Source organism: Mesorhizobium sp. CA7, from assembly GCF_020165015.1.
Taxonomy (GTDB): domain Bacteria; phylum Pseudomonadota; class Alphaproteobacteria; order Rhizobiales; family Rhizobiaceae; genus Mesorhizobium.
In genome coordinates this window covers 619,303-674,548 of sequence record NZ_JAIUHH010000001.1, presented here as the reverse complement: position 1 = coordinate 674,548, position 55,246 = coordinate 619,303, and the positions used below count along the sequence as shown (strand labels likewise).

54 protein-coding genes and 2 tRNA genes (2 of these 56 running past the window's edge) are annotated in these 55,246 nt (G+C 63.8%); 21 read left to right on the top strand and 35 right to left on the bottom strand.

The features are described from left to right. From LB552_RS03275 to LB552_RS03255, 5 genes are all read right to left on the bottom strand, one after another. A protein-coding gene (locus LB552_RS03275; protein ID WP_140840055.1) for a methylenetetrahydrofolate reductase crosses the window boundary here: on the bottom strand, nucleotides 1-713 show its 5' portion. The gene continues 379 nt to the left of window position 1, outside the view; 713 of the gene's 1,092 nt are visible here — the first part of the coding sequence; it begins with the start codon at nucleotides 711-713; its stop codon lies beyond the left edge, outside the window. Next, on the bottom strand, nucleotides 710-1,300 hold the full coding sequence (locus LB552_RS03270; protein ID WP_224522699.1) for a methylenetetrahydrofolate reductase C-terminal domain-containing protein: 591 nt from the start codon (nucleotides 1,298-1,300) through the stop codon (nucleotides 710-712). Before LB552_RS03270 ends, LB552_RS03275 begins: the two co-directional genes overlap by 4 nt. After that, the gene (locus tag LB552_RS03265; RefSeq protein WP_041003951.1) at nucleotides 1,293-1,595 is read right to left on the bottom strand and encodes a virulence factor; all 303 of its coding nucleotides are present in this window, start codon (nucleotides 1,593-1,595) and stop codon (nucleotides 1,293-1,295) included. The genes LB552_RS03270 and LB552_RS03265 overlap by 8 nt, the downstream gene beginning before the upstream one ends. Before the next feature lie 134 nt (nucleotides 1,596-1,729). Continuing rightward, on the bottom strand, nucleotides 1,730-2,512 hold the full coding sequence (locus LB552_RS03260) for a formyl transferase (RefSeq protein ID WP_224545513.1): 783 nt from the start codon (nucleotides 2,510-2,512) through the stop codon (nucleotides 1,730-1,732). Between the two features lie 94 nt (nucleotides 2,513-2,606). Next, nucleotides 2,607-3,182: a DUF4893 domain-containing protein gene (locus tag LB552_RS03255; RefSeq protein WP_224545514.1), complete on the bottom strand. Its 576-nt coding sequence runs from the start codon at nucleotides 3,180-3,182 to the stop codon at nucleotides 2,607-2,609. A 238-nt stretch (nucleotides 3,183-3,420) separates the two neighbouring features. On the opposite strand from LB552_RS03255, the gene LB552_RS03250 reads away from it, so the two are divergent. Next, nucleotides 3,421-4,332, top strand: coding sequence for an NAD-dependent epimerase/dehydratase family protein (locus tag LB552_RS03250; RefSeq protein WP_224601856.1), 912 nt, complete (start codon nucleotides 3,421-3,423; stop codon nucleotides 4,330-4,332). Between the two features lie 3 nt (nucleotides 4,333-4,335). Here LB552_RS03250 and LB552_RS03245 read toward each other — a convergent pair whose 3' ends face one another. Further along, nucleotides 4,336-4,977 carry a DUF1638 domain-containing protein gene (locus LB552_RS03245; RefSeq protein ID WP_140840063.1) on the bottom strand — a complete coding sequence of 214 codons (642 nt, stop codon included), beginning with the start codon at nucleotides 4,975-4,977 and terminating at the stop codon, nucleotides 4,336-4,338. Nucleotides 4,978-5,030: 53 nt separating this feature from the next. On the opposite strand from LB552_RS03245, the gene LB552_RS03240 reads away from it, so the two are divergent. Beyond that, on the top strand, nucleotides 5,031-5,165 hold the full coding sequence (locus LB552_RS03240; protein WP_041003961.1) for an entericidin A/B family lipoprotein: 135 nt from the start codon (nucleotides 5,031-5,033) through the stop codon (nucleotides 5,163-5,165). Nucleotides 5,166-5,250: 85 nt separating this feature from the next. Here LB552_RS03240 and LB552_RS03235 read toward each other — a convergent pair whose 3' ends face one another. Beyond that, nucleotides 5,251-5,949, bottom strand: a complete 699-nt coding sequence (locus LB552_RS03235) for a corrinoid protein (RefSeq protein WP_140551359.1) — start codon at nucleotides 5,947-5,949, stop codon at nucleotides 5,251-5,253. 270 nt (nucleotides 5,950-6,219) lie between these two features. Here LB552_RS03235 and LB552_RS03230 point away from each other — a divergent pair, with 270 nt between their 5' ends. The 6 genes from LB552_RS03230 to LB552_RS03205 all read left to right on the top strand — a co-directional run bounded on the left by LB552_RS03230 (nucleotide 6,220) and on the right by LB552_RS03205 (nucleotide 12,738). Next, a complete protein-coding gene (locus tag LB552_RS03230) occupies nucleotides 6,220-7,794 on the top strand; it encodes a trimethylamine methyltransferase family protein (RefSeq protein ID WP_095764936.1) in 1,575 nt (524 codons plus the stop codon). 89 nt (nucleotides 7,795-7,883) lie between these two features. Further along, nucleotides 7,884-8,573 carry a 4Fe-4S dicluster domain-containing protein gene (locus LB552_RS03225; RefSeq protein WP_224601854.1) on the top strand — a complete coding sequence of 230 codons (690 nt, stop codon included), beginning with the start codon at nucleotides 7,884-7,886 and terminating at the stop codon, nucleotides 8,571-8,573. Nucleotides 8,574-8,677: 104 nt separating this feature from the next. Then, a complete protein-coding gene (locus LB552_RS03220) occupies nucleotides 8,678-9,409 on the top strand; it encodes a dienelactone hydrolase family protein (RefSeq protein ID WP_224601852.1) in 732 nt (243 codons plus the stop codon). Between the two features lie 146 nt (nucleotides 9,410-9,555). Next, on the top strand, nucleotides 9,556-10,116 hold the full coding sequence (locus tag LB552_RS03215; RefSeq protein ID WP_224601851.1) for an RNA polymerase sigma factor: 561 nt from the start codon (nucleotides 9,556-9,558) through the stop codon (nucleotides 10,114-10,116). Nucleotides 10,117-10,118: 2 nt separating this feature from the next. Beyond that, on the top strand, nucleotides 10,119-12,314 hold the full coding sequence (locus LB552_RS03210; protein ID WP_224601849.1) for a vWA domain-containing protein: 2,196 nt from the start codon (nucleotides 10,119-10,121) through the stop codon (nucleotides 12,312-12,314). A 139-nt stretch (nucleotides 12,315-12,453) separates the two neighbouring features. Further along, nucleotides 12,454-12,738 (top strand): hypothetical protein, encoded by a 285-nt coding sequence (locus LB552_RS03205; protein WP_224601847.1) that lies wholly within the window; start codon nucleotides 12,454-12,456, stop codon nucleotides 12,736-12,738. Nucleotides 12,739-12,746: 8 nt separating this feature from the next. Here the strand turns inward: LB552_RS03205 and bmt are convergent, their stop codons facing one another. Together bmt and LB552_RS03195 are read right to left on the bottom strand one after the other, a co-directional pair. Further along, entirely contained in the window at nucleotides 12,747-13,769 is a 1,023-nt protein-coding gene (gene bmt / locus LB552_RS03200; protein WP_224601844.1) for a betaine--homocysteine S-methyltransferase, read from the bottom strand. A gap of 155 nt (nucleotides 13,770-13,924) precedes the next feature. Next, complete coding sequence (locus tag LB552_RS03195) at nucleotides 13,925-14,782, bottom strand: helix-turn-helix domain-containing protein (protein ID WP_224601842.1); 858 nt, start codon at nucleotides 14,780-14,782, stop codon at nucleotides 13,925-13,927. Between the two features lie 228 nt (nucleotides 14,783-15,010). Here LB552_RS03195 and LB552_RS03190 point away from each other — a divergent pair, with 228 nt between their 5' ends. Beyond that, nucleotides 15,011-16,033, top strand: coding sequence for a fatty acid desaturase (locus tag LB552_RS03190; RefSeq protein WP_224601840.1), 1,023 nt, complete (start codon nucleotides 15,011-15,013; stop codon nucleotides 16,031-16,033). A gap of 76 nt (nucleotides 16,034-16,109) precedes the next feature. Beyond that, entirely contained in the window at nucleotides 16,110-16,946 is an 837-nt protein-coding gene (locus tag LB552_RS03185; RefSeq protein ID WP_224601838.1) for a phosphate/phosphite/phosphonate ABC transporter substrate-binding protein, read from the top strand. Here the strand turns inward: LB552_RS03185 and LB552_RS03180 are convergent. The 5 genes from LB552_RS03180 to LB552_RS03160 form a co-directional block, all read right to left on the bottom strand. After that, nucleotides 16,914-18,254, bottom strand: a complete 1,341-nt coding sequence (locus tag LB552_RS03180) for a M24 family metallopeptidase (protein WP_224601837.1) — start codon at nucleotides 18,252-18,254, stop codon at nucleotides 16,914-16,916. The genes LB552_RS03185 and LB552_RS03180 overlap by 33 nt on opposite strands. Nucleotides 18,255-18,270: 16 nt before the next feature. Continuing rightward, nucleotides 18,271-19,674 carry an ArnT family glycosyltransferase gene (locus tag LB552_RS03175; protein WP_224601834.1) on the bottom strand — a complete coding sequence of 468 codons (1,404 nt, stop codon included), beginning with the start codon at nucleotides 19,672-19,674 and terminating at the stop codon, nucleotides 18,271-18,273. Nucleotides 19,675-19,867: 193 nt separating this feature from the next. Beyond that, nucleotides 19,868-22,450, bottom strand: a complete 2,583-nt coding sequence (locus LB552_RS03170; RefSeq protein ID WP_224601833.1) for an FAD-dependent oxidoreductase — start codon at nucleotides 22,448-22,450, stop codon at nucleotides 19,868-19,870. Beyond that, entirely contained in the window at nucleotides 22,447-22,932 is a 486-nt protein-coding gene (locus LB552_RS03165; protein WP_411965417.1) for an endonuclease domain-containing protein, read from the bottom strand. Before LB552_RS03165 ends, LB552_RS03170 begins: the two co-directional genes overlap by 4 nt. 363 nt (nucleotides 22,933-23,295) lie before the next feature. Further along, on the bottom strand, nucleotides 23,296-24,873 hold the full coding sequence (locus tag LB552_RS03160) for a trimethylamine methyltransferase family protein (protein WP_224601831.1): 1,578 nt from the start codon (nucleotides 24,871-24,873) through the stop codon (nucleotides 23,296-23,298). 311 nt (nucleotides 24,874-25,184) lie between these two features. Between LB552_RS03160 and LB552_RS03155 the strand changes: the two genes are divergently transcribed. The 4 genes from LB552_RS03155 (at nucleotide 25,185) to LB552_RS03140 (ending at nucleotide 30,652) form a co-directional block, all read left to right on the top strand. Beyond that, nucleotides 25,185-26,345 (top strand): MFS transporter, encoded by a 1,161-nt coding sequence (locus LB552_RS03155; protein WP_224545529.1) that lies wholly within the window; start codon nucleotides 25,185-25,187, stop codon nucleotides 26,343-26,345. Nucleotides 26,346-26,417: 72 nt separating this feature from the next. Next, on the top strand, nucleotides 26,418-28,481 hold the full coding sequence (locus LB552_RS03150; RefSeq protein ID WP_224601829.1) for a prolyl oligopeptidase family serine peptidase: 2,064 nt from the start codon (nucleotides 26,418-26,420) through the stop codon (nucleotides 28,479-28,481). Nucleotides 28,482-29,098: 617 nt separating this feature from the next. Beyond that, a complete protein-coding gene (locus tag LB552_RS03145) occupies nucleotides 29,099-29,221 on the top strand; it encodes a hypothetical protein (protein WP_040969798.1) in 123 nt (40 codons plus the stop codon). 51 nt (nucleotides 29,222-29,272) lie between these two features. Beyond that, a complete protein-coding gene (locus LB552_RS03140; RefSeq protein ID WP_224601828.1) occupies nucleotides 29,273-30,652 on the top strand; it encodes an aspartate aminotransferase family protein in 1,380 nt (459 codons plus the stop codon). Between the two features lie 321 nt (nucleotides 30,653-30,973). On the opposite strand, the gene mmsB is transcribed toward LB552_RS03140, so the two are convergent. The 3 genes from mmsB to LB552_RS03125 form a co-directional block, all read right to left on the bottom strand. Beyond that, nucleotides 30,974-31,858: a 3-hydroxyisobutyrate dehydrogenase gene (gene mmsB / locus LB552_RS03135; RefSeq protein ID WP_224601827.1), complete on the bottom strand. Its 885-nt coding sequence runs from the start codon at nucleotides 31,856-31,858 to the stop codon at nucleotides 30,974-30,976. A gap of 102 nt (nucleotides 31,859-31,960) precedes the next feature. Further along, entirely contained in the window at nucleotides 31,961-32,329 is a 369-nt protein-coding gene (locus LB552_RS03130) for a four helix bundle protein (RefSeq protein ID WP_224601826.1), read from the bottom strand. Between the two features lie 34 nt (nucleotides 32,330-32,363). After that, nucleotides 32,364-33,533, bottom strand: coding sequence for an isobutyryl-CoA dehydrogenase (locus tag LB552_RS03125; protein ID WP_224601825.1), 1,170 nt, complete (start codon nucleotides 33,531-33,533; stop codon nucleotides 32,364-32,366). Nucleotides 33,534-33,671: 138 nt separating this feature from the next. Here LB552_RS03125 and LB552_RS03120 point away from each other — a divergent pair, with 138 nt between their 5' ends. Together LB552_RS03120 and LB552_RS03115 are read left to right on the top strand one after the other, a co-directional pair. Next, entirely contained in the window at nucleotides 33,672-34,277 is a 606-nt protein-coding gene (locus tag LB552_RS03120; RefSeq protein ID WP_224601824.1) for a dimethylsulfonioproprionate lyase family protein, read from the top strand. Beyond that, nucleotides 34,277-35,752, top strand: coding sequence for a cobyric acid synthase (locus LB552_RS03115; protein ID WP_224601823.1), 1,476 nt, complete (start codon nucleotides 34,277-34,279; stop codon nucleotides 35,750-35,752). Before LB552_RS03120 ends, LB552_RS03115 begins: the two co-directional genes overlap by 1 nt. Nucleotides 35,753-36,028: 276 nt before the next feature. Here the strand turns inward: LB552_RS03115 and LB552_RS03110 are convergent, their stop codons facing one another. The 4 genes from LB552_RS03110 to LB552_RS03095 form a co-directional block, all read right to left on the bottom strand. After that, nucleotides 36,029-36,448 carry a VOC family protein gene (locus LB552_RS03110; protein ID WP_224601822.1) on the bottom strand — a complete coding sequence of 140 codons (420 nt, stop codon included), beginning with the start codon at nucleotides 36,446-36,448 and terminating at the stop codon, nucleotides 36,029-36,031. Nucleotides 36,449-36,531: 83 nt separating this feature from the next. Next, the gene (locus tag LB552_RS03105) at nucleotides 36,532-37,365 is read right to left on the bottom strand and encodes a helix-turn-helix domain-containing protein (RefSeq protein WP_224601821.1); all 834 of its coding nucleotides are present in this window, start codon (nucleotides 37,363-37,365) and stop codon (nucleotides 36,532-36,534) included. Between the two features lie 84 nt (nucleotides 37,366-37,449). Then, nucleotides 37,450-37,620, bottom strand: a complete 171-nt coding sequence (locus tag LB552_RS03100; RefSeq protein ID WP_095764956.1) for a hypothetical protein — start codon at nucleotides 37,618-37,620, stop codon at nucleotides 37,450-37,452. A 53-nt stretch (nucleotides 37,621-37,673) separates the two neighbouring features. Next, nucleotides 37,674-38,459: a TSUP family transporter gene (locus LB552_RS03095; protein WP_224601820.1), complete on the bottom strand. Its 786-nt coding sequence runs from the start codon at nucleotides 38,457-38,459 to the stop codon at nucleotides 37,674-37,676. A 107-nt stretch (nucleotides 38,460-38,566) separates the two neighbouring features. Here LB552_RS03095 and LB552_RS03090 point away from each other — a divergent pair, with 107 nt between their 5' ends. Then, nucleotides 38,567-38,998, top strand: a complete 432-nt coding sequence (locus LB552_RS03090; RefSeq protein ID WP_224601818.1) for a TerB family tellurite resistance protein — start codon at nucleotides 38,567-38,569, stop codon at nucleotides 38,996-38,998. 1 nt (nucleotide 38,999) lies between these two features. Here the strand turns inward: LB552_RS03090 and LB552_RS03085 are convergent, their stop codons facing one another. From LB552_RS03085 to LB552_RS03065, 5 genes are all read right to left on the bottom strand, one after another. Next, nucleotides 39,000-40,622, bottom strand: a complete 1,623-nt coding sequence (locus LB552_RS03085; RefSeq protein WP_224601816.1) for an ABC transporter ATP-binding protein — start codon at nucleotides 40,620-40,622, stop codon at nucleotides 39,000-39,002. After that, nucleotides 40,619-41,488 carry an ABC transporter permease gene (locus LB552_RS03080; RefSeq protein ID WP_224601814.1) on the bottom strand — a complete coding sequence of 290 codons (870 nt, stop codon included), beginning with the start codon at nucleotides 41,486-41,488 and terminating at the stop codon, nucleotides 40,619-40,621. Before LB552_RS03080 ends, LB552_RS03085 begins: the two co-directional genes overlap by 4 nt. Next, complete coding sequence (locus LB552_RS03075) at nucleotides 41,485-42,534, bottom strand: ABC transporter permease (RefSeq protein WP_224601812.1); 1,050 nt, start codon at nucleotides 42,532-42,534, stop codon at nucleotides 41,485-41,487. The genes LB552_RS03080 and LB552_RS03075 overlap by 4 nt, the downstream gene beginning before the upstream one ends. A gap of 27 nt (nucleotides 42,535-42,561) precedes the next feature. After that, nucleotides 42,562-44,043, bottom strand: a complete 1,482-nt coding sequence (locus LB552_RS03070; protein WP_224601810.1) for an ABC transporter substrate-binding protein — start codon at nucleotides 44,041-44,043, stop codon at nucleotides 42,562-42,564. Nucleotides 44,044-44,158: 115 nt separating this feature from the next. Continuing rightward, a complete protein-coding gene (locus LB552_RS03065; RefSeq protein WP_224601809.1) occupies nucleotides 44,159-45,436 on the bottom strand; it encodes an acetylornithine deacetylase/succinyl-diaminopimelate desuccinylase family protein in 1,278 nt (425 codons plus the stop codon). A gap of 261 nt (nucleotides 45,437-45,697) precedes the next feature. Between LB552_RS03065 and LB552_RS03060 the strand changes: the two genes are divergently transcribed. After that, entirely contained in the window at nucleotides 45,698-46,129 is a 432-nt protein-coding gene (locus LB552_RS03060; protein WP_140846163.1) for a L,D-transpeptidase, read from the top strand. Between the two features lies 1 nt (nucleotide 46,130). Here LB552_RS03060 and LB552_RS03055 read toward each other — a convergent pair whose 3' ends face one another. The 8 genes from LB552_RS03055 to LB552_RS03020 form a co-directional block, all read right to left on the bottom strand. Beyond that, a complete protein-coding gene (locus tag LB552_RS03055; protein ID WP_224601807.1) occupies nucleotides 46,131-47,123 on the bottom strand; it encodes a lipid A biosynthesis lauroyl acyltransferase in 993 nt (330 codons plus the stop codon). A gap of 6 nt (nucleotides 47,124-47,129) precedes the next feature. Continuing rightward, on the bottom strand, nucleotides 47,130-48,158 hold the full coding sequence (locus tag LB552_RS03050) for a zinc-binding dehydrogenase (protein ID WP_224522664.1): 1,029 nt from the start codon (nucleotides 48,156-48,158) through the stop codon (nucleotides 47,130-47,132). Between the two features lie 36 nt (nucleotides 48,159-48,194). Beyond that, nucleotides 48,195-49,466, bottom strand: a complete 1,272-nt coding sequence (locus tag LB552_RS03045; RefSeq protein WP_224601804.1) for a beta-ketoacyl-ACP synthase — start codon at nucleotides 49,464-49,466, stop codon at nucleotides 48,195-48,197. Nucleotides 49,467-49,543: 77 nt separating this feature from the next. Then, on the bottom strand, nucleotides 49,544-50,731 hold the full coding sequence (locus LB552_RS03040) for a beta-ketoacyl-ACP synthase (protein WP_224601802.1): 1,188 nt from the start codon (nucleotides 50,729-50,731) through the stop codon (nucleotides 49,544-49,546). Between the two features lie 55 nt (nucleotides 50,732-50,786). Beyond that, nucleotides 50,787-51,068 carry an acyl carrier protein gene (locus tag LB552_RS03035; protein ID WP_027167184.1) on the bottom strand — a complete coding sequence of 94 codons (282 nt, stop codon included), beginning with the start codon at nucleotides 51,066-51,068 and terminating at the stop codon, nucleotides 50,787-50,789. A gap of 230 nt (nucleotides 51,069-51,298) precedes the next feature. Next, nucleotides 51,299-52,441 (bottom strand): slipin family protein, encoded by a 1,143-nt coding sequence (locus LB552_RS03030; protein WP_224601800.1) that lies wholly within the window; start codon nucleotides 52,439-52,441, stop codon nucleotides 51,299-51,301. A 361-nt stretch (nucleotides 52,442-52,802) separates the two neighbouring features. Next, nucleotides 52,803-52,868 (bottom strand) — tRNA-Thr (locus LB552_RS03025). 1 nt (nucleotide 52,869) lies between these two features. Further along, nucleotides 52,870-52,944: transfer RNA gene (locus LB552_RS03020), tRNA-OTHER, on the bottom strand. Between the two features lie 253 nt (nucleotides 52,945-53,197). On the opposite strand from LB552_RS03020, the gene LB552_RS03015 reads away from it, so the two are divergent. Then, a complete protein-coding gene (locus LB552_RS03015; protein ID WP_224601798.1) occupies nucleotides 53,198-53,464 on the top strand; it encodes a hypothetical protein in 267 nt (88 codons plus the stop codon). Continuing rightward, on the top strand, nucleotides 53,448-53,912 hold the full coding sequence (locus LB552_RS03010) for a hypothetical protein (RefSeq protein WP_224601796.1): 465 nt from the start codon (nucleotides 53,448-53,450) through the stop codon (nucleotides 53,910-53,912). The genes LB552_RS03015 and LB552_RS03010 overlap by 17 nt, the downstream gene beginning before the upstream one ends. A gap of 1 nt (nucleotide 53,913) precedes the next feature. On the opposite strand, the gene LB552_RS03005 is transcribed toward LB552_RS03010, so the two are convergent. Then, nucleotides 53,914-54,462 (bottom strand): histidine phosphatase family protein, encoded by a 549-nt coding sequence (locus LB552_RS03005; protein WP_224601794.1) that lies wholly within the window; start codon nucleotides 54,460-54,462, stop codon nucleotides 53,914-53,916. Between the two features lie 174 nt (nucleotides 54,463-54,636). Between LB552_RS03005 and LB552_RS03000 the strand changes: the two genes are divergently transcribed. Then, nucleotides 54,637-55,246, top strand: the 5' portion of a protein-coding gene (locus LB552_RS03000) for an AEC family transporter (RefSeq protein ID WP_224601792.1). The gene runs 341 nt beyond the window's last position; only the first 610 of its 951 coding nucleotides appear in the window; its start codon is at nucleotides 54,637-54,639; its stop codon lies beyond the right edge, outside the window.

Genomic DNA, 55,246 nt, shown 5'->3' with positions numbered 1-55,246 from the left:
AGGAAGAGCTTTTCGGTGTGGCCGAGGTCGCGCGCCTTCTGCATGAAGGCTTTGAACATCGGCACGTCGAAGCAGTACTGGGTCTGGGCAAACTGCGCGCCGGCGGCGATCTTCTTGCCGAGATGGATCGGGCGGAAGTCGTAGGGCGGCGCGAAGGGATTGACCGCGCAGCCGAGGAAAACCTGCGGTGGCGTCGTCAGCTTGCGGCCGGACAGGAACTTGCCGTTGTCGCGCATGATGCGGATGGTTTCGAGCAGCGACATGGAATCGAGGTCGAATACCGGCTTGGCGCCGGGCTGATCGCCGGCCTGCACGCCGTCGCCGGTGAGGCAGAGCATATTGGCGACGCCCATCGCGGCGCCGCCCAGCACGTCGCCCTGGATGGCGATGCGGTTCTTGTCGCGGCAGGCGATCTGCATGATCGGCGCGTAGCCCATGCGGGTGAGCAGCGCGCAGATGCCGACCGAGGACATGTGGCAGTTGGCGCCCGAGGCATCGACCGCGTTGATGGCGTCGACCCAGCCGTCGAAGATCTTGGCGCGGTTGTAGACGTCTTCGGGATCGGCGCTGTCGGGCGGATTGAGCTCGGTCGTTACAGCAAACTCGCCGCGGCGCAGCACGCGCTCCAGCCGGCCGCGCGACGTGTGGCCGGGCAGGGGCTCGAGCGGCAGGTGGATGCCGGCCGGGTTCTCGTCGATCTGGCGGATGGTCATGCCGAAGCTCCGGGATTCTTGGCCGCTTCGCGCGCGGCGGCGGCCTGCGCGGTCACGCGGAGCCAGGCCGAGGTTTCGCGCAGCGACTGATCGACCGGCTTCTGCACGGTGAGGATCTTGTCGCCGTGGACCATGTTGCGCGAGCCTTCCCAGGCCTTGACCCAGACGCAGGGCATGTCCGGCTCGACTTCGCAATTGCCGTTGGCGCGCACGCCGCCGCAAGGACCGTTGCGCAGTTGCTTGGGGCAGTTCATCGGGCACGACATGCCGGTGGAGGAGAGCACGCATTGGCCGCACATGCGGCAGTCGAACATGAAGCCCTTGACCCGCTTCTCGACGAATTTCACCGGGGCTTCGACGCGGCCGTAGCCGATGCCTTTCCACAGAGGGTGCAAGAGGAGGAAGACGTCGGCGAACCTGCTGTAAAACCACTCGAGCAAGCGCGAGTGCCGGACCGACCAAAGCCGTACGGCAAAAGTGCGCTGGACACGGCGCTGCGGCGACACGTCGGCCGGTTTGTAGTCGGATTTCGGCGCTGCCTTCTTGACCAAGGTGGCCTGGGTGACCGCCGGCTGTTGCTCAGACATTTTCTTTCCCGCCAGCCTTGACCAGAGCGACCAGCCGCTCTCGGTCATATTTCGCGTCGAGTTCCTGATAGGCTTTCTCAACCTCGGCCTCGATGTCGTCGCCGACCGGAACCGGGTCGGCCTTGCGCCATTCCGCCAGATAGTCGTCGGTGCCGCCAGCGCCGGTGCGCATGGCGCACATGTCTATCGCCTCAGTGAAGCGCAGCGGCAATTCGCGCTTGGCGTTCTGCCGGCCCTTCTTGACGATGACCTGGGCTGGGATGTCGCGCCAGTAGACGACGATCAGATCGGCCATGAATTCTCAACTCCTCGAAGTCATGGAGCATTGCCGCATGCGTGGTTGAGCCGCTTGTTATGGGACGACGCGCGCGCCTTCAAAAGCGACGCTGGCGATGGCGCAAAGCGAATGCTGAAATCCGTTGCGACTGATCACCAGACGCGCTTGGTCAGGCCGGTCCAGAGATAGAACCAGATCGTCGGGTGATACCATTGCTTCGATGGCAGGCCCGTATCGATCGTTTCCAGTCTGCCGGCCAGCGCATTGCCGACCGCCTCGACGCAGATATCGCGCGAAAAGGCTGCCTGCCGCAGCGCGTAGCTGGCGATCGTATCGCCGGTCTTGGGCCTGCCGCGCGCCTGCTTCAGCACGCCGCCGGTGTCGACGCCGGCATCGACCAGGTGAACGGTGGTGCCGAAATTCCCTTGATCGCCGAAGGCCAGCGCCCAGTAGCCGCCATTCATGCCGCGATATTTCGGAGCGATGCCGGCATGGTAGTTGAGCACTGGGCAAGGCATTCTTGCCAGCGTTTCCTTCGACAACAGCCTGCAGCCGGCAAGCAGCACCACGCCCGGATTGATCCTGGCGACCGCCTCGAGGCATTCGGGCCCGTTGGCGGATGGCACATGGATGATCACCTGACCTTGCCGCGGTTCAGTGTCGAGCTTCTCCTCGGCGATCAGCCTCTCGGCATGACCGGCGAGGAACCGCTTGCCGAGCCTGGTCAGCACCATCGTGCCGAGCTGGCCTATGGCCGAGATCCAGCCCTGACGTCGCGCACGGCGGATGAGCAGGCGCTTTTTGGATTCGGCGGATTCGAGGATGACGCTGACGGGACCGACACGGTCGGCAAGCGCATTGATGATGGCCCAGATATGCGGGCCACCTTCGGTGACGACCACGATCGGTCGCGTATTCGAGTCCGACGCTGCCACGGCACCCACCCGCTTGAAATCGCGCGCATGCTATGCGGAGCAGGTTAATCCTTGGTGTGACGGCGCCGTTTCAACGAGGCAGCAGAGGACGGGCTCAGCGCTTGAATTCCATGATGTCGAGTTTCGATTCGTAATAGGGCGCCGGGAATTCGATCCGCCACTCGGTGGCGCTGTTGCGGAAGGCGTAGCCGACCTGGTCGCTTTCGAGACCGCTGCCATAGGGCTTGGCCTTGTCATCATTGACCGAGAACGAGCCGAGATAGATGGAGCGTTTCTCGCCGTCGTCGAAGAAGCGGCCGGTTGTGCGCTGCGAGCCGCTGATCTTGGCGAGGCGCCAACCGGAGCCGTCGTCGGTCACCTTGCACTTGAACCAGCCATAGATGATGAGCGGGCTCAGGCCGCCCGCCTTGATGGTGCGGCACTTCCAGTTGCCGGTGAGATCCTTGTCGGAGAAGGCGACAAGAGGTCTGGCGAGCAGTTCGTCCAACTGCTTGACCTCGGACGGATCGCCGGCTTTTGCCGCCTCGAGAGCCGCCTTGCGCGTCTCGCCATATCTATCCAGTCGCGTCTTGTCGGCGGCGGTGATCAGCTTCTGCACTTCGCCGTCGGCAAGGGACGGCAAAGTGAGGGCTACGACACCGAGGGCGGCAAGGAACAGGCGAGCCATCATGAACGTGTTTCCTCAAATCAATAGCTGGAACAAAGTTCTTTCTATCGCTGACGCACAACTTACCGGTTCGCGCTCACCTGTCATCCGTGCTTTACAGCGTGAGCCAGAGCCGGATGATTTCAGGTCGGGTCGACCTGAAATCTGAATCCGGCTCCAAATCAAAGAGATAGAGCATGATGTCGTCCGAAAACCGCTCCACACTTTTCGGCATCATGCTCTAGAAAATGGCGGTTGATCGATGCGAATCTTGCTCACGGGATCGTCCGGCTGGTTGGGCAGCGCGCTTCAGCCAAGGCTCGAAGCGCTCGACCATGAGGTGGTCGGTCTCGATCCGGTTGCCTCGGCGCGCACGCAGGTCGTCGGCTCGATCGCGGATCGCGATCTTGTCCTGAAGACCGTCCGCGAGAACAGCATCGAGGCCATTATTCACAGTGGGGCGCTGCACAAGCCGAATATCGAGCATCATGAGAACACGGCCTTTATCGCCACGAATGTGCAAGGCACGCTCAATCTGCTCGATGCTGCCGTGGCCTGCGGCGTGCAACGCTTCGTCTTCACCTCGACGACGTCGCTTATGATCTCGCAGGCAATCCGCGCAGGGTTCCAGGGCGGCGCGCGCAAGGCCGCCTGGCTGACGGAAGAGATGTCGCCTGAGCCGCGCAACATCTATGGCGTGACGAAACTCTCGGCCGAGCATCTCTGTCGCCTCTACCATATCGAGCATGGACTGCCGGTGGTGGTGCTGCGCACGGCGCGCTTCTTTCCCGAGGCGGACGACATGGCGCATGCCATCGAGCAGTCCGATGCCAACACCAAGGCCAACGAGTTGCTGTTCCGGCGACTGACGGTGGAGGATGCGGCGGAAGCCCATGTGGCGGCCCTGGAGAAGGCGCCGAGCCTTGGCTTCGACATCTTCATCATCTCGGCGCCGACGCCGTTCCGGCCGCAGGATTGCGCCGAACTGATCGCCGACGCGCCGTCCGTCGTCGCGCGCTATTTCCCGGATTATTCGAGGCTCTATGCGAGGAAGGGCTGGACGATGTTTTCCTCGATCGACCGCGTCTACGATCCGTCGCGGGCGAGAGAGCGGCTGGGCTTCGTCTGCAGGACCAGCTTCGCCGATGTGCTTGCAGCGCTGGAAGAGGCGTGACGGCTAGGCGTCTCGGGCAGCGCCCTGTGCCGTCCGCGCCAGCTCGCCGGTCAGGTCGCCATAGCCGGTCGAGCGGCGCTCATAGGCAAGGCCGAGCATGGCGGCGGCTTTCTCGGCGACCTTGTCGAGCTCCGGATCCTCGGTCTGGGCGAGATAGATCAGCTTCTCGTAATTGCCGAAATAATCCTTGATCAGCTCGGGATGCCGGTCGAGGCCGAGCGGCTTGATGAAGAAGGCCTCGAACTGGCGGCAGAGGAAATCAGTCATGTAGAACGACATCATGTCGTCGTCGGCGACCTTCGCGTAGGCGTCCATGCCTTGGTAGAAGGCAAAGCAGTGCGGCCCCGCCATGCGCTCGACGCCGTGCTTCTCGATGACGCGATCGAGCAGGCCGCCGGTGCCGCAATCGGCATAGCCGACGAAGATGTGCCGGTAGCCTTCCGCCTTGGCTTTCTCGATCGCCTTGTCCATCGCCGGCGCGATGCGGTCCGGATAGAAATGGAACTCGGCCGGCAGGCAGGTCAGATCGAGATGGTCGAGCTTTAGCTGTTGCTTGACGGCCAAAACTTCGCGCGCAATCATCCCGCAGGCGATGACGAGCAGCCTGTCTGTTTGATTCGGTTCCGTTTTTTGCGTCTTGACCAAATCGGGCCGGCTTTCGCTGCGGGGCTTAATATCTGTCGAGGGAGACACCGTCCATGAAACTGCTACGCATCGCGCCGATCGCCATCCTGGCCTGCGCGCTTGCACTCACGGCCTGCGCCAACACCATCCGGGGCGTCGGCAAGGACGTCAAATCGACGGCAAGGGCGGTCAAAGACACCGTCAACTGATCGGCAGCCTCGCCTATCATCTGGGTACAAAAAAGCCGCGCTGCAAGGCGCGGCTTTTCTTGTTGATCCATCCTGATGCCTTGGGTCAGGCGGAAGCGCGAACGTTGTGCTTGCGCTTCATGTAATCCTTGGCGGTCTCCACCGCCACAGCGGCGTCGCGGCAATAGGCGTCGGCGCCGACGGCCTTGCCGAATTCCTCGTTGAGCGGCGCGCCGCCGACCAGCACGACATAGTCGTCGCGGATGCCCTTTTCCTTCATCGTGTCGATCACGACCTTCATATAGGGCATGGTGGTGGTGAGCAGCGCCGACATGCCGATGATGTCGGGCTGGTGCTGCTCGATGGCGTCCAGGTATTTCTCGACGGCGTTGTTGATGCCGAGGTCGATGACGTCGAAGCCGGCGCCTTCCATCATCATGCCGACCAGGTTCTTGCCGATGTCGTGGATGTCGCCCTTGACGGTGCCGATCACCATCTTGCCCTGCTTCGGCGCGCCGGTGGCGGCGAGCAAGGGGCGCAGGATGGCCATGCCGGCCTTCATCGCGTTGGCGGAGAGCAGCACTTCCGGCACGAACAGGATGCCGTCGCGAAAATCCTCGCCGACGATGCGCATGCCTTCGACCAACGCCTCGGTCAGCACCTTGTAAGGCGCCCAGCCGCGCTCGAGAAGGATGTTGGTGCCTTCCTCGATCTCTTCCTTCAGGCCGTCATACAGGTCGTCGTGCATCTGCTGCACGAGCTCGTCGTCGGAAAGCTCGGAAAGGATGATCTCGTCGTCGGACATTTTCTCGGGCTCCTTGCTGCTCGGGATGACTGCGGCAGCCTAAAAATCGATGCGCCAATACCTAACCCGCGAGGGCAAGCTAGCCATAGCTGATTTGCGACTTCCCGCAAAAGGAAAGCGACTGGAAAGTTGGCGCTTTTCTTGTCGATTTTGCGACAGGCGTTGGCGCTGGCGGGCCGTTTCCAATAGGGTGCATGGTTACGATCCGGCGAGAAGCGGCGGTTACGGGCCGCGAGCCAATCCAGACCAGGTTTTATAGGAAGCACGATCATGAGCGAGAACGCGGCAGTCGACCAGGAAGCGTCAAACGCAAGGCGTGGGCGCGGCGCCAGCGGCGGCGCGGCGGCCCGGCGCGCGGCGCGCTCGGGCGGCGGTCCGGGCACACAGCTCACCTATATCAAGCGCAAGATCAACGTCTACGAGGTCCTCAACGAGGAGGGCCTGGCGCTGATCGAGAAGAACACCGACACGGTGCTGGAAGAAATCGGCATCATTTTCCGCGACGACGCCGAGGCGCTGGCGCTGTGGAAAGAGGCAGGCGCCGACGTCAAGGGCGAGCGCGTGCACTTTCCCAAGGGCCTTTGCCGCTCGCTGTTGAAGACCGCGCCTTCGATCTACACCCAGCATGCGCGCAACCCGGAGCGCTCGGTGCAGATCGGCGGCAACGCGACCGTGTTCGCGCCGGTCTACGGCCCGCCCTTCGTGCGCGACCTCGACGGCAACCGCCGCTACGCGACGATCGAGGATTTCCAGAATTTCGTGAAGCTCGCCTATATGGCGCCCTCGATCCACCATTCGGGCGGCACGGTGTGCGAGCCGGTGGACGTGCCGGTCAACAAGCGCCACCTCGACATGATCTACTCGCATATCCGGTATTCGGATAAACCGTTCATGGGCTCGGTGACGGCGCCGGAACGGGCCGAGGACACGGTGGCGATGGCCAAGCTCGTGTTCGGCGACGACTTCGTCGAGAACAACACGGTGCTGACCAGCCTGATCAACGCCAACTCGCCGATGGTGTTCGACGAGACCATGCTGGGCGCGCTGAAAGTCTATTCGCGCCACAACCAGGCCTGCATCGTCACGCCGTTCATCCTGGCCGGCGCGATGAGCCCGGTGACCGTTGCCGGCACGCTGACGCAGGTGCTGGCCGAAGTGCTCGCCGGCGCTTCGTTCACCCAGCTGATCAGGCCTGGCGCGCCGGTGCTGTTCGGCACCTTCGCCTCGTCGATCTCGATGCAGTCCGGCGCGCCGACCTTCGGCACGCCGGAGCCGTCGCTGGTTTCCTACGGCGCCGCACAGCTCGCGCGCCGGCTCGGCCTGCCGTTCCGCACCGGCGGCTCGCTCTGCGCCTCGAAGGTCCCGGACGCGCAGGCAGCCTATGAGAGCGCCAACACGCTCAACTCGACGATCCTTGCCGGCACCAATTTCGTCCTGCATTCGGCTGGCTGGCTCGAGGGCGGTCTCGCGTCCTGCTACGAAAAATTCATGATGGATATCGACCAGCTCGGCATGCAGCAGAAGTTTGCCGAAGGTGTCGACCTGTCGGAAAACGGCCAGGCGATGGACGCCATCCGCCAGGTCGGTCCGGGCAGCCACTATCTCGGCTGCGACCACACGCAGGCGAATTTCCAGACGGCCTTCTACCGTTCCAGCATCGCCGACAACAATTCCTACGAGCAGTGGCTGGCCGAAGGCGAGAAGACCGCCCCGCAGCGCGCCAACGAGCTCGCACGCCGCTGGCTGGAAAGCTACGAGGCGCCGCATCTCGATCCGGCCATCGACGAGGCGCTGAAGGACTTCATCGCCAGGAAGAAGGGCTCGATGGCCGACGCCTTCACGTGAAAGGAGCCCGAGTCAGGCCGGGCTAAAGTGGCCGACATCATCCACAAGGAAGTCTGGCGGAGCGCGTTCTCCGACCCGGACCGGAAGGGATGACTTTTTTCCGCGGCACGGTCGAGGAGATTGCGGCCGCACTCGCGGCCAACGGCCCGATTCTCCGCGGCGGTTTCAGCTTCGGTGACGATGAGGTGGCGCCAGCCGGGCCTTCCGGCGCGCCGGCCAAATCCGTGCTGCTTGTCGGACAGGCGGGCGCGGCGCCCTGGCCGCATTTCCAGCGCTGGCGGGAACGACAGGCGAGGGACATCGCCAACCCACTCGACAGTTGGTCGCGCGAGGTGATCGGCGCGGTGGCGAAAGAATTCGGCGCCCGCGCGGTGTCGCCATCCGATCGGCCCTACCTGCCGTTCCAGCAGTGGGCGATGCGGGCCGAAGGGCTGAAGCCGTCGCCGCTCGGCATCCTCATGCATCCGACCTATGGACTTTGGCATGCCTATCGCGCCGCATTGCTGTTCGAGGACGAGATTTCTCTTCCAGAAGCTCATCAGCCGATTCACCTTTGCGACGCATGCGTCGAAAAACCCTGCCTGAAATGCTGTCCGGTCGGCGCATATTCGGTGGATGGCTTTGCGCACGGGGCGTGCCTGGTGCATGTGCGTGGCACGGATGGTGCGCCCTGCCGCGCCGGCGGCTGCCTCGACCGCAACGCCTGTCCTTACGGCGCTGAGTATCGCTATCCGGCCGATGTCCAGGCTTTCCATATGGCGGCGTTCGCCGGACTGTAGGCATTCTTCCGAACCGCACGGAAACTTGACCGCGATCGAGAGGTTGCGGCTTGCCCTGCCGGGCGGTGCGGATATCTATCGCCTGGCAACCGGCGGAGCGCGCAATGACGAAGCAGGACATCAAGATCAAGACCCTGGACGGCACGGCGAAGGCACGGCTGTTTCGTCCAGCCGCGCCGGCCAAGGCTGGCGTCATCCTCTATATGGATATTTTCGGTCCGCGCCCGGCGCTCGACCAGATGGCCGAGCGCCTCGCGGAGCATGGCTATGCCGTGCTGGTGCCCGATCTCTTCTACCGCTATGCGCCATATGGCCCGTTCGATCCCAAAACCGCCTTTGCCGAGGAAAAGACCAAGGCCCTGCTGTTGATGCTGAGCGGCGGCACGACGCAGGGCATGACCATCCGCGACGGCAGCGCCTTCCTCGATGCTCTGGCCGCCGAGGGGATCGCTGGACCGATTGGCGTCGTCGGCTACTGTATGGGCGGCGCGCGGGCGCTGAACGCGGCGGCGAGCTATCCCGACCGTATCGCCGCCGCGGCGAGCTTCCATGGCGGCAATCTCGCCAGCGACGCGGCCGACAGCCCGCACCGCAAGGCGGCTTCGATCCAGGCGCGCGTCTATGTCGGCGTCGCCGGCGTCGACCGCAGCTTCCCGCCGGAGCAGTCGGCGCGGCTGGCAGAGGCGCTCAGGGTGGCAGAGGTTGACCACGTCATCGAAAACTATGTCGGCGTCGATCACGGCTGGTGCGTCAAGGACCACAGCGTCTATGACGAGGCGGGCGCTGAGAGGCATTGGAAGCGGCTGACGACGTTTTTCAAAGAGACGCTGGGCTGAGTTATCATCGCGGGCGGTGGCGCCGCCCCTCATCCGCCCTTCGGGCACCTTCTCCCCGTAGAACGGGGAGAAGGAAAGGGGTGTTGCAAAAAAATCTTTCCATCGCCCCAAGGTTTGGTCATTAGCCTTCGTCCAACAGGCAAATGATGGCGATGATGCTGGACGACGGCGAAGCCTCCGATGCCGAACTGATCGGGCGGGCGAGGGGCGGAGACAGGGGTGCTTTCGGCAGATTGCTCGAAAGGCACTACGGCTTCGTCTATCGCGCCGCCTATCGCTGGTGCGGCCGCAAGGCCGACGCCGAGGACATCGCCCAGGACGTCTGCGTGCGGCTCGGCCGCGCGATCCGCGATTATCAGGGCAGCGGCGCCTTTACGACATGGCTCTATGCCATGACGCTGAACGCTTCGCGCGACATGATGCGCAAGCGCGCCCGCGACACCGCCAAGACCGATGCCTACGGCGCCTATGCGCTGATCGCGGGCGAAGCGTCGGCGGAGATCGACGATCCGGCCGAGGCGCTGTGGGCGGCGGTGCGGATGCTGCCCGACAAGCAACGCGACGCGGTGCTGCTGGTCTATGGCGAAGGTCTCAACCACGCGGCGGCGGCCGAGATCATGGCGATCTCGGAGACGACGGTGTCCTGGCACATCCATGAAGCGAAGAAACGGCTGAAGCTGCTGATGCGCTCAGCCGGGGAAGTGTGACCATGGTCGACGACAACGAACTCGAAAGGCTGCGCGATATCGCGGTACCGGCGCCGGACGGCGAGGCGAAGGCGCGCGCGTTCGCCGCCGCGATGCAGGCTTTCGACCTCGACGAAAAAATCTCGCCTGTTCGCCAAGGAACGTTCGCAGGCCTTCGTCTCACGGAGCGAGCAAGAATGCTCTGGAGAGACATCATGCAACGGAAACTCATCGCCACGCCGGCCATCACCGCGCTGGTCGCGCTGCCTATCGCCGGCTATGCCGCTTTCGAGATGCTGAAGGACCACCCGCCCGTCGTCGGCGGCAACGGCACGGTCACCGAGACCTTGGCCGACAAGCCGGCGGCGCAGAAGCCTGGGCCGGAACAGCCCGCGATCAACGAGCCGCTGTCAGCGGCGCCGGCCAAGCAGAAGAAGACAGACGCCGACGCCGAGACTCGGGCCAATTCACAAACGGTGCCGGCAACGCCGCCCAAGCCGGCGGCCGAGGTCGACAGCCTGCTCAAGCAGGAGGCGGCGCCGGAGAACAAGCGCGCCCTGCAGCCTGCGCCGGCGGGGAGCGGCCAGCTCGCGGCCGGCGGCAAGGACGGGTCGTCAAACAGAGTGATCATGTCGATGACACCGCCTAGCGTCGATGAGGCTGAGCGGGCCGACAAGGCGCCGGCAGGCGGCGCGGCCGCCGTTCCGGCGTCTCCGCCCGCCGTCGCCGATTCCAAGCTGATGGTGCAGCCCGCGCCCATGCCGGTCGACCAACTGCAGCCGCAGGAGGAAAACCGCGATCGCGTCGAGAATGTCAAAACCAATCCGGTGCATGAAACAGCCCAGGATCCGGTCTCGACTTTCTCGATCGACGTCGATACCGCCTCCTATTCTTTCGTGCGTCGCTCGCTCAAGGAAGGCAGTCTGCCCGACCCGGACACGGTCCGCATCGAGGAGATGATCAACTACTTCCCCTATGAGTGGAAGGGTCCGGAATCGGCTTCAACGCCGTTCAACTCGACCGTCACCGTCATGCCGACGCCGTGGAACGAGCACACCAAGCTCATGCATGTCGCGATCAAGGGTTTCGACGTTAAGCCGGCCGAGCAGCCGAAGGCCAATCTGGTCTTCCTGATCGACGTCTCGGGCTCGATGGACGAGCCCGACAAGCTGCCGCTGCTGAAATCCGCCTTCCGCTTGTTGGTGAGCAAACTGAAGCCAGACGACACCGTCTCGATCGTCACCTATGCCGGCAATGCCGGCACGGTGCTGATGCCGACCAAGGGGGCGGAAAAGCAGAAGATCCTTGCGGCAATCGACAATCTGGCGCCCGGCGGCTCGACGGCCGGCGAAGAAGGCATCCGCGAGGCCTACAAGCTTGCGCAGCAATCCTTCGTCAAGGACGGCGTCAACCGTGTGATGCTTGCCACCGACGGCGACTTCAATGTCGGCCAGACCAGTGACGACGACCTCAAGCGGCTGATCGAGAAGGAGCGGAAGACGGGCGTGTTCCTCTCGGTGTTCGGCTTCGGCCGCGGCAATCTGAACGACCAGATGATGCAGACCATCGCGCAGAATGGCAACGGCACGGCGGCCTATATCGACACGCTGGCCGAAGCCGAGAAGGTGCTGGTCGAGGATGCCTCCTCGACGCTGTTCACCATCGCCAAGGACGTCAAGATTCAGGTCGAGTTCAACCCAGCCACGGTCTCCGAATACCGTCTCGTCGGTTATGAGACCCGCGCCCTGAAGCGCGAGGATTTCAACAATGACCGCGTCGATGCCGGCGATATCGGCTCGGGCCATTCGGTGACCGCGGTCTATGAGATCACGCCTAAAGGCAGCGGCGGCGAGCAGGTCGATCCGCTGCGCTACGGCCAGGCCAAGGTCGACAATGGCGGCGTCGCCAATGCGGGCGAATATGCCTTCGTCAAGATCCGCTACAAGCTGCCGGACGAGAACGTCTCGAAGCTCATCACCACGCCGGTGACCGCCGCCAATGAGGTCTCGTCCTTCGATGCGGCCGGCGCCGACCAACGTTTTTCGGTTGCCGTCGCGGCCTTCGGGCAGAAGCTGCGCGACGAGGATCAGACCGCGAATTTCAGCTATGACCGCATCGCAGAGATCGCCAATGCCGCGCGCGGCGCCGATCCATTCGGCTATCGGGCGGAGTTCCTGTCGCTGGTGCGGCTGGCCTCATCGCTGGACGGCAACAAGTAGGCCATTGCGGATTGAAGGAAAGGCCGGCGGGACAGATCCTGCCGGCCTTTTTTCGATCGTTAAATTGCACGGCTTTTCCGGAACTTCGCCGCAACGAGCTTCTGTTAGTCGGTGCTGACGAGGGTTTGAGGGATCAGCAGTGCATATCACGACAATGGGGAACGTGAACTCGACGGCGGCCAATGCCCCGGTGCGCGGACCGTCCGCTGCTTCAGCGGAAGCCGCGCGAATCAGGAACGATGTCGACGCGGCGCGCAACACAGCGCTTTCGGCCCTCAACAACGACCGTTTTCGCTCGATGCTCGAGCAGATCAGCGACCCCGGCGCATCGGGCGCCCTGATGACGATGGGCGCCGACAACCGGGGCAGTGCCGGCACCGATCTCAATACCGCGCTGTCGCGCTACGCTGAAAACAGCAAGTAGAAAACGTATCAGGCGCGGCTGCGCCGGCGCTCGCGGCGGGCTTCGCTGGTCTCGGCGGTGTTTGCCGTCGCCGCCTTGTTGCGCATCGGGCCGATGCGCTCGACGATCGTCTCGACGGTCGGGCGGGTCGACTTGGTGTGCGCGTCCAGCGCCTTGCGCATGGCAGCAAGGTGCGCGAACGAGGTGCCGCAGCAGCCGCCGACAATCTTGGCGCCTGCATCGACCGCCAGCCGCACATAATCGGACATCAGCTCCGGCGTGCCGGAATAATGGATATCTGCGCCGCGGAACTCCGGAATGCCGCAATTGCCCTTGACGATCACGGTCGCGTCCGGCTTCGCCTCGGTCATGTCGAGCAGTGAAGCCAGGATATCGGAAGCGCCGACGCCGCAATTGGCGCCGACGCCGAGAGGGGCCTGCGACAGGCCATCGGCGACGGCGTGGATATCCTTCGGCAGCAGGCCCATCATGGTGCGGCCGGCCGTGTCGAAGGAACCGGTGTAGGTATAGGGCAGGCCGACCCGGATGGCGGCCTCAGCCGCGGCACGGATCTCGTCCGGCGCCGACATGGTCTCGATCCAGGCGACTTCGGCGCCGCCGGCCTTCAAGCCCTCGATCTGTTCGGCGAAGGCCTCGACCGCCTCGTCATAGGTCATGGCGCCGAGCGGCACCAGCAATTCGCCGGTCGGGCCGACGGAGCCGGCGACGATCACCTTGCGGCCGGCCTTGTCGGCGACAGAGCGGGCAATCTCGGCGGCGCGCTTGTTCAGCTCGTGGACGCGATCCTGCGCATGATGCAGCTTCAGCCTGTGGCGAGTGCCGCCGAAGGAGTTGGTGAGAATGATATCGGCGCCGGCGTCGACAAAGTTCTGATGCAGCCTGGCGATGGTCTCGGGCGCCGCCTCATTGAGCAGCTCAGGCGCTTCCCCGGCCTCCAGACCCATCGCGAACAGATTGGTGCCGGTGGCGCCATCGGCCAAAAGCACGCCTTTTTCGGCAAGCAGTGCGTCAATAGGGTTGGTCGCGGTCATGGCCCTGAATTTCCTGCCTGGAATGGCTTTCGCGTTCAAATTCAAATAACGATATAAAGAAGTCTTTATGTCCAGTCAACGAATTTGCGGCCGAGAAAGGCCACGGGTTTCGCTGGAACGATCAGGGGCAGCCAAGATGATATCGATGCGCGCGATCAGGCAGAGCCTGACGGGAAGGACATTGCGGCCAGCCTTTGCGCAAAGCTCGCGGCCTCGTGCGCGTTGATGTCGGCGGCCCGGATCAGGTTGTCGAAATGGCTGGTGAGCGTGCGGATCGGCTGAGTGGCGCTCAGCACGATATACATGTCGCCGACATAGATCGCGGCGCGATAGGGGCCAAAGATCGTATAGGGGATCGAATAGCGAATGCGGCCGTCATAGAGGAACAGGCGAAAGGTCGGATAAAGGTCGTCAAGCAGCGCCGCCATGTGCAGCAATTGCTTGCGCCGTTCGGCCTCGGGGAAACGATCCCAGACACCGAGGCCGCGCGCGAAGATCTCCAGCGTGTGGCGCGGCATGCAGACTTCCATGTCGGTCTCCGGCCGACGGTTGTAGTCGATGCGATATTGCGTTTCGCCTGCCTGCGCCTCACGGCTCTTGTTGGCAATGCCGGCCTCATATTCCACCAGTGCCTCGGTCCGCAGAAGGTCGGGAATGCCCGCGGGCACATAGCGGATCTTGGTGCCGGCCGCCTCGGCATGCCATTTGGCCAAAAGCGTGCGGTCGAAGCCGTCGGGCGCCTCTTCGATCTCCAGGCTTTCTCTGATTTCGCCGGTGACCCCTTCGTCCTGGCTCAGGCCCAGCAGCCAGTCGAGCGATACCTTGAACTCGGCGGCGATGTTGAGGAGGGTCTCGGCGCGCGGCAGGCGGGTCGAGGCGCCGGAGAGGAGCTGCGACAGCGCCGAACGGTCGATGCCGACCGCCGTCGCGAAGGCCGACTGGTTCAGGTCGGACCGTGTCAAGAGCAATTTCAGGCGCTCCCGAAAGGTCGTCGACAGATCGCGCTTGTCCATCACGCTGCTTCCGTGCCGGAGAGGAAAAATTTGCGCCGGAGCCGTTCTGAACGTGGCTCAGGCGGAAATGAATCCCGATGTCTGTTTACAATGTATAACATATGCCGCTAAAAATGCGCATTCGCAACGGTTTGTGCGCATTGTCGCGTTGATGTAACGGCAGGCTACTGACACAATGTTGTCAGGAATCGAGTTGGTTCCGGCGACTGGGGGGCAGTGGTCGAGAGCATGGCAAGCGTGAATACCGGCACGAAAAAGAGACCTAGCAGCACACCGGCTGTCGAATGGCCGACAGTCTTCCTCACACTCTTCTGCTACGGCGCATGGCTCGCCACCGGTTTCCTTGTCTGGCCATCCTATCCGCTTCTGGCGCTTGCCGTCCTGCCCTTTATCCTGGCTCTGCAATCGTCGATCATGCACGAAGTGCTGCACGGTCATCCGACCCGCAACGCCAGGATCAATGAAGCCTTCGTCTTCCTGCCCATCGGCATGGTCTGGCCATTCCGCCGCTTCAAGACCATCCACCTTCGCCATCATGCAGACGAGCGCCTGACCGATCCGCTCGACGATCCGGAGAGCTACTATCAGGCGCTCTGGATGCATGAGGGCCTGCCGCCGACAATGAAGCTTCTGCTCAAGATCAACAACACCATGGTTGGCCGCCTCGTCCTCGGTCCGTGGTTGTCCTCGGTCGGTTTCTTCATCGACGATGCCAAGCAGATCCTTGCCGGCGACAAAGCGATCCGCAAGGCCTGGCTGCTGCATGCCGTCGGCCTCGCGATTGTGGCGCCGATCGTCACGTTCGGTTTCGGCATCCCGCTGTGGCTCTATATCCTGGTGCCGGTGTGGCTCGGCCAGTCGCTGATCTCGATCCGCACCTATGCCGAGCACCAGTGGTCGGAGCATCCGGAGGGGCGAACGGTGATCGTCGAGCGCTCGCCGCTCTCTTTCCTGTTCCTGAACAACAATCTGCATTTCGTTCATCACAAGAGCCCGACCATTGCCTGGTACCGGCTGCCGAAGCTCTTTCGCGAGCGCCGCGAGGAATGGCTGCGGATGAACAACGGTTATGCCTATCCGAACTATTTTGCGATGCTGAAAGCCCATGCCTTCAGGGCCAAGGAGCCGATCGTTCATCCGGTGCTGCGGCGCACGCCGGAACCGGGCCGCGCCTTCAAGCCGCGCGTCAGGGCGCGCAATGTCAGCGGACTTGGCACGGCGCCGGTTCCCGCCGAGCCGCCGAAGGAGTAATTTCGACTTTCCGCGAAGCTTTTTCCGCGGCGGAACGCAGGCGCCGAAGGCCGCTTGCCTTTGAAAGCTATTCGACATGAGCAAGTTCGTTGCGGCCCTGCCTATGTATGATTGGTCCGAAGCGCGGGGCGAGGTCGACGCGCAATGGGCGCGGCTCCGCGATGCTTTCCGGCAAAGGGGCATCGATGCGCCGGAGGCGGTCGTGCGCAGCAATCGCGAGCTGCCACGGGTTCCCGGCGGCATACTCGACGGCGCCGGCAAGCCGATCGCGCCCGACCCGGCGACGCTGCCCCCGGAAGAGTTGGACTTTCACCAGCTCTGGCTGAGCCCGGCGCTGCTCTTCGGGCAAACCTGCTGGGGGCCGATGGAACTCGGTCTTGCGCGGCATGTGCAGGTGGTTGCGCAGCCGAGCTACGATGCGTTCGAGGGCGGGCAGGGAGAGCTCTATTCCAGCGCGCTGGTGATGCCGGCGGATGGCGGACCGGGGATTGCCTCGCCCGCGGACGGCAAGGCCCTCATCCCGATCGACCTTCTCCGCGGCAGGCGCTTCACCTTCAACAATCCGGATTCGATGTCCGGGCTGATCGGCCTGCAGCGCGACCTGGAGGCGATGGGCGAAAGCCTGGACATCTTCGCCTCGCGCGGCGAAAGCGGCGGCCACCGGTCGTCGATTGTGGCCGTCGCGGAAGGCAGGGCCGAGGTCGCGGCCATCGACTGCGAAAGCTGGGCGCTGGCGCAACGTTTCGAGCCGGCGGCGAGAGGCGTGAAGGTGGTCGGCTGGACGGCGCGGCGCAAGGGCCTGCCCTATATCACCGCCCGAACGACGCCGGAAAAAATCGTTGCCGCGATGCGCGACGCCGTCGCGGCTGTCGAAAGCGGATCAGAGCAGCCGCTCGTCCAGCTTGTAGGCTGAAAGCTTCTCGTTGCCGGTTTCGGTGATCAGGATCTGCTCCTCGATCTTGACGCCTTCGCGCCCGCCAAGCCTGCCGATATAGCTTTCGACGCAAAGCACCATGCCGGGTTCGAGCACGCCGTCCGGCGTGTCGTCGGTCCAGTCGCCGGCATGCGGCAGCGTCGGATATTCGTCCGCCAAGCCGACCCCGTGATAGAGCACGCCGTAGCGCGTCGGATAACAGTCGTCCGGCGGCACCGCCGAGCGTTCGACGAGATCGCGAAAGGAGATGCCCGGCCGCATCAGTTCGGTGTTATGAGCGATCTGACCGGCGGCGATGCGGAAGAGGTCGTGCTGCTCGTTCGACGGCTTTCCGTCGCCGCAAAGCCATGTGCGCGAAAGATCGGCGCAGAACCCGTAGGGACCGATCAGGTCCGTGTCGAAGGCGACGAGGTCGCCATCCTCGATGACGCGCGAGGAGCATTCCTGGAACCAGGGATTGGTGCGCGGTCCCGATGACAAAAGCCGCGTTTCGATCCATTCGCCGCCGCGCGCGATGTTGCCGCGATGCAGTTCCGCCCAGAGCTCGTTTTCGGAGATGCCGGGCTTCAGCGCTGTCTCCATCTCGCCAATCGCCGCCTCGCAGGCGACGATGGCGCGGCGCATGGCGAGGATCTCGTCCGGCGATTTGATGAGGCGCGCATTCTCCATCACCGCCTCGCCATTGCCTATCGCGATGCCGCGGCGGGCGAGTTCCTCAACGCCTTCCGGATTGATGCGGTCGACGGCAATGCGGCGGTTGCCGCCGCCATGCTCGGCAACGAGCTCGGCGATACCGGCACCCCAGCGCCGGACTTTCTGCTCGGTGAGCTCGCCGCTGTAGAGATATATCCACGATACCGCAGGGCGCACCTCGTCGACGACGCCCGAATGGTCGGACAGGTGCTCGCAGGAGAAATAGTCGAACAGCACCACCGGCCCTTCCGCGGCGACGAAACAGTGGCGTGTCGAATTGTGCGCGACCCAGAGCTGCATGTTGGTCGAGTCCGTCGCGTAGCGGATGTTGACCGGGTCGTAGAGCAGGGCGCCGGCATAGTCGCGGCGTTTCAGCTCGGCGCGGATGCGGTCCAGCCGGTATCTGCGCATTTCGGCCAAGTCCGGCGCGGCGACGCCCGCCGTCGCCCACTCGGCTTCGGCGGTCGCGCCATAGCCCAGCAGATGCTGGTTGAGCGAGGCCGCCTTTTCACGCGAGGCCTCGCGCAGCGCTTCGACCGAGCTTGGCTCGAAGGGCATGATCTTGCGATGGCGGCCGAAGCCTAGCTTGTCCATTCGTCCCACCTGAAGCTTACTGCGCGGGCTTCTTGTGCAGTCTGGTAATCGTGACCTTGCGGGGCGGAAAGCCGAGTGCCTGCGGCACTTCAATCGTGCGGTGGATGGTGTCCATCACGTAGCCGACCTTCGCCAACTCTTCGAAAACCTCCGAGGACGATTCCCTGTCATCGGTAAGCACGAGCACCGCCGGCTCGCGGATCGACCTGGCGAAGTCCGGCGTCTCATCATCGAGCGCGATGAGATCGGCATCGACCAGGCGCAGATTGCCGACCCAGAACCAGCTCGAGACCACGGTCTTGACTGGCCCGTCGGCGTTGATCTGGTCGTAAAGCGAGCGGTAATCCATGCGCACGATGCTGCCGCGGCTGTCGCCGCCATGCAGATGCATGTACCAGCTCAGCGGCAGCACCAATATGGCAAGGAGAGCGCCGACGAAGACAATGGTGGCTTGCGTCTTTCGGCCCTTCTGGCCCATGGCGTCGAAGCGCATGGCGAGCGCCGCGGGCAAGAGGATGAAGATCGGTAGCATCCAACGGTCGCGAAACTGGGTGATGCCGGCCGCCAACACGACTGTGACCATGACCACAAAACCAAGTACGATCGCCCGCCACAACAGCTTTTCCGGCCACCGTACCGGCTGAGGCGGATCCGTCCGTTTTCTTGTCGCCAGGACGTAGGCGACGGCAAAAATCACGACCGGCAGTCCAGCGAAATTGACGATCGCGTTGACCAGTCTGCGGATGCCGAGAAGCGCCGTTTTCGCAACGCTGCCGCCTTCGGCGACGCCCAGGCCCCCTTGGTGCGCGAGCAGGTCTTCCAGATGTGTCAGGCTCCAATAAAGCGTCGGCAGGCAGGCAAGGACCGCCACCGCCACGCTGATTGCGAAACGGCGGTCGAAAATCGCCTCACGCGTTTCGCGAACCGAGAGAGATGCCAGGAACAGGGCGGCAAGGAAGATGACGATGTTGTATTTCGACAGCATCGCGGCCGCCGTCGCCAGGCCGAAAAACGCATAGGCAACGGCCGATCGCCGCTTCTCCACCTCGACCAGCGCCAGAATCAGCACCGAGGTGAAACAGAATATGGCGACCGAGTGGGTGAGGGCGTGCTGCATCTCCCAGAAGATCTGGGGAAACAGCAGCAATCCGAACATGCCGGCCGCCGCGGCGCGGCTCGAGTAGCCGAGGCGGCGTATGGCGGTGAAATAGGCGACCAGCCCCGCGGCCAGCAGGCCGTATTTGACGATCTTGAGGGCAAGGACGCTGGTTCCGACCAGCGAGGCCGCAAGCGTCGCCAGCCAGGTGTATAGAGGCGGCTGCGAGCTGCCGTAGCCGGCGGCCAGGAACCTCATTTCCGTCAATTGCTCTGCATCGTCGACACCGACGCCCGTGCCCGCAACATGGGACAGCAGGGCCATCATGACGATCTGGGTCAGGCAGTAGAGGAGGACCGACGCAACCGCCGCGCTGAATGGACCGACCCGTTCATCGCAGAGCCAATCGGTCCATTTCTCTAGTTGCCGCAAGGGGACGTTCTTCTCATGCTGATGCGCCGGTAGTGGGCTCGGACCATGCCATAGCTACCAACGCAATCCAACAATTCGTGGGGCCTCAGGTTCGCATCTTCTCGCCGCTCGGGTCGAAAGGCGGCTCGACATTGATGCGGGCGGGGCGGCGGTGGCCGAGAATCTCGATCTCGAACAGCCCGGCGCTTTCGTCCTCGGCAAGGACGGCCGGCACATAGCCCTGCGCCATCGACTTCTGCACGTAATGCGCGTAGCCGCCCGAGGTCACCCAACCGACGACGCGCCACTCGCCATCGACGATGCCGCGCACGGCCGAAGCGCCTTCGGCGGCCTTCGAGCCGCGCACTTCCTTGCCTGATGTGTCGAAGCGCGGTGCGCCGTAGCCATGCGGCTTCTCGACCGTGCCGTAGTCCTTGCCGACCTTGGCCCAGATCGGCTCGTCGCCCATCACGTCGGCATCGGCAGCGTCGACGATGAAGGAGACCCGGCGCAGCTTCGGCCCTTCGGCATGCTCCTTGGCGGACGCCTCGCGGCCGATGAAGTCGTTCTTCTCCAGCTTGATGAAGCGGTCCATCGAGCCTTCGAACGGTCCGTAGATCGGACGCAATTCACGGAACCAGGTCGGAAAATTCTTTTCCAGGCGCATGGAGAGCAGCGCACGCATGCCGAAATCAACGATGCCGAATTCCGCGCCGGCTTCCTTGATCGCCTTGTAGACGAGGCGTTGATAGGCTGGCGCCATCCAGATCTCGTAGCCGAGGTCGCCGGTATAGGTGATGCGGTTGACCATGCAGGGCGCGCCGCCGACCGCCATCTCGCGGAAGTCCATGAAGCGGAAGGCCTTTGTCGAGACGTCTACATCGACGAGCTTCTGCAGCAGGTCGCGCGATTTCGGCCCGGCGATGGAGAGACCGACCAGCGTCTGGTCGAAGCGGTGGATGCGCACCGAGCCATCCTTCGGCAGGTGCTTCTCGAACCAGCGCATGTGATATTTCTGCGCTGCGGACGAACCCCAGATCATGAAGCGGTCTTCTCCATTCCTTGGGCCGGCCTTGGCGATGGTGAAGTCGCCGATCAGCTTGCCGAATTCGTTGACCATCGGGGTCAGCACGATACGGCCGACCTTCGGCATGCGGTTGGTCATCAGCCGGTTGAGGAAATCTTCCGCGCCCGGACCGGACACCTCGTATTTGGCGAAGTTGGCGATCTCGGTGACGCCGACCCTGTCGCGCGTGGCGCGCACTTCCTCGCCGATCGGGCCGAAATCGTTGGAGCGGTGGAAGGAGACGATGTCCTTCGGCTCCGTGCCCTTCGGCGCGAACCAGAGCGGCGTTTCCAGGCCCCACGAATCCCCCATGACGGCGTTGTTGGCGAGCATGGTGTCGTAGAGTGGCGTCGTCTGCGCCGGACGGGCGGCCGGGAGTTCCTCGTTCGGGAAGCGGATCGAGAAGCGGCGCGAATAGTTTTCGCGCACCTTGGCGTTGGTGTAGCGCAGGCTCGCCCATTCGCCGAAGCGGGCGACATCCATGCCCCAGACGTCGAAGCCCGGATCGCCATGCACCATCCAGTTGGAGAGCGCGAGGCCGACGCCGCCGCCCTGGCTGAACCCGGCCATGACGGCGCAGGCGCACCAGAAATTCGTCAGGCCCTGCACCGGGCCGACCAGCGGGTTGCCGTCGAGCGCGAAGGTGAAGGGGCCATTGATGATCTGCTTGATGCCGGCCTTCTCGATGCCGGGGAAATGCTTGAAGCCGATCTCCAGCGACGGAGCGATGCGGTCGATGTCGGGCTGCAGGAGCTCATGGCCGAAATCCCACGGCGTGTTGACCGGCGACCACGGCTTGCAGGCCTTCTCGTAGGTGCCGAGCAGGACGCCGTTGCGCTCCTGGCGGGTGTAGATCTCGCCCTTGAAGTCGAGCACGCCGATCATCTCGCGGCCGGTCGACTTGTTGAACTCCTCGACCTCCGGCATCGGCTCGGTCAAAAGATACATATGCTCCATGGCCAAAACCGGCAGCTCGACGCCGACCATGCGGCCGATCTCGCGCGCCCAAAGGCCGCCGCAGTTGACGACATGCTCGGCATGGACTGTGCCCTGCTCGGTGACGACGTTCCAGGTGCCGTCCGGCCGCTGAGTGAGGTCGACGACGCGGTTGCGCAGCACGATCTCGGCGCCGAGCTTTTTGGCCGCCTTGGAATAGGCGATGGTGGTGCCCGAAGGGTCGAGATGGCCTTCGACCGGATCCCACATGGCGCCGACGAAGTTCGTCTCGTCCATTAGCGGGAACATCGCCTTGGCTTCCGAGGGCGTGATCAGCTCGGTATCCATGCCGAGATAGCGGCCCTTGGCATGAGCCAGCCGCAGGAAGTCCATGCGCTCGGGCGTATCGGCCATCATCACGCCGCCGGTCAGATGCAGCGAGCAGGACTGGCCGGAGAGTTCCTCGATCTCTTTATAGAGCTGGACCGTATAGGCCTGCAGCTTGGCGACGTTCGGGTCGCCGTTCAGCGTGTGGAAGCCGCCCGCCGCATGCCAGGACGAGCCGGAGGTCAGCTCCGAGCGCTCGATCAGCATGATGTCGGTCCAGCCGGCCTTGGCGAGGTGATAAAGCACCGAACAGCCGACGACGCCGCCGCCGATGACAACCGCTTTTACGTGGGATTTCATGCAGATAGATCCGTGTTTGAAAATACTGAATCGGGGGATCGAGGTGTGAAAACAAAGCGGAGATCGGATGCCGCGATGTTTTCGGTCAGCCCGCCGTCGAGCGCGGCGAGGATGGTTTCACAGACGGAAGCACGATGTTTCAGGACGTCATGGTTCCAGAAGCGCAGGATCGAGTAGCCCTGAGCCTGCATGAAGTGGTCGCGGCGGCGGTCATATGAACTGTCGGCGTGTTGGGATCCATCGACCTCGACGACGAGCCGACGCTCGCGGCAAGCGAAGTCGGCGAAGAACGGTCCGATGGAAAACTGGCGCGTAAAGCGATAGCCGCCGAGCTTGCGTGACTTCAGTTCAAGCCAATGCAAGGCTTCCGCTTGATTGCCGGCTTGCCGCAGGTTTCGGGCTCGCGTGGTTGTGCCTTGTTTGCGACGGCTTCGCGTTTGAGCAGGGCCTTCCCCCACTCCGTCGCCGCTTCGCGGCGCCACCTCTCCCCCCTCCGGAGGGAGAGGAAAGGAGCCAGCTGGAATCGCTTCACGCCTTTCCTCTCCCCCGTTGATCGGGGGAGAGGTGTCGAGCGAAGCTCGACGGAGTGGGGGTCGACTGTGCACCAAATCCGTTTGATTTCCGGCTTGCTGGGTCGTGCCCTGTTTGCGACGGCTTCGCGTTTGAACAGCGCCTTCCCCCACTCCGTCGCCGCTTCGCGGCGCCACCTCTGCCCCCTCCGGAGGGAGAGGAAGGGAGCCAGCTGGAATCGCCGCGCGCCTTTCCTCTCCCCCGTCGATCGGGGGAGAGGTGTCGAGCGAAGCTCGACGGAGTGGGGGTCGACTGCTCATCAGCAACACAGAAAATCAGAAATCCGTCGGCGCGCCGCCTTCGGCGCGGCGTTTCTCGACGAAGTCGTTGAGCTCCTCGCGGATGGCCGGATCCATATAAGGCTCCTCGTAGGGGGCAAGGCGCTCCTTCCAGACCTTGTTGGTCCGCTCCATCGCTGTCGGCGAACCCGCTTCGGCCCATGTCTCGAAATTGCGCCAGTCGGAGACGATCGGCGAATAGAAGGCGGTCTTGTAGCGCTCCTGCGTGTGCTGGGTGCCGAAGAAATGACCGCCAGGACCGACCGACTGGATGGCGTCGAAGCCGAGCGCATCCTCGGAGAGGTCGAGCGGGGTGAGGAATTCGGCCACCATCTGCAACAGGTCGATGTCGAGGATGGTCTTTTCATAGGAGCAGCGCAGGCCGCCTTCCAGCCACCCGGCGCCATGCATCATCAGATTGCCGCCGCCCTGGATGGCGCCCCATAGCGAGAACACGCTTTCATAGGCGGCCTGGGCGTCGACCGTATTGGCAGCGCAGGTGTTGGAGGTGCGGTAGGGAATTTGATAGCGGCGCGCGAGCTGGCCGCCGACGAGCTGCGCCTTCATATATTCGGGCGTGCCGAAGGCCGGCGCGCCGGACTTCATGTCGACATTGGAGGTGAAGCCGCCATAGCCGACCGGCGCGCCCTTTTTCACCATCTGCGCGAAGGCAATGCCCGAGAGCGCCTCGGCGTTCTGCTGCACCAGCGCGCCGGCGACGGTGACGGGCGCCATGGCGCCGGACAGCGTGAAGGGCGTGACGATCACGGCCTGGCCCATGCTCGACATCTGGATGATGCCTTCCATCATCGGCACGTCGAGCTTGAGCGGCGAATTGGTGTTGATGATGGTGAAGACCGACGGTTCCTGCATCAGCTGCTCGCGGCTGATGCCGCGCGCGATGCGGGTGATCTCGATGCCGTCGACGTTGCGTTCCTTGCCGAGTGAATAGATGTGGAAGACCTTGTCGGTCAGCATGGCGAGGTCGCGAATGCATTCCAGGTGCCGCACCGACGGATGGATGTCGATCGGCTCGACCGGATAGCCGCCGGTGCAGTGCAGGATGTTGTGCATCTGCGCCAGGCGCAGGAAGTTGCGGTAATCGGCCTGGTTGCCGGGCCTGCGGCCGCGGTCGAGGTCGGAGCAGTTCGGCGCCGAAGCCATCATCGACAGGATGACGTTGTTGCCGCCGAAGCGCAGATTATGCGCCGGGTTGCGGGCATGCAGGGTGAATTCCGACGGGCAGTGCGAGACAAGCTCGAGGATCATGTCGCTGTCGAAGCGCACGCGCTCCGAGCCTTCGCGCACGTCGGCGCCGTGCGCCTTCATGATGCGGCGGGCCTCATCGTGCAGAACGTCGACGCCGATTTCCCTCAGCACGCGCAGCGAGGCGAGGTGGATTGATTCCAATTCGTCATCGGACACCAGCCTGGTCGGCGTCAGCGGGTTCTTCAGCTGCCGGAAGGCAGGCTGCTCGAAGGCGGCCGAGCCGCCGGCGCGCTTTCCCGCGCGGCCGCCACGGCGGGCGCGATCGGTTGCCAGTGCCGACTCGGCGGGATGAAGGGCGGCAGTCATGAGAAGCCTCGTGAGGATGCGAATTTGGCCGGCATAATGGACTGGCAGCAATGCAGCCGGTGAGGAGGCGGCGACCACTAGGGCGAGGGAAGCGACATGACGGAAGGGGAGCCGGCTGAAGGCGATCGGCCGCTCGGCTGCCTGCCGTCATCGTCGGGCTCGATGCGTTGCTGGATGCCGCTACCTTGTGCTGATCCTGGCAGCGCCAGCGCTCCTGACAGGGACTGGCTGGAGCATGCGCTTTAGCCGCCGTTGGCCCTTACGGCTGTCGCCGGTAGCGGCTAAGGCTCCGAACGATTGGAGCGGCATTGATGGCGCTGGCGGGCTCGGAAAGCGACGAGACGGTGCAGTGGGCCGCGATCACCGGCGTGATCGCGACGGTTTCCGTCTTCGCCATTGCGCAAGGGCTTTCCTATCCGCTGCTCAGCTTCATCCTGCAGCGGCAAGGCATTTCGCCGGCGATGATCGGGCTGTCGGCGGCGATGACGCCGGTCGGCTTCATCCTGTCCTCGCCGCTGATCCCGGGATTGGCGCGCCGGTTCGGGGCGGGGCGGACCGCGCTGACCTGCGCGGCGCTTTCGGCGCTGGTGCTGGCGCTGATCGGCTGGACGCAAAATGTCTATCTGTGGTTCCCGCTGCGCTTCCTGATCGGCGTGGTGACCAACCCGCTCTATGTCCTGAGCGAAATCTGGGTGATTGCGCTTGCGCCGCCGGCGCGGCGCGGTCGCGTCATGGGCATCTATTCAACCATCATCTCGGCGGGCTTCGCGGCCGGGCCGCTCTGCCTGCTCGGCGTCGGCACGGAAGGCTGGCCGCCTTTCCTTGTCGGCATTCTTGCCTTCCTCTTCTGCGGCGGCTGCCTGGCCGTGGTGGTGAAAAGGCTGCCGAACGTCGACGAGGCCGAGAACAAAGTTTCGGTGCTGGGCTTCATACCAATGGCCTGGCTGCTTATGTCGGCCGTGATCGTCGCGGCCGGGTTCGAGCAGGCGATACTGGCGCTGCTGCCGGTCTATGGGACGCATCACGGCATTCCCGAAGCGCGTATGTCGGCGCTGCTTTCCGTGATGATCGCCGGCAACATCGCCATGCAGGTGCCGCTCGGCCTGCTCGCCGAAAGGCTGACGGCGCGCCTGGTGCGGTTCGGCTGCGTGGCGGTGACCGTCCTTGGATGCGTGGCTTTGCCGGCGCTGATCGAGACGCCGCTGATCTGGGCTTGCGTCTTTATCTGGGGCGCCGTTTCCTACGGCATCTACACGATGTCGATCATCGAGCTCGGCGAGCGCTTCACCGGGTCGGCGCTGGTTGCCGGCAATGCCGCCTTCTCGCTGATGTGGGGTTTTGGCGGCATCGTCGTGCCGCCGCTCACCGGCGGCGTCATGGATGTCATCGGCGCCGCCGGCCTGCCGGTCACGCTTGGCGCCATCTCCGCGGCGCTGGCGGCGGCGACGATCGCGCGCAGGCGGGTTTTGTAATCGGCCCCGAATGGCTCTTGAATATCAAGGCAGCGAACGCGATGTAGGCGGGGCCGCCGGATGGAGACCTGCATGACCAGCACGATGACCAAAACCCAGCTCGAATTGACCGCCGACGATCCCTACCTCTGGCTTGAGGATCGCAATGGCAAGGAAGCGCTGGACTGGGTTCATCGCCAGAATGCGCTGACGGTCGCCGAACTGCAGGGCGATCCTTCTTATCAGGCCGCGTTCGAGACCGCGCTCGACCTGATGACCGCCGAGGACAATATGCCCGTCGGGGCTGCGCTTGCCGGCTACGTCTATAATTTCTGGCAGGACAAGACCAATGCGCTGGGTCTCTGGCGGCGCACGACGGTCGCGTCCTACAAGACCGACAAGCCCGACTGGGAGACGATCATCGACTTCGATCAGCTTTCCGCGAAGGAAGGCGTGAAGTGGGTGTTCGGCGGGGCGAGCCGGCTCTATCCCGATTTCAACCGCTGCCTGCTCTACATGTCGCCCGATGGCGGCGATGCCAGCGAGATGCGCGAATTCGATGTCGCGGCGAAATCCTTCGTCGAGGACGGGTTTCGCGCGCCCGCTTCGAAGTCGGGCTTTTCCTGGCTGGACGAAGATACCGTGATCGTCTCCGCCGCTTTCGAGGAAGACGACAAGACGCAGTCCGGCTACCCGCGCGTGATCAAGCTGTGGCGGCGCGGCGCCAAGCTCGAGGACGCCACGCCGATCCTCGAAGGCGAGAAACAACATCTCGCGGTCGGCGGCGGCGTCGAATATGACGGCGACAAGCGGCACGTGCTGCTCGGCAAGACGCTCGACTTCTTCACTTCGCACAGTTTCCTGCGGCTGGCTTCGGGCGAGAACCGGCGCATCCCGCTGCCCGACGACGCCACCGACACCGTGGTCTTCAAGGGCCAACTGATCTTCGGCGTGCGCAGCCCCTGGACGGCGCCGGACGGCACGCGCTGCCTGCCCGACGGGCTCTATTCGGTCGATTTCGATGGCTGGATCGAGAACGGTGCCTTCGGGCCGTTCCAGACCGTGCTCGAGCCGGCGCACCGCGTTTCGATCGCCGGCCTCGCCAGGACGCAGGACCGGCTGTTCATCAACCTGATGGACAATGTGCGCGGCAAGATCATCGCCTGCGACCGCGCCGCAGAAGGCTGGTCGCTGAAGCGGATAGCGCTGCCCGACAACGGCAATGTCGGCATCAGCCATGTCGAGCATTTCGGGTCGAGCGTCTCTTTCTCCTTCACCGATTTCCTGACGCCGAGCTCGATCATCTGGTCGGATGACAATGGCGAGACGCTTCAAACGGTGAAGTCGCAGCCGGCCCGCTTCGACGCCTCGCCTTATATCTCGGAGCAGTTCGAGGCGCGCTCGAAGGACGGCACGATGATCCCGTATTTCGTGGTGCGGCGGCGCGACCAGAAAGGGCCGGTGCCGACACTGCTCTACGGTTATGGCGGCTTCGAAGTGCCGCTGCTGCCCGGCTATGCCGGCATTCGCGGCAGGCTCTGGCTGGACAGGGGCAACGCCTATGTCCAGGCCAATATCCGCGGCGGCGGCGAGTTCGGTCCGGCCTGGCACCAGGCAGCGCTGAAAGGCAAGCGCCAGAACGCTTTCGATGATTTCGCGGCCGTGGCCGAGGACGTGGTCCGGCGCGGCATCACCACGGCGGCGCAGCTCGGCATCCAGGGCGGCTCCAATGGCGGCCTGCTCACCGGCACGTCGCTGACGCAGCGGCCGGAATTGTTCGGCGCGGTCATCATCGACGTGCCGCTGCTCGACATGCTGCGCTACACCGAACTGCCCCCCGGCGCCTCGTGGATCGCCGAATATGGCGATCCGTCGAAGCTGGAGGAGGCGGCCTGGCTCGGCGCCTATTCGCCTTACCAGCATGTCAAGGCGGGCGCTGCCTATCCGCCGGTGCTCCTGATGACGTCGACCGCCGATGATCGCGTCCATCCCGGACATGCGCGCAAGATGGCGGCGCGGCTGCAGGAGGCAGGTCACGGCAGGACGCTGTTCTTCGAGGAGACCGAAGGCGGCCATGGCGGGCGCGGCGACCGCCGGCCGCAGGCGGCGCAGACGGCGATGCGCTACATATTCCTGCAGCGAGCGCTGGCCGGGTAGTGTCTCAGTTTGAAATTTGACAGCCAGTCGAAAGCGCCTCGCCGAGTTTGCCCATATAGACGGAACCGCCTATATGCTTAGTGGAAAGCATGGGCGAGAGATGGTGCGAATTTGGAAGATTGTCCGGCGCGGTTCGGAGCAGCCTTGGGAACAGTCCATCCCAGAGGACGAGATGCCGACAGCGGAGTTGGCCGTGCTTCTTGGTCGGTTGGCAACGAGCCATTGCCCGCCTATACCCAAAATACCTCCGAGAAGAGGCTTCCCGCCCTACACCACCTCGCTCACAGTTAAGAACGACCGCTTTGGCAATAAGAGCTATACTGTGTACTCCAGTGGGAGCCCGGTGCACTATATAGCGACCTTAGAGGAGTCCTCAAATACCGACCGGACCTAAGGGCCAGGAGCGCCCCGCCGACGTGATCGGCAACGCCGTTCGCGTCATGCGTATTGCCACAGGCGAGGAAGCCAACGACCTGCAGGACGATCGAAGAGCGCCGCCGCCAATGGTCTTGGCTCGAAGGGCGAAAAGAGGCGCGCCGCCAACATGTCACCAAACTGAGACTACCGCTTGCCGTCGTAGCTTGAATTCTGGGCGTCAGGCGGCGTAAGCTGCTGCCATGATCCGCTTCAGCACATCAGGCGCCTTCGGGGTCGCGGTGACGCCGTCACCGCGCACGCTGCGCGCCGAGCTGTTGCGGCTGTGCGCCCGCATCGGCTATTCGCCGCCCCGCTTCCTCTGACGAATCCGCCCCGGCCGCTGCCGGATTGATTCAAGAGGAAAGATCAAATCCATGACCTATCAGAATTATTCGCTGAAGCAGCTTCAGCAGATCGATGCTGCGCATCACCTGCACCCCTTCACCGACCATAAGGAGCTGCGCGAGACGGGCTCGCGCATCATTACCCATGCCAACGGCCCGTTCATCTACGATGCCGACGGCACCGAAATCCTCGACGGCATGGCGGGCCTGTGGTGCGTCAATGTCGGCTACGGCCGTGACGAGCTGGCCGAGGCGGCCTACGCGCAGATGAAGGAGCTGCCTTACTACAACTCCTTCTTCAAATGCTCGACGCCGACGCCGGTGCTGTTGTCGAAGAAGCTGGCGGAGCTGGCGCCGACGCATGTCAGCCAGGTTTTCTACGGTTCGTCCGGATCGGAGGCCAACGACACGGCGCTCAGGCTCGTGCGCCACTATTGGGCGCTTGAAGGCAAGCCCGAGAAGAACCGCGTCATCTCGCGCAAGTCGGCCTATCACGGCTCGACCGTCGCCGGCACGTCGCTCGGCGGCATGGAGCCGATGCACAAGCAGCTCGGCGGCGCGGTGCCCAACATCGTCCATGTGATGATGCCCTATGCCTATGAGCTCGCGTTGCCCGGCGAAAGCGACCATGATTTCGGCATCCGCGCGGCCAAGGCGGTCGAGGACGCGATCCTCGAAGCCGGCGCCGACAAGGTCGCCGCCTTCATCGGCGAGCCGGTGATGGGCGCGGGCGGCGTGAAGATCCCGCCGATGAGCTATTGGCCGGAAGTGGAGCGCATCTGCCGCAAATACGATGTGCTTTTGATGCTGGATGAGGTGATCACCGGCTATGGTCGCACCGGCGAATGGTTCGCGGCGCAGACGTTCGGGATCGAGCCCGACACCATCACCACCGCCAAGGCGCTGACCTCGGGCTACCAGCCGCTCTCGGCGCTGCTGGTTGGCGACCGCATGGCCAAGGCGCTGGTCGAGAAAGGCGGCGAGTTCTACCATGGCTACACCTATTCCGGTCATCCGGTGGCTTGCGCTGTGGCGCTCAAGAACCTCGAGATCATCGAGAAGGAAGGCCTGGTCGAGCGCGTCAAGAACGACACCGGTCCCTATTTCGCGCAGGCGCTGCAAGAGCGGATCGCCAGGCACAGGCTGGTCGGCGAGGTGCGCTCGATCGGCCTGATGGGCGCGATCGAGATCGTCAAGGACAAGGCGACCAAGGAACGTTATTTGCCATCGGGAAGTGCGGCGGTCGTCGTTCGCGACCACGCGATCGCGCAGGGCATGATGCTGCGGGCCACCGGCGACACTATGATTCTCTCGCCGCCGCTGATCTGGACGCGCGACACGATCGACATGGCTTGCGAACGCATCGCCAGGGCGCTCGATCTCGCTGACGCCGATTTGCGCAAGCGCTGAGGGATATTCTCCGGGCGCTCCTCAATGGGCGCCCGGTCCATTCCCGGACATTTCATGTGATGTCCCCACAACGCAAAAACCGCGTCCCGACGGGAACGCGGCTTTGCCAGATACGCATGGCGTTTCGCTACGAAACACTTGCGAAACTTACGGGCTCCGGTACGCGAGACCTGATCCGGAGCGCCGGGCAGACGCGATGTCCGCCTCGCAGTCCGTTTTAAAGGCACATCGTTACCGGTGCGTTAGCAAGACCTTAAGCAAATCTAAATTTGCCGGCTTCGCACCGGCAATTTAGGGAAATAATCTTTGAAAATCAAAGGTTTATGCAGGGTTTCCGCGCAGGAAATTAATAATGCCGGAAAAATCGGTGCCGGCGTGGCCTTGCGCATTGAACAAGGCATAGAGCTGCGTGGCTTCGGCGCCGAGCGGAGTCGCGGCGCCTGCGTTCTGCGCGGCTTCCTGCGACAATTTCAGGTCCTTCAGCATGAGCGCAGCGGCAAAGCCGGGCTTGTAGTCGCGGTTGGCTGGCGAGGCCGGAACAGGGCCGGGCACCGGGCAATAGGTGGTGAGCGACCAGCATTGGCCCGACGAGGTCGAGGCGACATCGTACAGCGCCTGGTGCGACAGGCCGAGCTTTTCGGCCAGCACGAAGGCTTCGGCGACGCCGATCATCGAGATGCCGAGAATCATGTTGTTGCAGATCTTGGCCGCCTGGCCTGCGCCGTCGCCGCCGCAATGAACGACGCGCCCGGCCATCGGCTTCAGGATCGGCTCGGCGGCGGCAAACGCCTGATCCGAGCCACCGGCCATGAAGGTGAGTGTGCCGGCAGCGGCGCCGCCCGTGCCGCCGGAGACGGGTGCGTCGATCGACGGATGACCATGCTTCGCGGCAATGGCATGCGCCTTGCGCGCCGATTCGACATCGATGGTCGAGGAATCGATGAACAGCCCGCCTTTCCTGGCCTTGGGCGCGATGTCCTCATAAACCGACAGCACATGCTTGCCGGCCGGCAGCATGGTGATGACGACGTCAGCGTCCTTCACCGCCGCGACGGCGTTCGCCATGACGGTGACGCCGTGTTCCTTGGCAGTGGCTAGGTTCTCGGGCACGAGGTCGAAGCCCAGCACCGTATGACCCGCCTTTACGAGGTTGGCGGCCATGGGATTGCCCATATTACCGAGGCCGATGAAGGCGATGGTTGCCATGATAGTGCTCCCTTGATCAGGCAGTAGGCAGTAGGCAGTAGGCAGTAGGCAGTAGGCAGTAGGCAGTAGGCAGTAGGCAGTAGGCAGTAGGCAGTAGGGTGTCTACTCAGGTGCGAGCTTGATAATAAGCTGGCGAAGCATTTTTCCGACGGCTTCCGTGGCTGACAGCATATGATGAACCTCATCACGAGCGGCCAGGCCGATGCGTTCAGCGATCTGGAGATGCGTCTCGAGCTCCTTTAGAGAGCCTTGGGCTATCCTGAGAAACTGCTGGTAAGAGCCGGTGTTATCCCGGCCGTAACCTTCCGCAATGTTTGCGGGGATGGATGTGGCTGAGCGGCGAATTTGGCTAGTCAGCCCATACAATTCTTCTTTTGGCCATGCCTTTGTCAAGGAGTAGGTAGCTACAGCCAAATCCATCGCCTGCTGCCAAACGATCAAATCCTTGTACGAATTGATCTTGCCGGTCATCGTTCCCTACTGCCTACTGCCTACTGCCTACTGCCTACTGCCTACCAATCAATGTCCGCGCGATGATGACGCGCATGATCTCGTTGGTGCCTTCGAGGATCTGGTGGACGCGCAGATCCCGCACCAGCTTCTCGATGCCGTAATCGTGCAGATAGCCGTAACCGCCGTGCAATTGCAGCGCCTGGTTGGCGATGTCGAAGCCGATATCGGTGATGAAGCGCTTGGCCATCGCGGACCATTTGCCGGCATCCGGCGCCTTGCGGTCGAGCTTGGAAGCGGCGGCGTAGAGAAAGATGCGGGCCGCCTGCAGTTCCGTTTCCATGTCGGCCAACCTGAACTGCAGCGCCTGGAACTGGTTGATCTTGGAGCCGAAGGCCTTGCGCTCGGCCGTGTAGGCAAGCGCCTTGTCGAGCGCCGACTGCGCTCCGCCGAGCGAACAGGCGGCGATGTTGAGCCGCCCGCCGTCGAGCCCGGCCATGGCGATGCCGAAGCCTGCGCCTTCTGCGGCGAGCAGGTTCTCGGCCGGCACCTTGCAGTCCTCGAAGATGACCTGGCGGGTCGACTGCATGTGCCAGCCCATCTTGTGCTCGTTGGCGCCGAACGAAAGGCCGGCCGCATCCTTGGGCACGACAAAGGTCGAAATGCCTTTCGGGCCGTCGCCGCCGGTGCGCGCCATCACGACATAGAGGTCGCTGTCGCCGGCGCCGGAGATGAACTGTTTGGCGCCGTTCAAGACATAATCGCCGCCGCTTTTCACCGCACGCGTCTTCAGCGCAGCCGCATCCGAGCCCGAGCCGGGCTCGGTCAGGCAATAGCTCGCCAGCCACTCCATAGAGGTCAGTTTCGGCAGGAAGCGCTGGCGCTGCTCGTCGCTACCGAAGCGGTCGATCATCGAGGCCGCCATGTTGTGGATGGAAATGAAAGAGGAGAATGCCGGATCGGCGTGGGCAAGCGCCTCGAAGATCAGCACGGCATCCAGCCGCCCCAGCGCCGAGCCGCCGACATCGTCGCGCACATAGATGCCGCCGAGGCCGAGCGGCCCGGTCTCGCGGATCACATCGGCGGGGAAGTGCTTTGCCTTGTCCCAGTCGAGTGCATTGGGCGCGACGCGGTCCGCCGCGAAGGCTCGGGCCATCTCCTGGATGGCGCGCTGTTCCTCGTTGAGCTCGAATTGGCCAGTGCCCGCATCGACTGCCGCGTCCATGGCGTGCTCCCTGTCGTTCAGGCCTTCTGGCCTGTCGTTTTTGGCTTTGCGCGCCGTTCAATCTAGACCAATGATGCCGCCGCGCAACCCGGGCCGTTGAGAACCGGCTGTGCATGGAATGACAAACGGAGCTCTTGCGTGCCGACACTTTTCGATGAGTTGCTGGAGCGATTCCAAGCCTGTCTCGCGGGCGTCGACAACGATCTGGTGACGGATGAAGTCGCGCGCATCGGCTGGGACATGCCTGCGCGTTCTCTCGAGCCGCATGCGCTTGGCTGCCTTAGCCATCTCGATCGCATCGCCGAGTTGGCTCCGGCCGACGCCGGGCCATTGACGCGATTTGTTGCCGACCATCGGGACGAGTTGCGCTGGGGGCAGACCTATACCGCCGCCGATTTCGGGCAGAGTTTTGTCGACAATTACGGCTGGCTGGAAGTGTTCGGCACCCGCGGGCATTTCGTCAATGACGAGGTCGCGGCTGGCCTGCTGATCCTCGGGCCTGACATCGTCTATCCCGACCATCATCACCTCGCCGAGGAGATCTACATCCCGCTGACCGGCGGCACGGAGTGGCGGATGGGCGAGGAGAACTTTCATATTCGTGGCGCCGGCGAGGTCATTCACCACGCTTCCAATGTCAGCCATGCCATGCGCACGGGCAAGGAACCGCTGATGGCGCTCTATCTCTGGCGCGGCGGGCCGCTGGCACAGAAATCGACCATTGGCTCAGGGGGCAGGGGCTGATGGCGAAAGCGATCATGCTGCAGGGCACCGGCTCGGATGTCGGCAAGACCGTGCTGGTGGCGGGGCTTTGCCGTGCTGCGAAGAATCGCGGGCTGAAGGTTAGGCCGTTCAAGCCGCAGAACATGTCGAACAATGCCGCCGTCGCCGAAATCCCGGGCGACGCCACAACCGGCGAAGGCGAGATCGGCCGCGGGCAATGGCTGCAGGCGCTGGCCTGTGGGATGAGGCCGACCGTCCACATGAACCCGGTGCTGCTCAAGCCGCAGAGCGATATCGGCTCGCAAGTGGTGGTGCAGGGAAAAGTCTATGGCGAGGCGCGGGCGCGCGACTACCAGGCGATGAAAGCCGCGCTGATGGACGCGGTGCTGGATTCCTGGGCGAAGGTCGGCGCGGGCGCGGACCTGGTCATCGTCGAGGGTGCGGGCTCGCCCGCCGAAATCAATCTCAGGAGCCGCGACATCGCCAATATGGGCTTTGCCACGCGCGCCAATGTGCCGGTGATCCTGGTCGGCGACATCGACCGCGGCGGCGTGATTGCGTCCGTGGCCGGCACGCATCTGATCCTGCCGGAGGAAGACCGGCGCATGATCGCCGGCTATCTCATCAATAAGTTCCGCGGCGATGTCTCGTTGTTCGACGACGGGATCAGCGCGATCGAAAAATTCACCGGCTGGCGCTGCTTCGGCGTCGTGCCGTGGCTGAAGGCGGCCGGGCGGCTGCCGTCCGAGGATTCGGTGGTGCTCGAACGCCTCGCTTCCGGCGAGAAGCGGGCGCTGAAGGTGGCGGTGCCGATGCTGGCGCGCATCGCCAATTTCGACGATCTCGATCCGCTGAAAGCCGAGCCGCAGGTCGAGGTGGTGTTCGTGCCGCCGGGCAAGAAGCTGCCGGAAGATGCCGGGTTGGTGGTCATCCCCGGCTCCAAATCGACGATCGGCGATCTCCTGAAATTCCGCGAGAACGGCTGGAATCGCGATCTCCTCGCCCATCGCAAGCGCGGCGGCCATGTCGTCGGCATCTGCGGCGGCTACCAGATGCTCGGCCGCATGGTGCGCGATCCCGATGGCCTCGAAGGGAGCGTGACAGAAGCCGAAGGCCTTGGCCTGCTCGACATCGAAACGGTGATGGAACCTGAGAAGACTGTACGCAATTCAAGCGCGCATTCGGTGCAGTTCGGCCTGCCGCTCGAAGGCTATGAGATCCATCTCGGCCGCACCACCGGCCCGGACACGGCGCGGCCCTCGACGATCCTCAACGGCGTCGAGGACGGCGCGGTCTCCGCGGACGGCAAGGTGATCGGCACCTATCTGCACGGACTGTTTTCCGCCGACGCTTTTCGCGCCGCATACCTGGAGAGCCTTGGCGTCAGGGGAGGCGGTATCGACTATCGCGCGGATGTCGAGAAGGCGCTGGACGAGGTCGCGGCCGAGCTGGAGAGGCATCTCGACTGCGACGCGATTTTTGCCATCGCGCGATAGATAGCTCTATCGAACCCACAGGGTTTGTGATTGGCGAAAACGCCCCTCGGGTCGTCATCCACGGGCGGAGCAAGGAGCAAAGCGGGACGCAGCGCAGACCCGAGGATCCATTCCGTGACGTCAAGGCTTTGCAACAGTGCAGAATTCTGCTCCGCTGCACCCCTCGCGTGAGGTAACGGAATGGATCCTCGGGTCTGCGCGTCCGCTTCGCTCCCGCTCCGCCCGTGGATGACGAAGCTGGCAGATCGCGGCCAATCGCCAGCGTCACTGATGGCCTCAAGCCTTCTCTCCCACCTTCGGCCAATAGGTGCCGAAGGACCAGACATTGCCTTCCGGGTCGAGGCAGATGAACTCGCGGCTGCCATAGTCGCGGTCGACCAGTTCCTGGATGATTTTCGCGCCGGCCTTCTTGGCACGCGCATAGGCGGCGTCGGCGTCATCGACGGCGATGTAGATCGACTTGCCGCCGCCACCGCCGGGCGCGCCGACCATCTTGCCGTAATCGTCGTCGCGTGCCGTACCCAGCATGATCATCGAGGACCCGAAAGTGAGCTCGGCATGGTGGACGATGTCGCCCTCGCCATAGCGGGCGCGCGCCTCGAAGCCGAAGGCCTCGTATAGCCAGTCGATCATTTTGGCGGCGTTCCTGTAGCGCAGAGCCGGGTATAGACGGGGTGCTTCGTTTGCTGTCGGCATGACAATCTCCCTGGTCGGTTGATGAATGCCAGTCTGTGCAAAGGCGGTCTCGGCGTCTTGAAGAAATGTTACCTGGGTCAGGCCTACATCGACGCCGCGAGACCGGTCGGCGTTTCGCCGGCCAACTGACGGAACTCGCGCACCAGATGCGCCTGGTCGGCGTAGCCGCAATCGGCGGCGATGCCGGCCCAGTCATCGTCCTGCCGCTTCGACAGGGACAGCGCGCGATTGAAGCGCACGATGCGCGACAATGTCTTCGGGCCGATGCCGATCGCGTCGGTGAATCTCGCCGCCAGATGCTTGCGGCTCCAGCCGATCTCGCCGGCGAGCCTCGAAATGCGGGTGCGGCCGCCTGACGCAATGACCGCCCTATAGGCCCAGGCGATTTCCGGTGAAAGCGCATTCGCCTCGACAAGGCGGCTGGTAATGAATCCCTCGACAATGTCGAAGCGCGCGTTCCAATCCGATGCCTCGCCAAGCCGTTCGCGCAATGCCATGCCGTCAAAGCCCAGCGCATCATCCAACCCGACCATGCGATCGCGCAACTCGCTCATCGGCAGGCCGAAGAATTGCCTGGCGCCGAGCGGCGTGAAATTGACCTGGACGCAGTAGGCGCCGCCAAAGGATTCGATCATGACCGGCCCGGCATAGAGGCCGGCGGCGAAGCTGGCGTAGCGATCGTTGTCGCCCGGGCTGTGGCCGAGCCCAATGGCGAAGGCTTCGGCGAAGCTGATCACCAGCGGCACGGTCAGCGAAGCATATTCGACGATGCGGAAATGGCCGGGGCGGGTCTCGCGGTAGCCGCAGATATCCGTGACGATGCCCGTAAGCAAGGCAGCAGGCTTGCGCCGCACCATCTCGAAATGGAGGGCGGGAGAGCGATTATCCTGGCGATGGCGCTCTGGCTCGTCGGACATGATCCGAGCCTAGCAGAACACCCCTTCGAAAATCAAAAGCGCCCGGCAGGGCCGGGCGCTCCGAGTTGCCTGAGAATACTGTGCTCAGGTGCCGCGCATCAAACAGCCGGCGGCGAGCACGATGTAGGCGATAAGCATGATCCAAACGGACGCAAGAGGAATGAATGCAAGAACGCCAAGCGCGGCGAGAAGGCCGATGACGGCGATAACCAACGAAATAATGAACACGATCTGGGTGGGCGCACTGAGATTCATGTCTGGTCCCTCCAACATGATTCGCAACACCAGAACTCTAACAGGAGGAGGCCTCACACACCAACCAGTTGGCGTAAGGGATTGGCGGGGTCTGCCATTAGCTTGATCGCGAGCGCCATGCACACGACCACCAGCAGCGGCTTGATCAGTTTCGCGCCGATCCGGATGGCCAGGCTTGCGCCGACGCGGGCGCCGATGAACTGCGCCACGCCCATCATCAGGCCGGTCTTCCAGTCGATGACGCCGACGGCGGCGAAGACGACGAAGCCGCCGATGTTGGAGGCGAAATTGAGCAGCTTGGTGTGCGCCGTCGCCTTGAGCACGCCGTAGCCGGCAAGGGTGACGAAGGCGAGCATGTAGAAGGAACCGGCGCCCGGACCGAAGAGCCCGTCATAGAAGCCGATCAGCGGCGGGAAGCTCAGTCCGAACAGGAAAGGCGACAGCCGCTCGGCGCGGTCGACGTCGTCCATGTTCGGCTTCAGCGCGAAATAGAGCGCGATGGCGATCAGCAGCAGCGGCAGCAGGGCGCGCAGGAAATCGCCCGGCATGACGGTCGCCAAAAGCGCCCCGACCGCGCCGCCGACAAGCGCCAGCAGCGCCGACGGCAGCTGGCGGCGCAGGTCGACCTGGCCGTTGGCGGCATAATGAATGGTCGCCGAGCCGGAACCGAACATGCCTTGCAATTTGTTCGTGCCGAGTGCTGCGACCGGCGAATAACCGGCAAGCAGCAGCGCCGGGATCGTGATCAGCCCGCCGCCGCCGGCAATCGAGTCGACGAAGCCCGCGGCAAAGGCGGCGGCAATGAGGATGAGGACGGTCTGCAGGGTAAGGTCGATCATCGCGAAGGGGTGCTTGGAAGGAAGCCGCAGCTTCCATCACGCTCCACCAGTTTGCGCAAGACCAATTCCACGCTAACAATCTCGACGGAATCGCAAAGGGGAGCTTGATGGCGATGGCGCTGCTCGACCAGATACGTTCGATCTTCGACGGTGACCCGGGTGTGCGCAAGGTGGCGGACGACCCTGTGCTGTCGGCGGAATTGCTGATGCTGTTCCGCATGATCCTGGCTGACGGCTCGGTCTCGGAGAGCGAGATGGTCGTCTTCCGGCATATCTGCAAGGAAGCCTTCGGCATTCCGGAGGCCAGCATCGACAGCGTCATCGAATATCTCAACGATTATGGCTACGAGACCAACGGCTCGCAGGCGATCGCGCTGTTCCGCGACCTCGATGTCGAGCGCCGGAAGCTGCTTGCCCGCCACATGGCCGAGATCGCCAAGGCCGATGCCAGGCTGGCGGAGAGCGAGGTGAAGCTTCTGCGCCGCACGCTCGACCTGCTCGACATCAGCCCCGTCGATTTGGTGAAGCCGGAGAGCTGAACTACCCCTGTTCCTGCATTTTGCGCGCGATAGCGCGGTGAAGGTCGGGTGCCGCCGCGACCAGCGCCTGCGCCGCCTCTGAGCGCGGATGGTCGAGCACCTCGGCCGCCCGGCCGCGTTCGACGATCTTGCCTTCATGCATGACCAGCACCTCGTCCGCCATGGCGCGGGCGACCGTCAGGTCATGGGTGATGAAGAGATAGGCGATGCCGAGCTTCTGGTTGAGCTCGGCGAAAAGGTCAAGGATCTGGGCGCGGATCGAGACGTCCAGCGCCGATACCGGCTCGTCGGCCACTACCAGCTTCGGACGGGTGATGATGGCGCGGGCGATCGACAGGCGCTGGCGCTGGCCGCCGGAGAATTCATGCGGGTATTTGTCCATGTCGCGCTGGCTAAGGCCGACTTCATGCAGCGCATGCGCGACCATCTCGCGGCGCTCGGCCTTTGCCGGCTGCTTTTCCAGAAGATGCAGCGGCTCGGCCACCAGCTTCTCGACCTTCTGGCGCGGGTCGAAGGAGCCGTAAGGATCCTGGAACACCACCTGCATGTCGCGCCGGGCCGGCTTTAGCGCCCGTTCCGGCTTGCGGGTGATAGCCTCGCCGCGAAAGCGGATCGTGCCCGCCGTCGGCTTGTCCAAGGCGAGGATCATGCGGGCAAGCGTGGACTTGCCGCAGCCCGATCGGCCGACGAGCGCCACCGATTGCGCGGGCTCGATGGTGAGCGAGACATCGTCGACGGCGTGGATTGGTTGCGCCGGCCGGAACAGCGATTTGCGCCGTCCCGGATAGTCCCGGCCGACGCCCTCGACTTCGAGCAGGGGTTTTGCCGATCCGGCAATGTGCGGTTTCGGGCGCGCCGGCACGTGCATGGAGGCCAGCGCCAGCTCGCGCGTATAGGGATGCTGTTGCTCCGACAAGGTCCGGGCGGTTTCGCCGGCTTCCATCACTTCGCCGTTGCGCAGGATGGTCAGGCGATCGGCCATCTCAGTCACCACGGCGAGGTCGTGCGAGATGAGCAGCAACCCCATGCGGTTCTCGCTGACCAGGTCGCGCAAAAGATCAAGAATCTGCGCCTGCAGCACCACGTCGAGCGCCGTCGTCGGCTCGTCGGCGATCAGCAGCTTCGGTTTCAGCGCGCAGGCGATCGCGATGACGACGCGCTGGCGCTGGCCGCCGGACAGTTCGTGCGGGTAGCGCGACAGCGGGAATTTGGCCTCGGGCAGGCCGACGCGGTCGAGGATTTTTCGCGCGCGCTCCTCGGCCTCGGCGCGGCCCGCCTTGGTGTGCCAGCGTATGCCCTCGGCGACCTGCTCGCCGATCGTCTTGACCGGGTTGAGCGCCGTCATCGGCTCCTGGAAGACCATGCCGATATCGTCGCCGCGCAAGGCGCACATCTGGTCCTCGCTCGCGCCGAGGATGTCGATGCCGTCGAAGGCGACGCGGCCCTCGGCGCGGGCCAGATGCGGCAGCAGCCGCATGATTGTCAGCGCCGTCATCGACTTGCCGGAGCCGGATTCACCGACCAGACCGACGACCTCGCCCGGTGCGATTGTCAGCTCGACGCCTTTCAGGATCGGCGTATCGCCGATCGAAAGCGACAGGTTTTCGATCTCGAGCAGGTTCATCTACGCCGCCGCGATTTCGGATCGAGGATGTCGGCAATGCCGTCGCCGAGCAGGTTCAGCCCAAGCACGGTGACGACGATCGCCATGCCGGGGAAGATCGCCATCCAGGGCGCCGTCACCATGCGCGTCTGCGCGTCGAACAGCATGCGGCCCCAGCTCGGCATCGGCGGCTGGGCGCCGAGGCCGACATAGGAAAGCCCGGCTTCGGCGAGGATGCCCAGCGCGAACTGGATCGTGCCCTGGACCAGCAGCAGCGTCGCGATGTTGGGCAGGATGTGCTCGACGGTGATCTGTGTCATGCCCTTGCCGGCGGCGCGCGCGGCAAGGATGAATTCGCGGGGCCAGATGGCCAGCGCGCCCGCGCGGGCGACACGCGCGAAGACAGGGATATTGAAGATGCCGATGGCGATGATGGCGTTGACGGCGCCCGGGCCGAAGATCGCGGTGATCATGATTGCCGAAAGCAGCGCCGGAAAGGCAAAGACCAGGTCGTTGAGGCGCATCAGCGCCTCGTCGACCAGTCCGCCGCGCGCCGCGGCGACGGCGCCGAGCGGCACACCGATGCCCATGCCGATGCCGACCGCGACCAGCGCCACGGCGATCGAGTTGCGGGCGCCAACCATGATCATCGACAGGATGTCGCGGCCGAAATGGTCGGTGCCGAACCAGTGCGCCCAAGAGGGCGCCTGTGTCTTGTCGGCGATCACCAGCCTGGTGACGTCGTAAGGCGTCCAGGCAAAGGAGAGGAGCGCGACGGCCACAACCAGCAGCGTGATAATCAAACCGATCAGGAAGGAGCGGTTGCCGAAGGCCTTGGCCAGCACGCCGGCAAGCGTTTCCTCGGGAAGGTCGACGCGCATGGTCATTGCCGGCCTCTCGAGCGGTTCCGCGTTTCGCGGAATCGCTGAACCGCTCTCAGTATTTGCTTTGGCGCAATTCCGGACGGAAAACCGCTACGCACTTTTCCTGGAATTGCTCTTAGGCGTGGGTCGACGATGGCGTAGGAGAAATCGACGAGGAGGTTGATGAGGATCACGGCGGCGACCAGCAGCATGACGATGCTCTCGACCACGATCAGGTCGCGCTGGGTGATCGCCTGGAAGATCAGCCGGCCGAGGCCTGGCAAGTAGAAGACATTCTCGATGATGATGGTGCCGGCAAGCAGGAAGGCGAATTGCAGGCCGAGGATGGTGAGCACCGGGATCATGGCGTTGCGCAGCGCGTGGCGCCAGAGCACGGCGCGGTAGGGCAGGCCCTTGGCGCGCGCGGTGCGGATATAGTCCTCGTTGAGCACTTCGATCAGCGCCGAGCGAGCGACGCGTCCGAGAATCGCCGCCTGCGGCAGCGCGAGTGCGACGGCGGGCAACAGCAGGGATTTCAGCGCCGTCCAGATGCCGGCGCTCCAGCCTGGGAAACCGCCGGCTGGCACCAGATGCAGCCATACGGCAAACAGATAGATCAGCATCAGCGCGAACCAGAAATTCGGCACGGCGACGCCGAGCTGGGCTGCGCCCATGGCGAGCGTGTCGCCAGCGCGGCCCTGGCGGCTGGCGGAGAACACGCCGACCGGAATGGCGATGATGGTCGAGAGCGCCAGCGCGATCAGCGCCAGCGGCAGGGAGACGACGACGCGTTCTCGCACCAGGTCGATGACGGGCACCGAATAGGTGTATGAGCGGCCGAAATCGAGGCTGAGCAAGCCTGCCGCCCAGTGGAGATAGCGCAGCACCAGCGGCGCGTTCAGCCCCATCTGGTTTCGCAGCACCTCGACCTGATCGGCGCTGGCATTGAGGCCCAGCATCAGGCGCGCCGGGTCGCCGGGCAGGATCTCCATGACGGCGAACACCACGATCGAGGCCAGCACCAGGGTGAGGGCGGCGATGATGATGCGTTTCAGGAGATAGGCGGTCATGGAGGCGATCGGGCGATCGCGCCGGCCTCAATCCGTCCACTTCACCTTGGTCAGATCGTCAGCCTCGATCGGCCAGTTCGTCCACATGCCCTGCAGCTTGGCATCCCAGACGCCAATCTTGGGCAGCTCGAACAGGTAGACGGCGGGCACGTCGTGCGCGAGAATCTTCTGCGCCTCGCCCAGCAGCTCCAGCCTCTTATCCTTGTCGACCGTGGTGCCGAGTTCCTTGATGACATCGTTGAACTTCGGATTGTCATACTGGAAGTAGTAGCCGGGCCGCGAATAGATATCGATGTCGTTTGGCTCGACATGGGAAACGATCGTGAGATCGTAGTCCTTGTTGGTGAAGACCTGGCTCAGCCACTCCGCCCATTCGACCGGAATGATCTGCAGATTGACCCCGATGTCCTTCAGTTGGGACTGAATCACCTGGCCGCCGTCGCGTGCGTAAGGTACGGGCGGCAGCTTGATCGTGGCCGAAAAGCCGTTCTCCAGCCCCGCTTCCTTCAGATATTCCTTGGCCTTGGCGATGTCGTGCGGATAGACGCCGGTGAGATCGACATAGCCCGCATCGCCTGGCGAAAAATGAGAGCCGATCGGCTTTCCAAGACCGTTCGAGGCCGCGGCGATGATGGCGCTGCGATCGATCGCGGAGGCGAGCGCCTGCCGCACCGCAAGCTTGTCGAAGGGCGGCTTCTTGTTGTTGATCGACAGGATCGTCTCGCCCTCGGTCGAGCCGATCACGACGCTGAAGCGCGGATCGGACTGAAGTTGCTCGAGCGCGTCTTGTGCGGGCATGTTGGCGAAAGCCTGGATGTCGCCCGAGAGCAATGCGGGGACAGCCGCGGCCGCGTCGGGCACGATACGGAACGTCGCCTTGTCGAGCGCGGCGGGCGTACCCCAGTAGTCCGGATTCTTGACCAGCGTGATCTCGGAACCCTTGGCCCAATGATCGAGCTTGAACGGACCGGTGCCGATCGGCTTGTCCTTGTTGCCGTCAGCCGATGCCTTCGCCACGATCACCGCCGCAACCTGGCCCATGTCATAGAGGAAATCGCCCTGCTGACCGTCGAGCGTGACCTTCACCGTCGCCGGATCGACCGCTGTGACATCGGTGATATGCGCAAAGAGCGGCTTTTGCGGGTTAAGCGAATCCTTGGCGCGCGCCCGGTCCAGCGAGAACTTCACGTCGTCGGCGCTGAAGGCCGAGCCATCGTGGAACTTCACGCCCGAATGCAGCTTGAACGTGTAGACCTTGCCGTCGTCAGAGACGGCCCAGCTGTCAGCGAGACCTGACTGAACCTGGCCGTTGTCGTCAATGCGCGTCAGCCCTTCAAAGACATTGGCATAGGTGACTTCGCCGATGGCCGCGGCCGCGCCGGCGGTCGGATCGAGATGCGGCGGCTCAAGCACGATGCCAAGCGTGAGGTCGGTGCGTGCGGCAAAGGCCGACGTGGCGGCGGCAAGCGACAGCACAGCCGCGGCCAGGATGGTCTTCCACAGTTTCATCGCTGAACTCCCATTGCTCAAACGTGCTCAGGCTGGCGGATAGAAGCGTGATTTCGCGCGCGAGTAAATTGCGTTTCGTGCTGCCCGGCGGCGCCAGGCGGAATGTTTTTCCGGATCAGCCGGTTGTACCGCGCAAGAGCACATTGAGGCCGATAGCCATCACCTTGGCCGATTCCACCATGTCGGCGATGCCGACCCATTCGTCCGGCCGGTGGGCGAGGTCGAGAATGCCCGGGCCGTAGGCGATGCAGTCGTAGAGGTGGCCAATGCGCGCGACATGCTTCTGGTCGTATGTGCCCGGCGAGATCACATAGTCGGGTTCGCGGTCGAACACCTCCATGATGCCTTTGGCGACGGCCTTCACCACCGGCGCGTCGCGCTCCGTCATCAGCGGCAGCACCTCCATCAGATCGCGGATCTCGTAGTCGAATTTCTCGCGCTCGCGTTTCAGCCGTTCGAGGATGCCCGTGACTTCGCCTTTGACGGAGGCGATGTCCTCTTCGAGCAGAAAACGCCGGTCGATGGTGAGGCGACACCAATCGGGCACGTTGGGCGAGGGAAGCCCCGGCCGGAAATCCTCGGTCTGGCCGCCATGAATGGAATTGATGTTCATGGTCGAGCGCCTGGCGCCTTCCGGAACCACCGGCATGCGCGTCATCTTGCGGTCGAGGGCCGGGAACAGCTCGTCCTCGAAGGCCTGCAGGACGGCGCCCATATGGCGCACCGCATTGTCGCCGAGGAATGGCATCGAGCCATGCGCGATCTCGCCCTTGGTCTCGATCTCGGCCCACCACACGCCCCGATGGCCAAGGCAGATGCGATCCTTGTTCAGCGGCTCGGGGATGATGACGTGGTCGACTTTCGGCTTCGAGAAATAGCCGAGCCTCGCCAGATGGGCGACGCCGCCGAAACCGCCCGATTCCTCGTCCGCCGTGCCTGATATCTCGATGGCGCCGGGGAAATCGGGATAGACTTCCACGAAGGCTTCGACGGCGATGACGGAGGCAGCCAGGCCGCCCTTCATGTCGCAGGCACCGCGCCCATAGACCTTGCCGTCCTTCACCACGCCGGCGAAGGGATCGACGGTCCAGCCGTCGCCGGCCTCGACCACGTCGATGTGCGAGTTGAAATGCACGCAGGGACCGGGCGAGCTGCCCTCGAAACGGGCAACGACGTTGACGCGCGGGTAGCGGTCGCTGTCGCCTGGCGCGCCTTCGGCACGAATAAACTCGGTCTCGAAGCCGAGTTTCTTCAGGCGCGCGCCGAGAAACTCGGCGCATGGCCGATAGGCTTCGCCCGGCGGGTTTACGGTCGGAAAGCGGATCAGGTCGGCGGTCAGCGCAACGAGGTCGTCGGCCCGATCCTCGACCGCCTTGAGAAGTCGTTCATTCATCCGGCGAATTGAAGAAGGAACGCAGCACTTTTGCAAGCGACCAGTCGCTCATTGCCACACAACGACCGAAGCATGGACCAACGCCTCGCCTAAATTTCAGAGGGTGCGTGGTGCGGCAGCAACTATACCGCGAAAATCGTTCAAATTCACCGCATTGCATTGGCGGATTCGTCAAGGAGTGTGTGGTACTTAACGCATCTGCCGGCGAAAAGATGGAAGAACCGCGCGAACGGCAGGGGGCAATCAAAGGGGTTTGATCGCATGAAAAAGTTCGTTCTCATGGCAACCGTGCTAGCAACCGCATTGTTCGGCATGTCCATCGCAAGCCGGGCGGCTGCGCTGGTGGCCAATATCGACGTCTCGTCGCAGACCATGACCGTCAGCAAATACGGCCAGGTGGTTTATCGCTGGAGCGTGTCGACCGCGCGCAAGGGTTACTTCACGCCGCGCGGCAGCTACCGGCCGCAATGGACCGCCCGGATGTGGTATTCGCGCAAGTATGACAACTCGCCGATGCCCTATTCGGTGTTCTTTCACGGCGGCTACGCCATTCACGGCACCGGGTCGGTGAGAAATCTCGGACGACCGGCATCGCATGGCTGCGTGCGCCTGCATCCGGCTAACGCCGCGGCCTTTTATTCGATGGTCAAGGAAGTCGGCTTCGGCAACACGCGGATTGTCGTCACCAACTGACCTAAAGGCCGACTGTCGCCTTCGACTGTCCGCGCTTACGGCGGCGGCCGCTGATTTCCCAGCGTTTGTGGAACCACATCCACTGGCCGGGGTCCTCGCGCACCCAGCGCTCGACCACATCGGTGAGCAGCTGGGTGGTGGCGCTGACATCGACGCTACCGCCTTCGGTGCGCGGCAAGGTCAGCCTGTCCTCGATTTCCAGGCGGAAGCGGTTGCCCGGCAGCCTGACGCAGCGGGCGGGGTAGACATCGCAGTCATAGTGGCGGGCCAGCATGCCGAGCATCGGATTGCTCTGGCATGGGCGCCCGAAGAAGGTCGTGTTTACGCCGCCCGAGAATTTCTGATCGACCAGCACGCCTATATTGCCGCCCTTTTCGAGGATGGCGGCAAGGGCGAAGGACGCGCCGGCGGCGGAGGGCAGCAGGGCGCCCATCGAGGAGCGGCGCGTCGAGTGGATGTAATCGGCGAGATAGGGGTTGTTCGGCGGGCGAAACAGCGCCGTGATGTTCATGCCGAAGGTGGCCGCGGCCACCGGCAGCAACTCGAAATTGCCGAGATGGCCGGTGAACAGGATATGCGGCTTCTTCTCGCCGGCGATCTCGTGGAAATGCTCGACGCCGCGCACCTCCACCCGGCCCGGCTTCGAAGCGTTCGGATCGAAGTCGAACAGCGCGTCGAGGAAGATGTATTCGGCGGCGAGGCGGGCCATGTTGCCCCACATGTCGCGCGCGATGGCTTCGATCTCGGCGTCGCTCTTTTGCGGATAGGCAAGGCGCAGATTGTTGACCGCAACGCGGTGGCGCCCAACCATCGGGCCGATGCGGCGGGCGACACGGTCGGCGAAGTTGAGCGCGCTGTCCGGCGGCAACAGGCGCAGCAGCGAGAGCAACACGATGGCGAGCTTGGCGACCAGCCAATGCTCCAGCTGGCGCAGCCGTCGGCCGTAGCGGAACATGAAGTCCCGGCGGGCTTTCCTGAACACCTTGCCGACCATCCTGTCTTAGGAAACGCGCAGGATGATCTTGCCGAAGACGTCGCGGCCTTCCATGCGCTTCAGCGCGGCGTCGATGTCGTCGAAGCCGACTTCGGTATCGATGACCGGCGCAACGAGGCCGGCCGCCATCTTCTGCATGGCGTTGGCCATGTTCTCCATGCGGCAGCCGAAGGAGCCGAGCAGCTTCAGCTGCTGCTGGAAGAGCTGCATCAGGTTGACCTGCGTCGACACGCCCGAGGTCGAGCCGCAGGTGACGAGGCGACCGCCACGCTTCAAGCACAGCATGGAACCGGCGAAGGTGTCGGCGCCGACATGCTCGAACACCACATCGACACCCTTCTTCCTGGTCAGCTTGCGCACAACGCCTTCGAAACGGTCCTCGCGGTAGTTGATGACATGGTCGGCACCAAGCGCCTTGGCCTTGTCGATCTTGTTGTTCGAGCCGACCGTGGTGATGACAGTGCAGCCCATCTTCTTTGCGAGCTGGATGGCAGCGGAGCCGATCCCGGAGCCGCCGGCATGGACGAGGATGGTTTCGCCTGGTTCCAGCCTGGCGTTGTCGAACAGCATGTGCTCGACCGTGCCGAAGGTGACAGGCGCGACCGCCGCGCCGATCTCGGTGACGCCGGGAGGCGCGGGCACCAGAAGACGCGCCGGCAGGTTGATCTTTTCCTGGGCAAAGCCGTCGAGATGGAAGCCATGGACGCCGGAAACATGCTCGCAGAGATTGTCGCGGCCTTCGCGGCAGGCGCGGCAAAGCCCGCAGGTGCGCGCGCCGTAGATCGACACCAATTGTCCCGGCAGCAGGTTGGAGACGCCGGGGCCGACCGCCTCGACCTCGCCGGCGGCCTCGGCGCCGACGACCAGCGGCAGCTTGCGCTTGGCAAACGCCATGCCGCGCCAACCCCAGACGTCGATATGGTTGAGCGCCACCGCCTTGATGCGGAGCGTCACTTCGCCCAGCGAAGGCGGCGGGGGAGGCGGCAGGTCCACCGTTTCAAGGCGGCGGTCCTCGATAAGTTGCAATGCGCGCATGTGGCCTGTCGGGTCTGTAAGAGCGGAAAAGTCCGCTTAGACCGGTTCCCGCGCCATGACAAGGCAGGTGTTCTGGCCGCCGAAGCCGAAGGAATTCGACAAAACCGTGCCCACTTCGGCATTGCGCTTCTTGTTCGGCACGACGTCGAGCACGATGGCCGGATCTGGATTGTCGTAATTGATCGTCGGCGGGATGACGCTTTCGCGCATGGTCATCAGCGAGAAGGCGGCCTCCACCGCGCCGGCGGCCGACAGGGTGTGGCCGATCATCGACTTGTTCGACGAGATCGGCATCGAGCCGATGCGCTCGCCGAAGACGGTGGACAGCGACAGGTGCTCCATCTTGTCGTTCTCGGGCGTCGAGGTGCCGTGCGCATTGACGTAGTCGATCTCGTCTTCCCCGAGGCCCGCATCGGCAAGAGCGGCGCGCACCGCCGCGATCGCAGGCGAGCCGTCGGGCTTGGAGCGGGTGCGGTGAAAATCGTCGGCCTTCTCGCCGCAGCCGCGCATGATGCCGAGGATTGTCGCGCCCCGCGCAAGGGCGCCTTCCAGCGATTCCAGCACCAGCGCGCCGGAGCCTTCAGCCAGCACGAAGCCGTCGCGATCCTTGGAGAAGGGCTTTGAGGCCTTTTCGGGGATATCATTGTGGGTGGAAAGGGCCGAGAGCAGCGAGAAGCGGATCAGCGCTTCGGCGGTGGCCGAGCCGTCGGCGCCGATCGACAGCGCCTTGTCGCACTCGCCGCGCCGGATCGCCTCGACCCCAAGCTGGATGGCGGTGGCGCCCGAGGCGCAGGCGGTCGACAGGGTGATCGGCAGGCCACGCGTGCCGAAGCGGTCGGCCAGGCGATCGGCGATCGAGCCGAACTGCGTGGTCTCGAAGACATCCAGCTCCTTCAGCCCGCGCGCCACGCGCAGCAATCTTTCGGCACCGGCGTCCTGCTTGTCGGAATTATAGAGCGAGAAGCGGTCGATCCAGTCGAGCTCGACCGGCGGCGAGGCCAGGAACAGCGGGCCGCCGAAATCGCCGGACTCCAAACCAGCTTCCGAGACGGCCTCCTGGGCCGCCGTCTCGGCCAGTTCGTAGGTGAGGTGGCTGGCGCCCTTCGAGCTCGAGGGCAGGAAGTCGACCATGCCGGAAATGCGGGTGTTGAGGTGGTCAACCGGAAAGCGGGTGATCGGATGGATGCCGGATCTGCCCGAGGTCAGCGCCGCCCAATTGTCGGCCTTGCCGATGCCGAGCGAGGTCACCACGCCGATGCCGGTAACGGCGACGATCGGCCTGCCCATGTGGTCGCGAAGATTGGCCATGCTTTGTCTGCCTCGTTATCGAGCAATTCCAGGAAAGGTGCGTAGCGGTTTTCCGCCCGGAATTGCGAAAAACCGATCTAAGCGGCTTTAACCAGCCCCAGGCCCTCGAATTGGTGATAGCCGATCGCGGTTGCAAGGACGGAATTGGGGGCGCCTTCGAATGGGCGCTCCACCGTGGCATCGAAGGCAGGATAACCGGCCCCGCGATCGACGGCCATTGCCGCGAGCGCAACCGCAAAGGGGAATTGAGCCTCCTTCATATGGCCGGTGAGCGTCGAGAAGGCGCGCACGGCCAAAGCCGGGTTGGCATCGAGAACGGCCTTTTCGGCCGCCGTCGCGGCGTGGGCGCCGGAAGCGGCGGAAATCGTCAGCAGATCGCCGTCGGGAAGGGCGGCCTGCTTCAGCAGCGCAGCAATCTCAGAATTCAACTCGCCTTGCCGGCGCCTGGCGCGGCCGGAGACGACGGGGCCAAGCTCGGCGTAGATCTTGCGGCCGCGGTTTTTTGCGTGCTCGCGCTGCTCGAGCACCAGGAAGGCGCCGCCGGAGCCCGTCACCACGCCGCCGCCTTCTGAGCCCTGGCGTTGCCAGACCGGTTTCCACGGTCCGCGATGCAGGTAGCCGGCAAGCTCGTAGCCGAGCAGCATGTCGGAATGCTCGGTCTGGAAGGCGCCGCCGACCAGAACATGGGTCGACTGTCCCGAGCGGATGCGCGCGGCCGCCGTCTCGACGGCCGAGACGCCGGCGCCTTCCTCGCCCATGAAGGTGCGCGACGAACCGGTGACCTTGTGGACGATCGAGATGTTGCCGGCGAGCAGGTTGGAGAGCTGGGCCAGGAACAAAGTCGGCCGCAGTTCCGTCGTCAGCTTCTCGTTGAGCAGCACGTCGCGGTCGTTGCGGCTTTCGGAGGCTGCAAGGATTGCGGCATCGACGGCTTCGTCGCGCTCGCCGCCGCCGGCCGCCACGACCATGTCCATCGTGGCGCAAAGCTCGTCATTGCCTTTGATGCCGGCGTCGTCGAGCGCCAGGCCGGCGGTGTAGGTGCCGAGACGCTGCCAGGTTTCCATCTGACGCTGGTCGCCGCGCTTGGCGATCTGCAGGTTCCAGTCGATCTCGGGCAGGGGATGGATGGTGTAGGGTGCGAAGCGCTCTGCCTCGAGCACCGGCTCAAGGCCCGGTCGGGTGAGCTTCTGCCAATGCGCATCAGGGCCCTCTCCAAGCGAAGAGACAAGGCCGATGCCGGTGATGACGACGTCGTGAGAACTCATGGGCGGCTGTTGTGGGTCAGCTGGCGGGGCTCGTCAAGACCGCGCCCGAGCCGGCTCAGGCGGCCTTGGCCGCGACCAGCGCGTCGATCTTGGCGCACAGGTTCTTCATGACGAAGTAGTCGTCGGTCGAGGCCTTGCCGTCATTGACCTCCTGCGTCCACTTCTCGAGCGGCACCTTGATGCCGAATTCCTTGTCGATGGCAAAGACGATGTCGAGGAAATCGAGGCTGTCGATGCCGAGATCGTCGATCGTGTGGCTCTCGGGCGTGATGGTGTCGATATCGATCTCGCTGGTGTCGGCAATGATCTTGGCGACTTTCTCGAACGTGGTGGACAAGGGCTCTTCCTTCGGTTGCGGGCGGAATCTGTCCGCATCTTTGTTTGGGCGCTGTCTAATCGGTTTTTCCCGGCAGGAAAAGGCCTGACGCGCCGGGGCAGGTGGGATGTCGCCTTTGGGAGCGCAAGAAGGGCCGCCGGCCTGCCCGGCGGCCCCTCCCATTTGACGCTGCGTCAGCTTTGTGTCGCATGCCGTCTTCCCAAAGCCGGAAACACTTTGGGCGACATGCGTCAGTCGCGGAGCTTGACCAGGTCGTTGAGCAACCCGCCCGTCCCGTTGTGGACGGTGAGCCGCTCGACCTTGCCGGCGATGGCCTCGAGAGCCTCGAGCTCCTTCAGTCGCAGCATCACCGGGTTCTCGGCCATCACCTTGGCCGTGTTGAGCAGCGAACGGGTGGCGTTCGTCTCCTCGCGGCGGCGGATGACGTTGGCCTCGGCCTGCTTCTCGGCCGAAACCACCTGGTTGAGGATCTCGCGCATGTCGCCCGGCAGGATCACATCCTTGAGAGCGATATCGCTGACCTCGACGCCGATCACGGCCATGTCGTCGCGCACCTTGGCAGCCGCGTCCTCGTCGACCGTGACCTTCTTGTCTAGGATCTGGTCGAGCGTGAGCGCGCCAAGCGTCTTGCGAAAGACATACTGCAGGGCGCGGTAGAGGGCTTCGGAGAAGTCCTTCACCGTGCTCACCGCCGTCACCGGATCGACGACCCGGTATTCGGCGGCGATGTTGACGCGGATCGTCACGCGATCCTTGGTCAGCATTTCCTGCCCGGCAACATCGAGCGACTGGCGCTTGACGTCGACAACCTTCACCTGGACCATGCGCCCGACATTCCAGAAGGCGTGCACACCCGCGGCAAGCGTGCGGGTGTAGACGCCATCCACGAACAGCAACCCGACCTGGCCGTCCACGACCGGATAGAGGAACACATGTTCCGTCTTCCGGGCCTGGCCGATCCGGCGCATCAAGGCCGGATCGACGGCGAGATCGGCCGCCGTGTCGACGGACGTGACCTTCCACGGGCCGGCATCCGTCCACAGCACGAGCTTGCGATCCGGGTTGAGCACGGCATGCAAGGCGCCGTCGCGCTCGACGACGGCGACGTCGGTACGCCCGGTGCGGATGACGGTGAGGTGACGCGCGGCCACATCCGGGAGCTTGTCGAACAACGCCTTCTCGTAAGCCGAAACGAATTCCGGGTTCTTCAGGTCGTGCCTGGAGATTTCCAGGTTGCCGCGCCGGTTGGCGAGCCAATGCTCGCCCGGCATCAGGATCGCCTGGATCTCACCCTTGTAGAGGGTGACGGCACGTTCACTTTCCTTCACCAGGACGCGCTGGCGTCCAAGAGCCTTTTCGAGAATGGTCTTCATTGTCTTACTCCTGTCGGGCATGGCCCCATGTGAGGCGTCACGTCATGCGTCGATCATCCTTTCGTTTCTCGTTTCACGTCGTCGTACTGTCCTGGGCACGAATGATCCGGGGACCGGTGGCATCGGCGCGTGGCGGGCCCGTGGGAGCGGATCGCGGGGCGGCGAAGCGGGCGCCGGAAGCCGAAGCTTCCTTTGCCGGCCGCGCCGCGCCTTGATCGTCACCGCGAACCTGGCCGCGAGCCGATGGCGCAGAATGTCACCGCCCGGCGAGGCCGAAGTCTTGCCGTCCGTGAAATCCTCGCATTCCGGTCCCCGGACCGTTTTGGATAACACCACCTGAAGGTGTCGGCTTATCAGGCCGTTGGAGAAGGAATCGAACCTTCGACAGTCAGATGACAAATCTGATGCTCTACCAACTGAGCTATCCGTGGTGCTGATGAAGGGACTCGAACCCTCGACCTCCGGACCTAAATCCGGCGCTCTAACCTCTGAGCTACATCGGCGATCCCAACACCCGAAACGGCGCCGCACACAGTGTGGCAGAGCCGGCTGCGCGGGCGGAGACGAAAGCTCCAACCGTTGTGCTCGCTTCGGTTTTCGTGACCGGGAGCGCGCCTATAGACCCTGCGACGGGTTGTCGCAAGCGGCATTGTCGCGGCGGATTTGCGGCTTCTTGCGACTGTGCCGTTTCGGCAACAGTGGCGCCGATCACATCCCAGGCTTGAATGTACCAATGTACCATGGTACATCGAACGCATGACGATAGAACGTGTGCAGACCGGTGTGCGGCTGGAAAAGCGGCTGGTGAAGGTGCTCAAGGCTTTGGCCGAGCATCAAGACATCAGTCTTGGCGATCTGATCGAAGGTATCGTGCTGCATGCCTTCGAGGGGCAAACGCCGTTTTCGCCCGGGACGCTCGAAACGATCGGGCAGTTGAAGCGCATCTACGGCTTGGAACTCGGCGCGGCCGACAGCCACCGGCTGGTGGAAACGACGGAGAAAGCAAATGACGAACCATCTTGAGCGCTGCCACAGCATCGACCTTGCCGGTCCCATCGATCGCGTCTTCCCCCTGTTCACGCCGATCGGAGAGACCTTGTGGGTCGAGGGCTGGGATCCCGAATTCCTCCATCCGCGCGGCGGCGAAACACAGGAGGGGATGGTCTTCCGGACGAGCCACGGCGACGAGACTACGCTGTGGGCCTGCACCGACTGGCAGCCTAGCGAGCATCGCATGCGTTATGCAAGGGTGACGCCGGGATCGCGTTTCGGATTTGTCGAGGTGACCTGCCGAGACACCGGCGGCGAGAGCACGCAGGCGTCGATTGCCTATACGTTCACGGCTCTGGGCGAGACCGGACAATCATATCTGTCAGAGCTGACGGAGGACGCCTTCGTCGATATGATCGAAAGCTGGAAGATCGGCATCAACGCCTGGCTGTCGAAGAATGGGGCGGCCAGTCCGGCCTGACTCAAAAAGTCACGCGGCCGAGCACCTTGAGACCATCACCGTCCGGTGCCACCACCACGGCCTCGCCCTCGCGCGGCGCTACGCCGGTGAGCGCCTCGATGTTTTCCACATGCGTGACCAGCACCAGATTATCGGAGCCGGAATAGCCACGGATCTCCTTCATGATCGCGGCCATTTGCGCGGCCTTTTCGGCCGGGTCGGTTTTGAGCAGATCGAGCGGCGCGAAAGGCTGCGGCTCGGATTCGAAAGCGATGCGGGCAGTATCGAGGCAGCGGCAGTAGCGGCTGGAGAGCACGTGATCGATCGGCGCCGAGCGCGCCGCGAACAGCGCGCCGATGCGGCTTGCCTGCTGCTTGCCGCGCTCCGACAGGTTGAGCTGCGTGGCGCAATTGCCGATGTCGAAATTGGCCGGGTCGGCAGCTCCGGTGACGAAGGCATGGCGAAGCAGAACGACATGGCCGCCGTCGCGCAGCAACGCCCAGCCCGCATCGGTCGCGTGGGCCAGGGTGGGAACGGCAAACAGGAAGAGCGCCAGGGCAAGTCGCAGCATCGGAAGTCCTATGGCAGCCCGCAAAGGCAAGGTGGTGATTGGCATATAGGGACCGCAAAGCAGGCTGAAAGACAAGCAGCGGGGCAGCAGAGCAAATGGAGCGCCGTTCCGTTCGGTGCGATTGCACCGCAGTCAGGGCCCGCCTATCACGGGAAAAATGTCTCCGCCCAAGAAATGACGCCGCTTACCGAAACCGTCCTCTTCGTCTTCAGCCTTGTGGCGCTCGGCTATTTGGCCGGGCTCACCTTCTATCTGAAGCCGGCGAGCGGGGAGGGCATTTCGGAATTCGCCGTCAGCGTGGCGATGCCACTGCTGCTCTTCCGGACCATGGTCAAATCGGATTTTCATGGCGTAACGCCCTGGTCGCTGTGGGGCGCCTATTTTGCGGCCGCCGCCATCACCTGGACCACGGGCCATCTGATGATGACGCGCGTTTTCAAGCGGGATGCACGCGCGGGCATCGTCGGCGGCGTGTCCTCGGCTTATTCCAATGTCGTGCTGCTCGGCGCGCCCTTCGTCCTCGGCATATTCGGCGCCAGCGGCTTCGAGGTGCTGTCGCTGCTGGTCTCGGTCCACCTGCCGATCATGATGATGGCCTCGATCGTGCTGTTCGAGATGTTCGGGCGCGGCAGCGGCGAGACGGTGCATCCGCTGCGCGTCGTCAAAAACTTCCTCAGGCGCCTGTTCCTCAATCCGCTGATCATCGGCATCCTGGTGGGGCTCGCCTGGCGCCTCACCGGCACGCCGCTGCCGGCCCTGGTCGAACGGTTGGTCAATACGCTCG

Coding starts and splice junctions, on each gene's coding strand:
- LB552_RS03270 (WP_224522699.1), bottom strand. CDS start 1,300: ATGTCTGAGCAACAGCCGGCGGTCACCCAGGCCACCTTGGTCAAGAAG.
- LB552_RS03265 (WP_041003951.1), bottom strand. CDS start 1,595: ATGGCCGATCTGATCGTCGTCTACTGGCGCGACATCCCAGCCCAGGTC.
- LB552_RS03255 (WP_224545514.1), bottom strand. CDS start 3,182: ATGATGGCTCGCCTGTTCCTTGCCGCCCTCGGTGTCGTAGCCCTCACT.
- LB552_RS03250 (WP_224601856.1), top strand. CDS start 3,421: ATGCGAATCTTGCTCACGGGATCGTCCGGCTGGTTGGGCAGCGCGCTT.
- LB552_RS03240 (WP_041003961.1), top strand. CDS start 5,031: ATGAAACTGCTACGCATCGCGCCGATCGCCATCCTGGCCTGCGCGCTT.
- LB552_RS03235 (WP_140551359.1), bottom strand. CDS start 5,949: ATGTCCGACGACGAGATCATCCTTTCCGAGCTTTCCGACGACGAGCTC.
- LB552_RS03230 (WP_095764936.1), top strand. CDS start 6,220: ATGAGCGAGAACGCGGCAGTCGACCAGGAAGCGTCAAACGCAAGGCGT.
- LB552_RS03225 (WP_224601854.1), top strand. CDS start 7,884: ATGACTTTTTTCCGCGGCACGGTCGAGGAGATTGCGGCCGCACTCGCG.
- LB552_RS03220 (WP_224601852.1), top strand. CDS start 8,678: ATGACGAAGCAGGACATCAAGATCAAGACCCTGGACGGCACGGCGAAG.
- LB552_RS03215 (WP_224601851.1), top strand. CDS start 9,556: ATGGCGATGATGCTGGACGACGGCGAAGCCTCCGATGCCGAACTGATC.
- LB552_RS03210 (WP_224601849.1), top strand. CDS start 10,119: ATGGTCGACGACAACGAACTCGAAAGGCTGCGCGATATCGCGGTACCG.
- bmt (WP_224601844.1), bottom strand. CDS start 13,769: ATGACCGCGACCAACCCTATTGACGCACTGCTTGCCGAAAAAGGCGTG.
- LB552_RS03195 (WP_224601842.1), bottom strand. CDS start 14,782: ATGGACAAGCGCGATCTGTCGACGACCTTTCGGGAGCGCCTGAAATTG.
- LB552_RS03190 (WP_224601840.1), top strand. CDS start 15,011: ATGGCAAGCGTGAATACCGGCACGAAAAAGAGACCTAGCAGCACACCG.
- LB552_RS03185 (WP_224601838.1), top strand. CDS start 16,110: ATGAGCAAGTTCGTTGCGGCCCTGCCTATGTATGATTGGTCCGAAGCG.
- LB552_RS03180 (WP_224601837.1), bottom strand. CDS start 18,254: ATGGACAAGCTAGGCTTCGGCCGCCATCGCAAGATCATGCCCTTCGAG.
- LB552_RS03175 (WP_224601834.1), bottom strand. CDS start 19,674: ATGGCCCTGCTGTCCCATGTTGCGGGCACGGGCGTCGGTGTCGACGAT.
- LB552_RS03170 (WP_224601833.1), bottom strand. CDS start 22,450: ATGAAATCCCACGTAAAAGCGGTTGTCATCGGCGGCGGCGTCGTCGGC.
- LB552_RS03160 (WP_224601831.1), bottom strand. CDS start 24,873: ATGACTGCCGCCCTTCATCCCGCCGAGTCGGCACTGGCAACCGATCGC.
- LB552_RS03155 (WP_224545529.1), top strand. CDS start 25,185: ATGGCGCTGGCGGGCTCGGAAAGCGACGAGACGGTGCAGTGGGCCGCG.
- LB552_RS03150 (WP_224601829.1), top strand. CDS start 26,418: ATGACCAGCACGATGACCAAAACCCAGCTCGAATTGACCGCCGACGAT.
- LB552_RS03145 (WP_040969798.1), top strand. CDS start 29,099: ATGATCCGCTTCAGCACATCAGGCGCCTTCGGGGTCGCGGTGACGCCG.
- LB552_RS03140 (WP_224601828.1), top strand. CDS start 29,273: ATGACCTATCAGAATTATTCGCTGAAGCAGCTTCAGCAGATCGATGCT.
- mmsB (WP_224601827.1), bottom strand. CDS start 31,858: ATGGCAACCATCGCCTTCATCGGCCTCGGTAATATGGGCAATCCCATG.
- LB552_RS03130 (WP_224601826.1), bottom strand. CDS start 32,329: ATGACCGGCAAGATCAATTCGTACAAGGATTTGATCGTTTGGCAGCAG.
- LB552_RS03125 (WP_224601825.1), bottom strand. CDS start 33,533: ATGGACGCGGCAGTCGATGCGGGCACTGGCCAATTCGAGCTCAACGAG.
- LB552_RS03115 (WP_224601823.1), top strand. CDS start 34,277: ATGGCGAAAGCGATCATGCTGCAGGGCACCGGCTCGGATGTCGGCAAG.
- LB552_RS03110 (WP_224601822.1), bottom strand. CDS start 36,448: ATGCCGACAGCAAACGAAGCACCCCGTCTATACCCGGCTCTGCGCTAC.
- LB552_RS03105 (WP_224601821.1), bottom strand. CDS start 37,365: ATGTCCGACGAGCCAGAGCGCCATCGCCAGGATAATCGCTCTCCCGCC.
- LB552_RS03100 (WP_095764956.1), bottom strand. CDS start 37,620: ATGAATCTCAGTGCGCCCACCCAGATCGTGTTCATTATTTCGTTGGTT.
- LB552_RS03095 (WP_224601820.1), bottom strand. CDS start 38,459: ATGATCGACCTTACCCTGCAGACCGTCCTCATCCTCATTGCCGCCGCC.
- LB552_RS03090 (WP_224601818.1), top strand. CDS start 38,567: ATGGCGATGGCGCTGCTCGACCAGATACGTTCGATCTTCGACGGTGAC.
- LB552_RS03085 (WP_224601816.1), bottom strand. CDS start 40,622: ATGAACCTGCTCGAGATCGAAAACCTGTCGCTTTCGATCGGCGATACG.
- LB552_RS03080 (WP_224601814.1), bottom strand. CDS start 41,488: ATGACCATGCGCGTCGACCTTCCCGAGGAAACGCTTGCCGGCGTGCTG.
- LB552_RS03075 (WP_224601812.1), bottom strand. CDS start 42,534: ATGACCGCCTATCTCCTGAAACGCATCATCATCGCCGCCCTCACCCTG.
- LB552_RS03070 (WP_224601810.1), bottom strand. CDS start 44,043: ATGAAACTGTGGAAGACCATCCTGGCCGCGGCTGTGCTGTCGCTTGCC.
- LB552_RS03065 (WP_224601809.1), bottom strand. CDS start 45,436: ATGAATGAACGACTTCTCAAGGCGGTCGAGGATCGGGCCGACGACCTC.
- LB552_RS03060 (WP_140846163.1), top strand. CDS start 45,698: ATGAAAAAGTTCGTTCTCATGGCAACCGTGCTAGCAACCGCATTGTTC.
- LB552_RS03055 (WP_224601807.1), bottom strand. CDS start 47,123: ATGGTCGGCAAGGTGTTCAGGAAAGCCCGCCGGGACTTCATGTTCCGC.
- LB552_RS03050 (WP_224522664.1), bottom strand. CDS start 48,158: ATGCGCGCATTGCAACTTATCGAGGACCGCCGCCTTGAAACGGTGGAC.
- LB552_RS03045 (WP_224601804.1), bottom strand. CDS start 49,466: ATGGCCAATCTTCGCGACCACATGGGCAGGCCGATCGTCGCCGTTACC.
- LB552_RS03040 (WP_224601802.1), bottom strand. CDS start 50,731: ATGAGTTCTCACGACGTCGTCATCACCGGCATCGGCCTTGTCTCTTCG.
- LB552_RS03030 (WP_224601800.1), bottom strand. CDS start 52,441: ATGAAGACCATTCTCGAAAAGGCTCTTGGACGCCAGCGCGTCCTGGTG.
- LB552_RS03015 (WP_224601798.1), top strand. CDS start 53,198: ATGACGATAGAACGTGTGCAGACCGGTGTGCGGCTGGAAAAGCGGCTG.
- LB552_RS03010 (WP_224601796.1), top strand. CDS start 53,448: ATGACGAACCATCTTGAGCGCTGCCACAGCATCGACCTTGCCGGTCCC.
- LB552_RS03005 (WP_224601794.1), bottom strand. CDS start 54,462: ATGCTGCGACTTGCCCTGGCGCTCTTCCTGTTTGCCGTTCCCACCCTG.